The sequence below is a fragment of the Armatimonadota bacterium genome (assembly GCA_022563855.1).
In the GTDB taxonomy this organism is placed as follows: domain Bacteria; phylum Armatimonadota; class Fimbriimonadia; order Fimbriimonadales; family Fimbriimonadaceae; genus JADFMN01.
Genome location: JADFMN010000011.1, coordinates 57672 through 103891, shown reverse-complemented (window position 1 = coordinate 103891; position 46220 = coordinate 57672). Strand labels below are relative to the sequence as shown.

The 46220-nt window shown below is 58.5% G+C and carries 40 protein-coding genes (1 of these 40 only partly in view); 19 read left to right on the top strand and 21 right to left on the bottom strand.

Annotated elements, in window-relative coordinates; translation table 11 throughout:
• A partial coding sequence (locus IH944_12865) for a DUF1549 domain-containing protein (protein ID MCH7905439.1) occupies window positions 1-1115 on the bottom strand: 1115 nt, incomplete at its 3' end.
• 686 nt (window positions 1116-1801) lie between these two features.
• On the opposite strand from IH944_12865, the gene IH944_12860 reads away from it, so the two are divergent.
• Window positions 1802-3091, top strand: coding sequence for a sugar ABC transporter substrate-binding protein (locus IH944_12860; protein MCH7905438.1), 1290 nt, complete (start codon window positions 1802-1804; stop codon window positions 3089-3091).
• A gap of 42 nt (window positions 3092-3133) precedes the next feature.
• Here IH944_12860 and IH944_12855 read toward each other — a convergent pair whose 3' ends face one another.
• Together IH944_12855 and IH944_12850 are read right to left on the bottom strand one after the other, a co-directional pair.
• On the bottom strand, window positions 3134-4906 hold the full coding sequence (locus IH944_12855) for a hypothetical protein (protein ID MCH7905437.1): 1773 nt from the start codon (window positions 4904-4906) through the stop codon (window positions 3134-3136).
• 46 nt (window positions 4907-4952) lie between these two features.
• A complete protein-coding gene (locus IH944_12850) occupies window positions 4953-5726 on the bottom strand; it encodes a WecB/TagA/CpsF family glycosyltransferase (protein MCH7905436.1) in 774 nt (257 codons plus the stop codon).
• Between the two features lie 89 nt (window positions 5727-5815).
• Here IH944_12850 and IH944_12845 point away from each other — a divergent pair, with 89 nt between their 5' ends.
• Window positions 5816-6697 carry a sugar ABC transporter permease gene (locus IH944_12845; GenBank protein MCH7905435.1) on the top strand — a complete coding sequence of 294 codons (882 nt, stop codon included), beginning with the start codon at window positions 5816-5818 and terminating at the stop codon, window positions 6695-6697.
• A 396-nt stretch (window positions 6698-7093) separates the two neighbouring features.
• On the opposite strand, the gene IH944_12840 is transcribed toward IH944_12845, so the two are convergent.
• From IH944_12840 to IH944_12815, 6 genes are all read right to left on the bottom strand, one after another.
• Complete coding sequence (locus IH944_12840) at window positions 7094-7729, bottom strand: Fic family protein (GenBank protein ID MCH7905434.1); 636 nt, start codon at window positions 7727-7729, stop codon at window positions 7094-7096.
• A gap of 104 nt (window positions 7730-7833) precedes the next feature.
• Entirely contained in the window at window positions 7834-9249 is a 1416-nt protein-coding gene (locus tag IH944_12835) for a hypothetical protein (protein ID MCH7905433.1), read from the bottom strand.
• A gap of 15 nt (window positions 9250-9264) precedes the next feature.
• Entirely contained in the window at window positions 9265-10716 is a 1452-nt protein-coding gene (locus IH944_12830; protein ID MCH7905432.1) for a hypothetical protein, read from the bottom strand.
• A gap of 10 nt (window positions 10717-10726) precedes the next feature.
• Window positions 10727-12124 carry a hypothetical protein gene (locus tag IH944_12825; protein ID MCH7905431.1) on the bottom strand — a complete coding sequence of 466 codons (1398 nt, stop codon included), beginning with the start codon at window positions 12122-12124 and terminating at the stop codon, window positions 10727-10729.
• A 16-nt stretch (window positions 12125-12140) separates the two neighbouring features.
• Window positions 12141-13547, bottom strand: a complete 1407-nt coding sequence (locus IH944_12820; protein ID MCH7905430.1) for a hypothetical protein — start codon at window positions 13545-13547, stop codon at window positions 12141-12143.
• Window positions 13548-13563: 16 nt separating this feature from the next.
• The gene (locus tag IH944_12815) at window positions 13564-14964 is read right to left on the bottom strand and encodes a hypothetical protein (GenBank protein ID MCH7905429.1); all 1401 of its coding nucleotides are present in this window, start codon (window positions 14962-14964) and stop codon (window positions 13564-13566) included.
• A gap of 60 nt (window positions 14965-15024) precedes the next feature.
• Here IH944_12815 and IH944_12810 point away from each other — a divergent pair, with 60 nt between their 5' ends.
• Entirely contained in the window at window positions 15025-15849 is an 825-nt protein-coding gene (locus tag IH944_12810) for a carbohydrate ABC transporter permease (GenBank protein MCH7905428.1), read from the top strand.
• Window positions 15850-15873: 24 nt separating this feature from the next.
• Window positions 15874-16542: a hypothetical protein gene (locus IH944_12805; protein MCH7905427.1), complete on the top strand. Its 669-nt coding sequence runs from the start codon at window positions 15874-15876 to the stop codon at window positions 16540-16542.
• Here IH944_12805 and IH944_12800 read toward each other — a convergent pair.
• The 4 genes from IH944_12800 to IH944_12785 all read right to left on the bottom strand — a co-directional run bounded on the left by IH944_12800 (window position 16539) and on the right by IH944_12785 (window position 20439).
• Window positions 16539-17711, bottom strand: coding sequence for a ZIP family metal transporter (locus IH944_12800; GenBank protein ID MCH7905426.1), 1173 nt, complete (start codon window positions 17709-17711; stop codon window positions 16539-16541). The genes IH944_12805 and IH944_12800 overlap by 4 nt on opposite strands.
• Window positions 17712-18734, bottom strand: a complete 1023-nt coding sequence (locus tag IH944_12795) for a multicopper oxidase domain-containing protein (GenBank protein ID MCH7905425.1) — start codon at window positions 18732-18734, stop codon at window positions 17712-17714.
• Window positions 18735-19166 carry a metal-dependent transcriptional regulator gene (locus IH944_12790; protein ID MCH7905424.1) on the bottom strand — a complete coding sequence of 144 codons (432 nt, stop codon included), beginning with the start codon at window positions 19164-19166 and terminating at the stop codon, window positions 18735-18737.
• A gap of 136 nt (window positions 19167-19302) precedes the next feature.
• Entirely contained in the window at window positions 19303-20439 is a 1137-nt protein-coding gene (locus IH944_12785) for a hypothetical protein (GenBank protein MCH7905423.1), read from the bottom strand.
• A 251-nt stretch (window positions 20440-20690) separates the two neighbouring features.
• Between IH944_12785 and IH944_12780 the strand changes: the two genes are divergently transcribed.
• Window positions 20691-21509: a hypothetical protein gene (locus IH944_12780; protein MCH7905422.1), complete on the top strand. Its 819-nt coding sequence runs from the start codon at window positions 20691-20693 to the stop codon at window positions 21507-21509.
• Window positions 21510-21580: 71 nt separating this feature from the next.
• On the opposite strand, the gene IH944_12775 is transcribed toward IH944_12780, so the two are convergent.
• The 5 genes from IH944_12775 to IH944_12755 are packed head-to-tail and all read right to left on the bottom strand — an operon-like array spanning window position 21581 to window position 28862.
• Complete coding sequence (locus IH944_12775; protein ID MCH7905421.1) at window positions 21581-23014, bottom strand: hypothetical protein; 1434 nt, start codon at window positions 23012-23014, stop codon at window positions 21581-21583.
• 42 nt (window positions 23015-23056) lie between these two features.
• A complete protein-coding gene (gene dapA / locus IH944_12770; GenBank protein ID MCH7905420.1) occupies window positions 23057-23968 on the bottom strand; it encodes a 4-hydroxy-tetrahydrodipicolinate synthase in 912 nt (303 codons plus the stop codon).
• Between the two features lie 35 nt (window positions 23969-24003).
• The gene (locus IH944_12765) at window positions 24004-24675 is read right to left on the bottom strand and encodes a (d)CMP kinase (protein MCH7905419.1); all 672 of its coding nucleotides are present in this window, start codon (window positions 24673-24675) and stop codon (window positions 24004-24006) included.
• Window positions 24676-24716: 41 nt separating this feature from the next.
• On the bottom strand, window positions 24717-26009 hold the full coding sequence (gene aroA / locus IH944_12760; protein MCH7905418.1) for a 3-phosphoshikimate 1-carboxyvinyltransferase: 1293 nt from the start codon (window positions 26007-26009) through the stop codon (window positions 24717-24719).
• Window positions 26010-26039: 30 nt separating this feature from the next.
• Window positions 26040-28862, bottom strand: a complete 2823-nt coding sequence (locus IH944_12755; GenBank protein MCH7905417.1) for a UPF0182 family protein — start codon at window positions 28860-28862, stop codon at window positions 26040-26042.
• 119 nt (window positions 28863-28981) lie between these two features.
• On the opposite strand from IH944_12755, the gene IH944_12750 reads away from it, so the two are divergent.
• Both IH944_12750 and IH944_12745 read left to right on the top strand, forming a co-directional pair.
• Window positions 28982-31762 (top strand): glycoside hydrolase family 95 protein, encoded by a 2781-nt coding sequence (locus IH944_12750; GenBank protein MCH7905416.1) that lies wholly within the window; start codon window positions 28982-28984, stop codon window positions 31760-31762.
• A gap of 337 nt (window positions 31763-32099) precedes the next feature.
• Window positions 32100-33005: an HD domain-containing protein gene (locus tag IH944_12745; GenBank protein MCH7905415.1), complete on the top strand. Its 906-nt coding sequence runs from the start codon at window positions 32100-32102 to the stop codon at window positions 33003-33005.
• Between the two features lie 18 nt (window positions 33006-33023).
• Here IH944_12745 and upp read toward each other — a convergent pair whose 3' ends face one another.
• Window positions 33024-33644, bottom strand: a complete 621-nt coding sequence (gene upp, locus IH944_12740; protein ID MCH7905414.1) for a uracil phosphoribosyltransferase — start codon at window positions 33642-33644, stop codon at window positions 33024-33026.
• Between the two features lie 52 nt (window positions 33645-33696).
• Here upp and glmU point away from each other — a divergent pair, with 52 nt between their 5' ends.
• From glmU to IH944_12685, 11 genes are read left to right on the top strand one after another with little or no spacing between them, the layout of a single operon-like run.
• Window positions 33697-35088: a bifunctional UDP-N-acetylglucosamine diphosphorylase/glucosamine-1-phosphate N-acetyltransferase GlmU gene (gene glmU / locus IH944_12735; GenBank protein ID MCH7905413.1), complete on the top strand. Its 1392-nt coding sequence runs from the start codon at window positions 33697-33699 to the stop codon at window positions 35086-35088.
• Complete coding sequence (locus tag IH944_12730; GenBank protein MCH7905412.1) at window positions 35058-36050, top strand: ribose-phosphate pyrophosphokinase; 993 nt, start codon at window positions 35058-35060, stop codon at window positions 36048-36050. The genes glmU and IH944_12730 overlap by 31 nt, the downstream gene beginning before the upstream one ends.
• Before the next feature lie 11 nt (window positions 36051-36061).
• Entirely contained in the window at window positions 36062-36595 is a 534-nt protein-coding gene (locus tag IH944_12725; protein ID MCH7905411.1) for a hypothetical protein, read from the top strand.
• A complete protein-coding gene (locus IH944_12720; GenBank protein ID MCH7905410.1) occupies window positions 36552-36836 on the top strand; it encodes a hypothetical protein in 285 nt (94 codons plus the stop codon). Before IH944_12725 ends, IH944_12720 begins: the two co-directional genes overlap by 44 nt.
• The gene (locus tag IH944_12715; protein MCH7905409.1) at window positions 36836-37765 is read left to right on the top strand and encodes a hypothetical protein; all 930 of its coding nucleotides are present in this window, start codon (window positions 36836-36838) and stop codon (window positions 37763-37765) included. Before IH944_12720 ends, IH944_12715 begins: the two co-directional genes overlap by 1 nt.
• Complete coding sequence (locus IH944_12710) at window positions 37765-38694, top strand: hypothetical protein (GenBank protein MCH7905408.1); 930 nt, start codon at window positions 37765-37767, stop codon at window positions 38692-38694. Before IH944_12715 ends, IH944_12710 begins: the two co-directional genes overlap by 1 nt.
• Window positions 38691-39656, top strand: a complete 966-nt coding sequence (locus IH944_12705; GenBank protein MCH7905407.1) for a hypothetical protein — start codon at window positions 38691-38693, stop codon at window positions 39654-39656. The genes IH944_12710 and IH944_12705 overlap by 4 nt, the downstream gene beginning before the upstream one ends.
• Window positions 39657-40430: a hypothetical protein gene (locus IH944_12700; protein MCH7905406.1), complete on the top strand. Its 774-nt coding sequence runs from the start codon at window positions 39657-39659 to the stop codon at window positions 40428-40430. It begins immediately after the preceding gene.
• The gene (gene recO, locus IH944_12695) at window positions 40431-41174 is read left to right on the top strand and encodes a DNA repair protein RecO (GenBank protein ID MCH7905405.1); all 744 of its coding nucleotides are present in this window, start codon (window positions 40431-40433) and stop codon (window positions 41172-41174) included.
• Between the two features lie 12 nt (window positions 41175-41186).
• Window positions 41187-42788: an ABC transporter substrate-binding protein gene (locus IH944_12690; protein MCH7905404.1), complete on the top strand. Its 1602-nt coding sequence runs from the start codon at window positions 41187-41189 to the stop codon at window positions 42786-42788.
• 6 nt (window positions 42789-42794) lie between these two features.
• The gene (locus IH944_12685) at window positions 42795-44021 is read left to right on the top strand and encodes a helix-turn-helix transcriptional regulator (protein MCH7905403.1); all 1227 of its coding nucleotides are present in this window, start codon (window positions 42795-42797) and stop codon (window positions 44019-44021) included.
• A gap of 333 nt (window positions 44022-44354) precedes the next feature.
• Here IH944_12685 and IH944_12680 read toward each other — a convergent pair whose 3' ends face one another.
• Together IH944_12680 and IH944_12675 are read right to left on the bottom strand one after the other, a co-directional pair.
• Window positions 44355-44912 carry a LemA family protein gene (locus tag IH944_12680; protein ID MCH7905402.1) on the bottom strand — a complete coding sequence of 186 codons (558 nt, stop codon included), beginning with the start codon at window positions 44910-44912 and terminating at the stop codon, window positions 44355-44357.
• Between the two features lie 18 nt (window positions 44913-44930).
• Window positions 44931-45383, bottom strand: coding sequence for a hypothetical protein (locus IH944_12675; protein ID MCH7905401.1), 453 nt, complete (start codon window positions 45381-45383; stop codon window positions 44931-44933).
• Here IH944_12675 and purL point away from each other — a divergent pair.
• Window positions 45382-46220, top strand: the beginning of a protein-coding gene (gene purL / locus IH944_12670; GenBank protein MCH7905400.1) for a phosphoribosylformylglycinamidine synthase subunit PurL. Its footprint extends 1429 nt past the window's final position; 839 of the gene's 2268 nt are visible here — the first part of the coding sequence; it begins with the start codon at window positions 45382-45384; its stop codon lies off the right edge, out of view. The two genes, IH944_12675 and purL, sit on opposite strands and share 2 nt — an antisense overlap.

Genomic DNA, 46220 nt, shown 5'->3' with positions numbered 1-46220 from the left:
AATGCAGCGGATAATTCCGCATCCAATTGTTTCGCATGCTGTTTGACGAAATCCTTCTGCTCGGCCGTTCGATTTTTCGGTTCGGAGCGAAACGCTGCAATCACTTTGGGAGACAGTTCGCTACGACCGGATTTGAGAAATTCGTTACGAAAACTGTTACGTAACGAAGCGATTTGATTGCTGTTCTCCGAGATCAGACGATCCCGTTCGGCAACGGCGGAGAATTCTCTTCGCGAACCGGCCGGCAGATCCAATTCCTTGCGTCCCAACTGAGGGCGAACCAACGGATTGAAGATCGCCACCATGCGGTAATAATCGTGCATGGTCAGCGCGTCGAATTTGTGGTTGTGACAACGGCAGCAACCCAAAGTGAGCCCCAGAAACACTCGTGAGGTGGTCCGCACCAGATCATCCATCTGGTCGAAGCGATCTTGTTGCGGGTCGGCCGGCTCATCGTCCCACGGTCCGAGACGGGAATATCCGGTCGCTATCATGGTTTCGGCACTGGAATCGGGAAGTTCATCACCGGCGAGTTGTTCCAGAACAAAGCGGTTGTACGGTTTGTCGCTATTGAATGCCGCGATGACGTAATCCCGGTATCGCCAGGCATGCGGTTTGATGGCGTCCCGTTCGTAACCGTTGGTCTCTGCGTAACGGACTAAATCAAGCCAATGTCGTCCCCAGCGTTCCCCGTAACCGGGCCGGGAAAGCAAATCGTCGATCACCAACTCCAGAGAGTGGGGAGAAGAATCGTTAAGAAAACGTTCCTGCTCTGCCAAAGTCGGCGGCAGGCCGATCAGGTCGAGAAAAATTCGTCGTAACAGAACATGTTTCTGAACCAGCGGCGCAGGTCGCCAACTTTGGGATTCCAGTTTCTCCAGAATAAAGGCGTCGATCGGATTTCGCGGCCAAGCGGTATCTCGAACTTTTGGAATCGGTGGTTTACGAATGGGCTGATACGACCAGTGCTCACGGTCGGCCGGTTGAATGATCCGGTCGTATTCCAGGAGATCCTCGGAGGCGTCTTCGGCAGATGCTGGAAGACTCTGACACACTCCAACGAGCGACAAAAACAGAAGAGGGACCAATCGCCCGCCAGAACAAGGTCGCCGCATGAGTCCTATTCCATTTCCAGAAAGGTTCGATAATGTCCGCCGAGTGAACGGTACCTGAACCGATGTGATTTTCAAGTATACCAGAAGCTGATGAAAATCGTCTACGAATCGCTAGATTCGGTACGATCGATTCCATCTCAGGAACAATACTCCGAAGCAGTATTCGCAACGTTTTATTATCACTGTTTTGTGATAGGAAGCGTTATCATGGAACTCGCGAAAGAGATCCCTGGGATTTCAAAAATCTCAGGAATCTCTCTGCGGTGTGAGATCGAGTGAATCAGTCAAACAGAGTTGGTTTCATCCTGCCGGACGAAGCGGCAGAACGCGATTTCAGTCAGCCTTCGCGCATACCGAGAGCTTTTCCGAATCGAACCAAACAAACGACTGAAGAATAAGCAAATAAAAGCAAAATGAAATGCAGGGACGACCCATCAATAAAATAAAAAAGAGACAAGCCGCTTCACTGCCGGATGGCAGTCCTTGTCCCTTAGTATACCAAAACCGGATCCTCAGATGTAGAATGGATTTGTCGTGAATCAGGAATTTGTGAATAATTTCAATTAATAACTTGACAAGAAATAACGTTCCGAAAAGTGTGATCATTGAACGGAAACTCCCCTCGTGGGGGAGGGCTGGGGTGGGGGTATGCGCGAATCCGTAGCAGAGGCTAAACTACAGCCCTGATGCGTTGGTGCGTCGCTGTCTTGCTTGCGCTGGTCGTCGCCGGGTGTGGAAGCCTGGGCGATGGGCGGACGATCGTGCGGATGGCGGACTGGTCGGGCGCGGGGGACGACAGCGACTTCAACAAGCTCGTCAAACAGATTTACGCCGAGTTCGAGCAAAAGCACCCGGACCTCGATCTGCGGATCGAGGGGACGCCGGGGGACATGCAGGCGTACGTAACCAAGATGCTGCTGAGCCACGTCGCGCACACTGCGCCCGACGTGATGCGGATCGACGCGAGCAGCGCAGCGATCTTCATCGACAACGGCGTGCTGATGGACCTTCGTCCGTACATCGAGGACGACCCGGAGGTTGATCTCGACGACTTCTTTCCGAACGCGGTGGACATCACCCGGCGGGGGAACGCGATCTACGGTCTGCCGATGGGGTTCACGCCGATGGTGCTTTATTACAACAAGCGGCTTTTCGACGAAGCGGGTGTGGCGTATCCCGACGGCACGTGGACTTTTTCCGACTTCCTCGATGCGGCTCGTCGGTTGACCACTAATGATGTTTACGGTTTCGAGTTCGCCAATTGGATGGCCGGTTGGATCCTGTTCCTCTGGAACAACGGTGGTGATGTTCTGTCTCCCGAAGGAACGACGGCTGTAGGCTATTTTGACTCATCGGAGTGCGTCGAAGCGGTGCAGTTCATCCACGACCTTGTGATCGTCCACAAGGTCTCGCCGACTCTGTCACAGACCGCCGCGCTGGGCGTCGATCTGTTCGCGAACGGAAAGGCGGCGATGAAGATCGTCGGGCACTGGGCGATCATCGGTTACCAGAGTTCGAAGCACATCTCGATTGCGGAGATCGGAGTAGCGCCGCTGCCTAGCAACTTGGACGAACCGGTCACCGTCATGTACGAGAGCGGGCTCGCGATATTCAAGGACGCGAAGCACCCGGACGCCGGCTGGGCGCTGATCAGGCATATGCTGAGCTACGACGTGCAGACGCGGTACAACGCGAGCGGGATCGAGGTCTGCGCGCTTCGCGCCGTGGCTGAAGAGGCGGCCGACCCCGTCGCATCGCGCGTGAAAAACCGCGTCGTGCCCGCGGCGCTGGAGCAGGCGTTCGTCGCGATCATCCCCTCCGCGCGCGCGCCGTGGGGCGCGAAGGTCGAGCGGTACAACCTCGTTGAGCCGATCGGCGAAAAGATGATGGACCGCGTGTTGCGCCAGGGCGTTTCCGTCAAAGTGGCGCTAAGGGACGCGGCGAGGGAGATCGACGAAGAGCTGACCAAGGAGTGAGTGCGAGGGAGGACAAGACGGCAGTCCTACCTGCAGGCATAATCAGTCGATCGTGCCCTTCAACCATGTCTGCCAGAGCAACTGATACTTAGTTACCAACTCGATCGTTACACCTTGGGCCGTTTTCTTGATCCTGATCTTAGAACTCCGTTCGCCTCTATCTATCAAGTTGACCGCGCCAAGAGGATCGACGACTTCCAGCCGAGAATGCGAGTAGATGAACATGCTCCGATCGGCACACGCCCTCATTCCTTCCCAAATGGAATCCTGCAGCACAGAATCCAGATCACTAATCGCAAGGATGGTGACCTCGCCCAGTGCCGCTTCGTCGATGAGCTTTCGGAACTGGCTCGAGTTCTTATACGCCAGCGCAAATGGGTAGAGCGAGCACGGATTGCAGAATCGCAAAAGCTCCATTGGGTAGAGGGAACCTTCTATCTTCTTCCAGTCGATGTCAGATACAGCCTCGAAGACGTCCGCCGACGAGATGTCTCCGCTCAACGAGCTGTTCGCAAGTGCGATTCGAAGACTCGCGGGAAAACCGACTAGCGAGTCCATGAACCGACGGCCGTAGGAAGCGACCACGACGCCACCGACAGTAGTCAGTGCTACTTCTTGGCGGAGCGACAATGCCTGCATACGAGCGACGGGCCGGACGCCGCTCCGCTCTTCCCTGACCGACCGAATCCAGTCCTCGTCCAGCTGCCCACTGTTGACAGCCTTGGTAGCTAGTTGAACCGACCAGTCGCGGTTTCCAGCCAGGACAAAGTCTCCGATGCGCGGGAGGTATGCCAGAAGATCCCCTCCGTTGTTTTTCGTGCCTTGTAGCAAGAGCTCGGACAGGCTCACACTTTCGGTTTGGACTGCCAGCACGCCGTTTGTCCAAGCAGGAAGCTGTTCTGCTCCACTGTTTTCAGATACTTGGTCGCCACTCAGATTGGCACTGTCGAGAAGAGATTGCGGTCGCCGCCTGGGAAATTCGACCCGCACCCATCTGGGCGACACAGCCCACGGTTTGTTGCCTCCCCCAAACGTCCGGCCGCCGACATTCACCTCGAGGATGCTGCGAAGACCCATGTCGTTCGAAATGGGGTCCCACTGAATCATCCTCGCTAAAGTGACTGCTCTCGCCATTGCCTCCAATTCAGTTGGTGACAGATCTCCCAACGGGCCGAGCAGGCGAAAGTCCCGCATGTTTCCAGAAACAACGAACAGATCGGGACGGTCCCAAAGAGAGTAGTGGGAAAAGCTGGTCGTCGAACCAAGGAACGCACCGTTCGACGCCGTTGAGGGTAAGGACATCAGCCAGAACAGCGTGTCTTTGGACACCACGGTTCTATAGAGGATATCGAACGCAAGGAATTCGTTTGAAGCCAGGTTTCCTCCGCTCATTTTGCTCAAGACGAATGCGCTCAGCCCATCGCGTCCGATCTCACCCCATCTCTCGCAAATCTCCATCGCTCTACCGTACGTAGCTGCGATCGATCTGCCGAGCGTTTCGAGATACCAGTCCAGCGCTTCTGCTTCTTTTTGCAAAGACTCTTGGCTGCGTCGGATCGACCAGCCCTCGGCAGTCTCTAGAATCTCCAACCGTCCATCAGCCTCAAGTGCCTTGCGCAAGTCGCCCCACTCAACATCTGAGAGGCTGACTGCATAGACGTCCTTAGCGCAGGACTCGTCGGCACGGACACTCACGCCAGTCTCTGTTATGGTTTTGCAAAGGTCGTTGAGAACATAGAAGCCGGCATCGACGGTTATTGGATTGTCGTCGTACCAACTTGCACTCAGACACGCCGCGAAAATGAGCCCGAACATCGTTTGTCTCGCTTCCTTTTGATGCCTCAGAACAATCGTACCCGCTTCACTTACGCCGAAAGCGCGACCCGAGCGCTCTGCTGAACAGCACGATCGAGAACGGGATGTCGTCGATCAGATACCGCCGCGCCAGGCGCCGCGGCTCTTGAAACAGCCGGTGAAGCCACTCAAGCCCAGATCGCTGCATCCAGCGCGGAGCCCGCCGCACCTTGCCCGCGACAAAGCTGAAGCTGATTCCGACCCCGATCATCCATGTCCCCGGGAGCGACTTGCGAAGAGCCTGGATCAAAATCTCCTGTTTTGGGCTACCGAGTCCGACGAGCAAGATGTCGGGAGGATCGGCGGCGAACAGTTGCTTCACATCCGCAATCTCTTGTTCAGTCGGGGGGTTCGAAAACATGGGAGCCGAGACACCGGAGATTGTCAGTTTCGGCGATCGGCGCGTGAACTCTTGCGCCGCCGCGTCGCCGGTTCCTTCGTCGCCGCCGAGAAGGTACAGCGTCCGCCCCTCGGCGCTGGCACGCGAGGCGAGCGACCAGACCATCGACGATCCGGTCACGCGCTCTGGAAGCCGGTCGCCCTGGATCCGTGCCGCCCAGACGAGCGGCATGCCGTCGGCGACGGTCACGTCCGCCTGCTCGTACAGCGCGCGCATTTCGGGCTCACGGCAGAACCGCCGCAAGAAGTCGAGGTTCGCCGTGATGAGCCAGCCGCCTTTGCCGTGCGACAGCTCTTCAAAAACGTGGTCCAGAACCTCTTGGCCGCGCGCTTTTGCGAGCCGCATGCCGGATAGCTCGATAGTCGGCAGTTGCGTGCTCATCTGTGACTGACCAGGTGCAAGCGATCCACGGTGGCAGAGTCTACAATATCAGCGGAACGGTATAACCGGTTCAGATCGGCATCAGGATAGTGAGCAAGCGCAACCAGAAGGTCGGCTACCTCTTCATCACCCCGGCGGTGCTGCACCTGTTCCTGTTCGCGGTCTTGCCGATCGGGTACGCGCTGTACCTTTCGCTCTTCCGATGGAACCTGTTGAAGGACACGAAGCCGTTCGTCGGGATCGGGAACTACATCGATTCGGTGCAGGACCCGCATTTCTGGAACGCGATGTGGAACAGCGCGCGGTTCACGCTGACCAGCGTGCCGGCTGGGATGTTGGTCGCGTTGCTCGTGGCCATCCTTGTTGCTCAAAAGCTGCGCGGGGTCACGATATTCCGCACTCTGTTCTATATCCCCGCGATCAGCAGCGGTGTCGCGATCTCGATGCTCTGGATCTACGTCTACCTGCCGCAGAGCGGGCTGATCAATGTCGCTTCGTCTATGTTTGGCATACCAGACATAGACTTTTTGAATAAAGAGGAGTGGGCGATGTGGGCGCTGGTGTTCATGTCGATCTGGACCGGGCTCGGGCCGAAGATGATCATATACGTCGCGGGTCTGCTGGGGATCCCGGAGACGCTCTACGAGGCCGCGGAGCTGGACGGCGCAGGCGGTTGGCAGCGGTTCTGGCGCATCACGCTGCCGATGCTTTCGCCCACGACGCTGTTCGTCCTCGTGACTTCGACCATTGGGGCGTTCCAGCTCTTCACGCCGATCTACATGATGACGAAGGGCGGGCCGAACGACACGACCAACGTGATCGGCTACCACATATACCGCGAGGCGTGGCAGAAGTTTCACGTCGGCTCGGCGGCTGCGCAGTCGTTCCTGCTGCTGATCATCATCGCCGGGGTGGCGTACGCGCAGTACCGGATGATGAAGAGCCAGCTTGAGGGCTATAGCGCGGGGTAGTTCAGGTTTTTGGGAGTGCGCGGGCCGTCATCCTGAGCTTGTCGAAGGATCGCGCTTTCGATTTGGCGGGCGTCACTGATGTCTGAGATGTATCTCGTGACTCACGACTCCCGATGGAGGGCGTCATGTCATCCTGCGAGAGCCTGTCCTGAGCCTGTCGAAGGATCGAAGGATCCGTCGACGCTTGAATGCTCACGGGCTATCGCGCCGTTCGCCGTCACCGCTTGAACGCGTTCGGTTTTGAACTTGAAACATGGTATAATAGAGTAGTTGAGATGGCTAAAAAGCTTTCAGAAAGTCCCCACTTGAAGCAAGGGAAAGCCCGGGAGGAACAGATCTCAAAAACCGTGGTCTCCTCCTCTGCGTGTGAAGGGATAAAGGTCAATAAAGCCGAAGTCAAGAAGTCAAAGCGCGCGTAAGCGCTTGGTCGACGAGCGCCTCTAATTCTCCCGGCTGTTTGATGTACGCGCGCCTTAAGGCAGCAAAATACTCTTCTCGCCGGGCCTCCGAGTTTTCTTCGAACGCCCAGTCTAGCGGCGGCAACCCTCCTTGTATCGCCATCAGATCGGCGAGCCACCGAGCGATTCGTCCGTTCCCCTCGCGAAACGGATGGACCAAGAGCAATTCTGAATGCACGAGTGCGATCGCTGCGACCAACTCCGGTCTATGGAGCCCTTCACAAGGCGTGTTTTCACGCACTAGCGAATCAATTTCGCGTATTGAGTTTTCCAGATACGCGACGGGGGCGAACATGAAGCCGTCCTTGGTCACATTAACTGTGCGCAACTCACCGGCAAAGGGATATATGTGTCCTAACCACTGCCGGTGCATATCCTTGATGATCTCAAAACTGAATTCTGTTTCGAAGTCGAACGCTTCGTCGCTCCAGGCGATCGCCACGAACAGTGCGTGAGCCTCGACCTGCCCGATCTCTTTCGGGTCAATGATGGCAAGCCGGTTCTTTAAGACTGAACCGTCCGAGCCTGGTTCGAATGCGCTGTCGTCTTCGCCACTAAATTCGTATCGGCTCATTGGTTAACGTTACCATGAGCGTTCGTTTCAAGCTCCACAAGTTCCTCGCTGCTCCGTGGCTCACGGGCTATCGCGCCGTTCGCGGCATGGGAGCGCCGTCGCGGCTAAGGCGGAGCGGTTGCTTCCGGGATTTCGTAGTTCACGATAATGCCGTAATCGGTGCGAAGAACATCGTAGGTTATGTTGACGTTCTGGCGCAGCGATAAATTGGCGGGAATGTTTGAAAACCCTCCATCTGCGCCGTCGTCGGAGCGGCTGTAAACGACGAAGCCCGTAGATGTCTTCCTGTACAGGATATTCGTGCCGGCAAACGGGTCAGGGAAGAGCCGGTCGTCCGTGAGGTACTCCGGCAGCGACTCAACAGATGAGTTTTCAGAGATGATTGAGAGCGCAAGCAGTGCAAGATCTCTCGTAAGATCGTGTTGGATCGAGCGAAAGGCCGCAAGCGCTGTGACGGAAGCCTGGGCATATTCATACGAGATGTCCGTTTTGGCCGCAAGCTCATCGACAAACTTCTTAGATTTCTGTCTGTTGGAAGACGGATCCTGCTGGACAGCTTCGTAGTACGTCAAGACGTCGACTTCGACCTCCCACAACCTCCCCTCCAGTGCATCGAAGGCGTGCTTGCCAGCGTTCCGAGTGTTCGCGTTGTCGTTGAACAAGTCTGAAACGTATTCGCGTACATCGTCCCAAAGTGTCGGGGTGGACGAAGCCGGCGGAGCGAGAATAGGTGCGACATCACTAATGGAGTTCAAGGTCTGATTGAGGTTCTCTAGCCCCTCATCTCGAAGTGACCTGAAGAATTCGAGGTTTGATCGTGCATCGCCAGCAAGCGTCAGTCGCAGTTCGGGCGGCGTTGGTGCGTTGGCGATAAACTCTTGAGCGACGGCGAGCAGACGCTCGTTTTCGATATTGCGTACGACAGCAGTCAGCAGTGCTTCGGTAATCACACTGACGCCCGAGATCACCATGGTAGCGTGCAACGTGCTGGGCTCCTCACTCCACTTCTCAAGGATGTTCCAGGCTGTCTCTGCGATCTGCCTGACAGCGTCGACGTCGCCGACGTCGGCCGCACCGATGATTCCTGTCGCCAGCATGTTGATCAAGTTTTTTGCTGGAATCAGACTCTCATCGAAAAGACGCTCAGGATACGGCTGGTGAAAGACAAGATTCTCCGTCTCACTGGATAGCCCGAGCATCCACGCACGATTCGCTTCGAAAACCTCACCGTATTTCTCTGGCTCTGGTGGGTCAAGCCACCGGAAATCCCACAGGTCGTCGGGAATCGACCTCTCGATCCGCCTCCACTTACTGGTGTCGTCGCGATGGACGATCCCTTTCTCCGCGCGGTACTCCTCCCAGGTGAGCGGGCCGAACACCTCTCTTGCTCGCTGCTTCGCCTCAGGCAGCAGTTTGGCCGCGCGTACGTAGTCGGGGTTCTCTCTCGCGCCGACGAACAGCAGCACGCCGACGGCGACCAACGGCGCCGCTATCACAAAAAACCAGACCTTCCGCTTCATCTTGCTTTGATTTTATCACGGAGCCCATGGCATCGGCGTGATCGGGTCGTAGCTGACGGTCAGCCCGAAGTCCTCCGTGCCGGAAGAGAACATGAGCCTGACCTCCTCCCGGAGCTGATCTGGATCGTCCAGTGGGAATCCATCATCGATCAAGTTTTCATACCGCGTGTAGATCAGGAATCCAGTCTGAGTCTTGCGGTACAGAACCGGAAGCCCACCGAACGGGTCGGCGAAGACGAGGTCGGGCGGCAATTCGTCTGGCAGGTCGGGATAGTCGGGGAAACGCGACAGCAGCTCGAACGCTGATCGCGCAGCGCGCTCGCCGAAGAGATTTCTGATCCGCAGTTCGAAAAACCACGACCAATGCATCGAGTTCGCGAGTTCATAAGACCAATCCCCGCCAAACAGGATCTCATCGTCAAGCTTGATCATCGCTGCACGGGCACCGGGCTTGTTTCGTGCAATGTCTTCTAGCAGATTCGTGTACTCGACGAGAACCTGCCAATGTCTTGCTTCCAGTGCCGCCGCCGTCCGCCTACCCGTCTTTCTCCTGTACTCAGGTCGCTCTCCTCTGAATTTCTCCACCAAGTCGTACAGTTTCATCAGCGACGGATCCATCATCTCCTCCAGAAACTCGTAGTCGCCCACCACGTCGTTGAACCAGCTGTTGATCTCGCCCGGCTCAAGGTTTCTGAGCTGCTCTAGATAGACGTCGACCATTCGAGCATCTGCGGCAAACGCTTCCCGGACAGTGGGCGCTGGCGGGTACTCCAGAACAACTGTCATCAGGCTTCGCATAACGGCGACGTCGTTTCGGTTCCTCACTGCGGCCCGCAAAACGCCAAGCAGCAAGAGGGTGCGGAAAGCGTCCGCTTTGAGATTGGCCAGGCCTGACGGCTCGACGGCCAGCTCAGCGATGACGCTGTTGAAAGCGCGCCCAAGTTCCAGCACGGCATCCGCGTTGCCATCGTCTGCGGCGCCGATGAGGCCGATGCGCAACGCTTTGGCGATGTCCGTGCTGCGACCGATGAACCTGAAGTCCCAGTCCGATCCGTCGTCTCGCATGATGTGCCGAAAGCGGAGCCGGTCGACTCTGTCGCCTATTTGGCTGAACCACACCCGCTCGGCGAGGAACCGCTCCCGGCTCGTCAACGAGTAAGGGCTTGTTTTCCACTGGTCGCTATCCTCTGGTGGAAGACTCCACTGGGCACTGATCGTTGTTGGAACAGACTTGGCGATAGTCGTCCACTCCTCAAGGTCGGCTTCGCCACTGATCCCCTTCTCTTTGCGGTACTCCTCCCACGTCAGCGGTCCGAACATCGCCTCCGCTTCCTGCCTCGCTGTCGGCAGGAGCTTGGCAGCGCGCACGTAATCCGCGTGCTCGCGGTTGGCGTAGAACACCGCGCCGACCGCGATAAGCGCGACTACACCCCCGATGACCGCCACGACCCTCCACTTCTTCTTCATGTAGATTCTATCACGGCGCCGGCGTGATCGGGTCGTAGCTGACGATCAGTCCAGCGTCCTCTCGGTTGAGATAAAAAACCATCGACGCTTCCTGGCCGAGTTCATCGGGGTCTGATAAAGGGTATCCGTCGTCCGTGCCGTTCATTGATCGCGAGTAGATGAGAAAGCCGCGCGGAGTCTTGCGGTAGATGACCGAACCGCCGCCAAACGGGTCAGCAAAGGAGAGGTCTGCAGGCAGCGTTTCGGGCAGGTCTTCATAGTCAGGATATCGACCGAGCAGGGCGATCGCAGAACGCAAGGCGGCTTCGTTAAACGCGTAGCTGATATGTACGTAAACGACTGTTGAGAACATTAAATAAGTCGCGAGCTCATAGGAGCGGTCGACGGTTTGCTCGATTCTGTCAGCAAGCACGTTAATCCTCCGGCGCGCATCTGGCTCCTTGTTGACCAGATTTTCGAACAGTATCGTGTACCTGACCATGACCTCCAAGCGCCGCGCCTCCAATGCCGCCGCTGTTTTGTTTCCGGTCCTGCGTTTGAGCGTTGGTCTCTCTCCGGTCACACGTTCCGAGGCGTTGTACACGATCTTTAGCAGGGGTGGCTCAGGCCTGGCTGCTGCCGCGTATTCGTCCAGCCAGTCGTCGATCTTCAGCGGACTCATCGTTCTGAGTTGCTCGAAGTAGATGCTTTCGCTTCTTGCATCGGCGCTCATTACCTCACGGATCGTCAGGATTGGCGGGCGTTCGTTGAGCACCGTTTGGAGGCTCTTGAGCATCGCTGGGTTGCTCCTGTTCCGCACTGCCGCGCTCAGGATCACGTGGTCAATGATAACAAGAAGCGCAAACGTCACAAGATGGTGGATGAACGACGGCTCCTCGTTAAAAGCTGCGATGATCGAATTGGCAGCTCGTCCGATCTCCAACACGGCCTCGGCATCGCCTACTTCCGCCGCACCGTCGATACCAACTCCTAGCGCCTTGATGATCTCTGTGTACGAGTTGAACGAGTACGCCCAGAACTCCCCATCTTCGGCCAAGACGTGCATGATTCGAAGGTCTTGAACCTGGCTTCTGACTTGGAAGAACCACTCTCGTTCGGCTAGGAAAACTGCGCGCTCATTTCGAAGCGGGCCGCGCGTTTCGTACTGTGTCTTCACGGCCTGCGGGATGTTCGATACAACCTCTTCCCACGCCGCAGTGTCGTCCTGAAAGTCGATCCCGTTTTCGGCGCGAAACTCGTCCCACGTCAGCGGCCCGAACATCGCCTCCGCTTCTTGCCGCGCGGCTGGCAGGAGCTTCGCAGCGCGCACGTAATCCGGGTGCTCGCGGTTGGCGTAGAACACCGCGCCGACCGTGACGAGCACAACTGCACCCGCGATGATCGCCAAGACCCTCCACTTCTTCTTCATCTTCGTGTAGATTCTATCACGGCACCGGCACAATCGGGTCGTAGCTGACGATAAGCCCGTACTCCTGGCGGTCGAGGGAGTACCAGATCGAGGCTTCCGTTCCGAGCTGATCCGGCTGCTCCGGTGGAAAGCCGTCGTCAGACTCGTTCACATACCTCGAGTAGATCAAGAATCCACGCGGAGTCTTGCGAAAGATGACGGGATCGCCTCCGAACGGGTCGGCAAAGGAAAGGTCAGCGGGCAACGCCTCTGGCACGTCTGCGTGGTCGGGGTACCGCTCGATCAGCGCAACCGCTGTACGCAAAACGTTATGGTCGAACTCCCACTCGATGTGCGAATCGATGATCACAGAGAACATTGGAAAAGGCGCGATTTCATAGGAGCGGTCGCGGGTGTTTTCGAGGAAGTCGGCGAGCGCAACGATCTCCTTGCGCGTTCCGGGCTCATTTGCCGTGAGCTGCTCAAACAGTACCGTGTACTTGACCAGCACCTCCCAGTATCGCGCCTCTAACGCCGCAGCTGTCCGCCTTCCGGTCTTGCGTTTGCGCGTTGGCCTTTCGCCCGTGATGCGTTCCCAAGCGTCGTACACGATCTTTTGCAGGCGCGGCTCAGGCTTGGCTGCGAAAGAGAATTCTTCGTACTCGTTCAGCGTGTCGTTGATCGCTCGAGGGCTCATCGTCCTGAACCGATTCAGTTCTAGGCTCATGCTTCTCGCCTGGGCGCTCATCACTTCGCGAATGGTCGGTACGTGCATGCGTTCTTTCAGCACCGTGCGAATGCTTTGGAGCACGGCCGGGTTGTCTCTGTTCCGAACGGCAGACTGCAGAATGCCTTGGTTCAAAATGGCGACGAACGCGTAGTTCAGCATTTCGCTGATCAGTGCCGGCTCTTCGTTCAGCGCAGCGATAAAATTGTTTGATGCCCGGCCGATGACCAACACGGCGTCAGCGTCACCCTCGTCCGCCGCGCCGACAATGCCGATCGTCAGCGCTCTGACAATGGTTGAGTATTGAGTAAACGGGAGCTCCCACTCCTCACCTCCCTCCATCAGGATGTGCCTGAAGCGCAATTCTCCAACTTCATTAGCAAATCGATCAAACCACTCCCGTTCTTCCCGGAAAACCGCCTTGTCAGTCCGCCGCGTACTGCGTGAATCAATCTGAGCCTTGACTCTCGTTGGGATCGACGCTGCCACTTCCTCCCACTTCGCTAAGTCGACTTCGCCACTGATCCCGTTCTCGGCGCGGTACTCCTCCCACGTCAGCGGCCCGAACATTGCCTCGGCCTCCAGCCGAGCGGCTGGCAGGAGCTTCGCAGCGCGCACGTAGTCCGGGTGCTCGCGGTTGGCGTAGAACACCGCGCCGACCACGACGAGCGCGACGGCACCCCCGATGATCGCCAAGACCCTCCACTTCTTCTTCATCTTCATGCAGATTCTATCACGGCACCGGCGTGTTCGGGTCGTAGCTGACGATCAGCCCGTAGTCCTTCCGGTCGAATGCAAACGCGAACCTCGCTTCCTCCCCGAGCTGATCCGGATAGTCCACGGGGAAGCCGTCGTCGATCTCATTGGTGAAGCGCGAGTAGATCAAGAAGCCGCGCGCGGTCTTTCGAAAGATGATGGGATCGCCGCCGAACGGGTCAGCGAACGAGAGGTCTGAAGGCAGCGCGTTCGGCACGTCTGCGTGGACAGGGTATCTCTCAATCAACTCTACGGCCGCGCGCAAGGCCGATTCGCCAAAGCCGAATTTGATATGACCGTCGATGAGCAATGAGAAGTATGGAGCAGGCGCGATTTCATACGAGCGGTCGAGGGTGTTTTCCATGAAGGCGGCGAGCGCAACAATCTCCTTGCGCGCGCCGGGCTCATTGGCGACGAGCCTCTCAAACAGTATCGCGTACTCGGCCAGGACTTTCCAGTACCGCGCCTCTAACGCTGCGGCTGTCTGCTTTCCAGTCTGGCGTCTCTCTCCGGAAACGCGCTCCCAAGCGTCGTATAAGAATCTTAGTAGGGGCGGCTCAGTCTTGGCTGTAAGTACGGATCCTGCGTAGTCGTTCAGCCACTCGTTGATCTCGTACGGACTCAGCTTTCTAAGATGCTGCAGATGGATGCTTTTGCTTCTTGCCTCGGCGCTCAGTACTTCGCCTATCGCCGGGATTCTTGGGCGTTCGTCGAGCACGGTGCGGATGCTCTTAAGGACTGCAGGATTGCTCCTGTACTTCACGGCGGATCGCAGAAGGGCGCCGTCGAACATCGCGACCATCGCGTGCGTAATGAGATGGTGTATGACCGCCGGCTCAGCGTCCATCTTAGCTATCATCGAGTTGCTGGCGCGCGCGATCGCCAGCACGGCCTCAGCGTCCCCCTCTTCCGCCGCGCCGAGGATGCCGGTCCACAAGGCCTTGGCGATCTCCCTGCACGGTGAACCGAAGGAGTACTCCGAGAACTCACCATCCGCCATCGGTACGTGCATGACCCGTAGCTCTTCAAGCTGGGAGCCTATCTGATCGAACCAGTCGCGCTCGGCAATGAAAACCGCTCTTTCGGTTCCGGGAGAGGGGTATGTTTCATATAGAGCTTTGACCTTCCTTGGGATGGTCGCTGCGACGTCCTCCCACTTCGACAGATCGTCTTCGACAGTGATCCCGTTCTCAGCGCGGTACTCCTCCCAGGTCAGCGGCCCGAACATCGCCTCGGCTTCCCGCCGCGCGGTAGGAAGGAGCTTAGCAGCGCGCACGTAATCCGCGTGCTCGCGGTTCGAGTAGAACACTACGCCGACCGCGAAAAGCGCGACGACACCCGCGATGATCGCCAAGACCCTCCACTTCTTCTTCTTCACACCTCAATTATACGACGCCAGCCAAGTCCAACCACCGATTGAGACACAATAGAGACAGCAGTGAAGCACGCGAAGACTGCACTGAGCTACACCCTGATGATCGCGCTCGCCGTGTTCCTCATGGCGCCGTTCGTCTGGATGGTGCTGGTCAGCCTGCACGAGAGCCGCACGGCGATCCCGACGCTCGACAACCTCATCCCCGCAAAGTTCCACTGGGAGAACTACACGACGGTGCTGATCCGTTCGGAGATCCCGGTCGGGCGGTTTTTTTTCAACTCGATGTTCGTATCGACGTGCGTGGTGCTGGGCCAGTTGCTCGTGTGCAGTCTCGCGGCGTACGCGTTCGCAAGACTGCGGTTCAAGGGTCGCGATGCGATCTTCATCGCGTTCCTGCTCAGCATGATGTTCGCCGGGCCGGTGACGCAGATTCCGGTCTATCTGATGCTGCGAAACTTCGGCTGGCTCGACACTTATCTCGCGCTGATCGTTCCGGGGGTGAGCAGCGCGTTCGCCATCTTTCTGCTACGGCAGTTCTTCATTCAGATACCGATAGAGCTGGACGAAGCCGCGCGGCTCGACGGGGCAGGCGAGTTCAAGATTTACTGGCGTCTGATCATGCCGATGAGCAAGGCGGCGCTGGCGACCGCGGGCGTGTTCACCTTCATCGGCGTTTGGACCGACTTCTTCTGGCCGCTGCTCGCGACCGACAGCCTCCACATGCGCACGCTCGAGGTCGGGCTGAGTATCTTCAAGAACAGTTACGGCGCGACGAACTGGCCGCTGCAGATGACTGCGGCCGTCATCGTCATGCTTCCGATTCTCGTCGTGTTCGTCGTGCTGCAGCGGTACTTCGTCAAGGGGATCACGATGGGCAGCATCAAGTGACGCGCAGGGTGTCAGACTGAACCCATGCTGCACCCAGGCGACAGGCCTGAGCTGAAGAACTGGCGCGTCGTGTGGCCGGTAACGATCATCTGCGGCACGGCGATGTTCGTGCGCCTGATGTATCACGCGGTGCAGTTCGACAACTGGTCCAACCCTCAGTACAGCGGATTTGCAGATGCGACGTTCGGACTCGTGATTTCGATGGGCATTGCGTTGATCGCCGGGTTCTTCGTACTGGCGAGAGTGCCTCCGGGACGGATTCGCACGCGTGCGCAGATCGCTTCGGCGATCGTTCTTGCGCTGCTGTTGGGCTTCTCGTTCGTCGACGGACTTGAAGTGATCGTTCCGATACTCACCGTGCTCGCGGTTCCGGTCGTTCGCGCATTGCGTTTGATCGTGCTGCTTCCTCCGGGCCGTCAGCTTGCGGGATGGATTGTGATGCCATTGAGCTTTGTAGGTGTCCCGGCGTTGTTGGGCATGTTGCTGCGCGGCATCGCGCTGCCGAACCCGACAGGAGCGTTGATTCTATTCTTTGGGCTAGTAGCCGCAGTGACCGGCGCAATCGGCGTCGCCGTGATCGGACCTGTCTGGCGTCAACGGCCTTGGCCGTCTATCCTGCTCGAGTTTCTAACCGCGCAAGCGCTGACGATCATGTCGTACTGGCTCGTTTCGTCGGCGATCAGCGCTTCCTAAACGGCGATCAGCAGCCCGGTGCCGTACATGATCGCGAGGCCGCACACGAAGCCGTAGTAGTTCTCTGGCAGCGCCAGTTCACGGTTTTCGTCTCGCATCATTGGGCTGACCATGATCGCGTAAACGACCTGGAAGATCGCGCCTGCGGCGACACCGAAGAACACCAGCGCCCAAAAATTGGAGTAGGTGAACCCTCCGATGAGAGTGCCGGCGATCGTCGGCACTCCCGCCAGAGCGCCGAGGCCGACGAGGTGCCTGATCTTGAGCTTTTGTCGGGCGGCAGGAGCGATGATCGCCAGCCCCTCAGTGATGTTGTGCAGCGTGAATCCCAGCACGAGCATCGACGCACTCGCGACTTCGCCCAGAACGTACGCTGAACCGACGGCCAGGCCCTCGCCGATGTTGTGCAAGCCGATGCCGAGCGCGACCATGATGGCGAGGAGCATCTCGGGAGAGCGCTTCCCGTTCGTACCCTTCTTGGCGCTGACCTGGCCGATGATCAACAGCGCGAGGAACACGAGCAGCGCAGAACAGATGAACAGGGTCTTGCCCTGAAATGCGCCGGGTAGCGCTTCGGAGATCTCAAACCCCTCTTCGATCGTGTCGATACCGAGGAACACGAGTAGCCCGACCGTCAGCGCCAAAACGAATCGCATAACTTTGGCCGAGAGAGTCTTGATCACGGGGTACCACAGAAGGCCGAGGCCGACCGGCACTACTCCGATCAGGACACCCAACAGCACGAAGGTCCAGAACGACTTGGCGTTCGGCGTGGGGCTCTCGATCGCAACCGGGATCTCCGAGTCGAACGTGACGCCGTTGCGCGAGATCAGCCGGATGGCGTGCGTCTCCCCCTCGACCCAGTGATACGGAATTGTGATCGTGCCTCGCTGTAGCCGCTTGAGCACGCCATCGGACGGCTCCATTGAGAACTGCCAATAGGCGTCGTCGATCATGACCTGCGCGATGGTCACGGGGTCTGGCCCGCTGTTGATGACGTCAAGCTTGATCTCACCTTTGCTCAGCGTCGTCCACTGGATCGTGATCTCCTCGACATCCGGAACTTCTCCGAGGGTCAGGGCCTCGGGGCCGATTCTCAGAATCCCATAGACCAAGATCGCCAGCGCGGCGATCGGAATGATAGCGAAGAAGAGCCTGTTGATCTTCAACTACAAACTCTCCCGCGCGTCGAACAGCCCCATCCATCCGAGTTCCGCAAATTCGCTTTGGTGCGCGTGGAACATATACATGCCGGGCATTGGGAAGACCATCTCCAGAATTGTTCGCTCGCCCTGGCACAGCATCGTCGTGTCTGTAAAGTAGTCGGGCTCGAGCTTCGTGCCTGTGCGAAACTCGTTGAACAGCGTCGCGTGAATGTGGAACGAGTTGACCGGATCAAACTCTGTGAAGTTGACGACGTATAGCCGCACCAACTCTCCGACTAGAACAGGAATCGGGTGGCGCATATGGTGGTGGGCGACGCTGTTCACCGCGTACACCTCGTTGTCGCCGTCGAAGTTCGTGTCGAAACCGTTCATGCCCATGATGAACTCGCGCGCTGGCGGTCTGCCGCCCGGTGGATCGACGATGAACGTGCCGTACAGCCCCTTGTGGATGTGTCGCTTCAGCGGAAGAGAGTGGCAGTGGTAAAGGTGCAAGCCGAACGGCGCGGCCTCAAACTCGTACACGAACGTCTCGCCAACTTCGACGACTTGATCTGGCATAGAGCCATCCATCGCTGGCGGATGGAAGCCGTGGAAGTGGATCGTGTGAGGGTGCGAGCCGCTGTTGTGGAAGTTCACCCTGATCGTGTCGCCCTCGTTCGCTCGGATCGTCGGTCCCGGCACGCGACCGTTGTAAGTCCAGGCGGGGAAGAAGAGACCGGGTGCGATCTCGATCTCTTTGTCGATCGCGACGAACTCGTATTCGCGCAAGGTCTTTCCGCCGCCCAAAGGCGTCGCCTTTCCCCAGTCGAACTCCGTCAAGTAGGCGTCCGGATCGAGCGTCCCCGACGTGCACTCGCCGACAACGCCCATCTGGTGACCGCCGGAGTGGTCAGTCGCGTCGTCGTTTGCGTGCGAGGCGCGGCTCTTGGTCGGCAACAACCCCGCGAGCGCGACTCCCGCGACGGTGCCGACGCCGGAGAGAACGGTGCGTCTCGTGATCTGTTTCTTGCTCACCTTGTCCGACATCTACGAGTCCTCCTTCAGCGGTGATTGAGCCGTTTGCTTCGGGGGGATCGGTTGGCCGTGGGGGCAGGTTTCCGGATGCCCCATCAGCTCCGCGATCCTGTCCTCGAACTCTTCGCTGATGTGGTGCTCTAAAATTTCCGCCTGTTCGTGCACCTCCTCCTCGGTGAAGCCGAGGTGATCCATCAGGTACCGCTCTAGCAGCCGGTGGTGGCGAATCACCTCCAGCGCCATCGCTTCCCCCTGCGGCGTTAGTCGCGCGCCGTAGTACGGTTTGTGAATCACACACCCGCGCTTGGCCAGAAGCCGCAGCATCTTGCTGACAGCTGGCTGGCTGGAGCCGACAGCTTGAGCAATGCGCTTGGTCGTTGCATCATGTCCGTCGCTCGAAAGCAGATAAATCGCCTTCACGTAATCCTGCACTGCTGGCGTCATGCCAATAGATTAACCTAGGTTCATAAAAGTTGTCAAGGGTTAAGTTTCTTCGCTAGGGAACTTGGGCCTGGTGCGCTACCTCATCCGAGACGCAGGCAGCGAGTTGAAAAATGAACCTGTGATGGCTCCGAGTTGGTTAGGAGAATCGATACAGCCGGATTCTTCTCTTGATCTCGGATGTCGCTTCGATCCCCTGAGTTTTGAGCAGCTCCATGGTGCTCGCGGTCCCATAAAGGGCGCCCCTCGGCAGATCTACGAGCGCAGACTGCGTGATGGACGGCATAGGCTCTTGCTCGACCAGGATCGTCGTGTGAATCAGGGCTGACACGTTGCGGTTTGATTTCAAAATGTCGCGCGCCGATTGCAACGCTTGCAATGGGTTAGGGAAGAGACCGCTTTCATTGCCGCTGTCCAAGTGACCGCCTCGACGCTCGATGAGGTGTCGAACCTGGTCCATCGGCATGCCGTCGAGGCTGAGAACGGTGACGGTCGTTTCTCCGTGGATGGGAGCGGCGACATCGCTGGATGCAGCTATCGAGTTCAGTTCTTCTACTAGCTGTTGCATACGTCTTGACAGAGTTCCGCCGGTGGCAGCCAGCGCCTTCTTCAGGCGGCGCACGTAGAGGATGGCTTTGTCGTACTCGCCGATTCGCGTCAGCCAAGTCACCATGAGCTCAGTAGTGCGCTCGGAATGCGGCTCGACGTCGAGTGCGTCAGCCAGGACTTGCCTTGCCGCGATGTCCTGGCCGTATTGATGTCTCCGCTCGGCTACGTAGATAACCGCCCTTTGATACGACTCGGACGCCTCGATCTGGCGGGGCAAACTCCATGTCGTTCTGACGTTCGACAGTAGCGGGCCGTCGTACAGATCGATCAGCTCCTGCAGGTGCCCTTCCTTGATCGACGGCTCATCTGCGCTGCGCGCACTCTGCTCGGCGGCCTGAAAGTCTAAGAAGTCGATCTGGACGATCCCGGAGTTCAGTCGGATCGTCGATCTCGTGGTCGTGAACAGGTGATCCATGGTGTCACCGAGCAGCGCCAGGCACTTCTTGAGCAGATAGAACGTAACGCTCAAACGGTTCCTTCCCGTGCGATCCTCTCCGTCTGGCCACAACTCTTCAACGAGCCGTTCACGCAGGTGCTGGATGTCAGAGTGGAGCGCAAGGTATGCGAGCAGCTGCCTACAGTGGACAGTCGGAAACTCGGTGATTACCTCCTTGCCGTTGGTGACGGATACTCCGCCGAAAAGATTAATTCGACTGCCTTCAGTCATTGCTTCCCCTTGAGTGCACGGATTTGCTCTCGACTGTATTAAACCTGACACCCGCCTATGATTTGTTCAAAACAGTGTGCGAACCCACACTTTATGGTCTCGCTTCACGCTTCTTTCATATTTGAAGTCCGTAGGATTTGAGATCAACCGCGTGTCACGACAATTTCACCCTCGCGCTCGACGGTTTTTCTTGGAAACGCCTCGCGGCGTCTAGCGTATAATTAGACAGCCCTTTTGGAGATACGACAAATATGAGACTCACAATCGTCCCCGTAGCCACACTTGCTCTGTCCCTGCTCGCCGTTGCAGCCCCGTCCGGCCTGGCCGAAGACGTCAAGGTCAGGCTCAAAGTTGGCGAGACGTACCGTTACGAGACCGAGTCAACCATGATCATGGAAGTGATGGGCGAGCAGGAGGAGATCGACAGCTCCCAGATCGTCGCCTTCAGCGCCCTCTCTGCGAAAGGTGGCTGGACCAAGCTGGAAGCGAAGATCGAAGAGTTTGATATGGATGAGAGTCCGTTTATGGAGGGCGCCGACTTAGACTTCCTCAAGGACGCTGTATTCTCCTTCGAAGTGAACGATCGCGGTCAGACGAGGGAGTTCAAGATGGACTCGGGCGGCGGTGACGACCCGATGATGTCCCAAATCCTTGACAGCATCATGCGGGGTGCCAATTCATTCGGGTTTATGGGGATCAGCCTTCCGAAGGGACCGTTGAAGGTCGGGATGACGTGGACCAAAGAGATCGACGCAGATGTCTTGTTCGGGGAAGCCGGAATGTTCGAGGACGTGGACGGGAAACTTGAAATCGAGAGCGAGATCACTAAGTTTGGAACTGTCGACGGCAGACGCATGATGACGATTGCGTCGATCATGTCCGGCGCGATGTCGATGACGATCATGGGTGGCGACGCGTCGATGGAGATGGAGTCGCAGATCGTGACGCTGATAACGGTCAGCGACGGCCTCGTCTACAGCAGTGAAGCCGAAGGCACAAACTTGATGGAAAGCAGCTTCTTTGAGATGGAGCAGCGGATGTCGTCGAAGACCAAGCGGCTGATGAAGTAGCTGGTTTGAGCGATCAGACTCGGCGCGCTCAACCGTTTCTGCTCAGCGCGGCGAGCCAGCGCACAGACGCGCTACCCCCAGCGCGTCTCGACGGTGTAGACGATCTTCATAACCTCGCCTGCCTTGAGGTCGATGACAAAGTCGACGGTGTGAGAATCGAGCTTGTCGAACTTGTGGCTCGTGCTGCGGAACGACCACTCGGAGAAAAACCTTTCGTAAACGTGAACGGTGGCCGGCTCGTCCTTCCGGTTGCGCAGCTCTATTTCGTACGTCTCCACGGTGCCCGTCCTGCGGTTCCCGAGCCACTGGAACTCTGTCCGGTGCCGCTCTGCAATCACGTCGAATGCGCGGCCAACCGGCAGCGAGATCTCTTCGTTCTTGGGCGTGTGGTCGATCGGTGCCTCGCCCACCAGCTGTAGCGAGTCCGTGCTGTCGCGCTGGAACACCTTGACGATTCCTCGCGGTAGCGGCATTCCGAGATTGCTCGCCTCATCGTTCTTGAATTCGTAGAAGACAAGCGGCTTGATCAGGCCGCGGCCGATGCCGCCCTCCCTGGGCTGCCAGTTGCGGTAGTTTCTCATCGCATCGACGATCAGCTTTCTGCGCACCGGGACATCGAACGCCTCCAGTAGCGAGACCTGTTTCATCTCCCTGTTGCGTACGTCGGTCGGGCGCCCGAGCGTATACAGGTGGTACTCGGAGAACTGCTCCTCTGCAAACCCTCCGCCAGCCCCAGCTCTCATCGTTGCGACGCCTTCGTCAGACATTGGGAGAGCTTTGGGGCCGACCCTGAACACTTCGCCGGCCAACAGCTTCAGCTTCGCGTTCGGGAAAGTCGCGCCGGAGTTGTTCGTCAAAGTCACCCACCCTTTGAGATCGCCGATCGTCCCCTCCTTGTTCAGGCTGAGCACGTAGTCGGCCGTCCACGACATCCCCTGCGTGATGTAGCTCAGCTCGACCGTCTGCGGGCCAGCTCGAATCGAATCGACAAGCCAGATCAGCGTGGGTCTGCTGATCAACCCTTCCGGTATCGTCGACACTTCGATCTCTCCCGACGGGTTGAGGATGATGCGCCCGTCGTCCGTGCGGATCACCATGCCGTTCCAAGTCATGGAAGACCGTCCGCCGCCTTGACTGATCACAGCCGTAGGCGCGCTCAGGAGGATGCCGCTGATTCGCTCCTTCGAGCCGTCCGGCAACACTCGGTTGAAAATGATCTGCTTGCCAACGGCCTTGTTCAAGATCGCCTGCGGGCTGATAAGGTCGTACCGATAGTTCTGCTCGAGGACTGAAAACGAGCCGGAAGAAGAAAGGCTCCTGATCCCAACGCTGTTCGCCTCGATCAGCGCTGCGACGTCTTCGATCGCTACCTCTTGAATGCCAGCTATGAGGTTTAAGGTCCGCTGCTCTTTCACTAACGCAAACCCCTGGTTGTAGATTGTTATCTCGGCGCCCGATGGCGCGACGAAAGCCGACGCGGCGAGCAAGGATGCAACTATGGTCATTTTTCTGTTCCTAAAGTCTGTGTCGAGGGGCTCGGGTTTTGTTCAACCGACCTTTACGCTGCTCTCGTACCGCTCGAACACCTGTCTGATCGACTCCTTTTGACCGTCGTCTAGTTCAACGAGCGGCAGTCGAACTGCCGTGCAGTCGAACCCTTGCAGGCTCAAGAGGTACTTGATCGGCGTGGGACTCGGCGCAGAGAACACCGCCTTGACCAGGTCGATCAGTTGTAGGTTCGTCCGCTTTGCGCCTTCTAGATCGGTCAGCGCAAGTTCAATGACGCGCTTGAGCGTCCGCCCTGCGACGTGCGCCGAGACGCTGACCAGCCCGTGTCCGCCGACCGCCATGATCGGCATGGTCAAGGCGTCGTCACCGCTGTAGACCCGGAATCCATCCGGCTTTCGAGCGCAGACTTCTGTGATCTGAGCGATGCTGCCGCTGGCCTCTTTCACCGCCACGATGTTTGGAATCTCGGCAAGCCGCATCAGCGTCTCCGTCTCCAAATTGATCGCGCTGCGCGGCTGGATGTTATAAAGCATCACCGGTAGGGAGGTCTCAGCAGCGACAGTGGAGAAGTGCGCGAAAAGCCCGCTCTGCCCAGGCTTGCTGTAGTACGGATTGACCAGCATGATGCCGTGCGCGCCGCGCGAGGAGGCCGCCTTCGTCATATGGATAGAGTGGCGCGTGTCGTAGGTGCCGGCGCCGAATACGACCGCTGCCCGATCCCCGACAGCGTCGAGCACGCATGTCAGCAAAGCGAGCTTCTCATCGTCGGAGAGCGTCGGTGATTCGCCTGTAGTCCCGCTGACTACGAGCCCGTCGTTCTGCTGCTCGTCGACCAGGTGCGCGGCGATCCTTGCGGCTTCGTCGAAGTTCACGTTTCCGTTCCGGTCGAACGGAGTGACCATGGCTGTCAAGAGCCTGCCCCAATCTTTCGGACCGTTGAACGCACCCATGTCGAATAGAGTACCGCTAGATCGGATGTGTCGGGCTACGTTCTGACTGTTTCTGCAAACGTCGCGATCCGATCGCACACTTGTTCCGGTGTTGCGCCGAACGATTCGACGATTTCGACTCCGGCATCCAAGTACAGCGGACTGTCGTTGCGCGTGTAGTCGCGGTGGTCGCGCGCTAGGACGTCGAGGACAACTTCTTGCAGAGAGGTGTTGGAACCCTTTTCCTTTAGCTCAAGCCATCGGCGCCTCGCCCTCTCTTCGATGCTCGCAGTCAGAAACACTCTGATGTCTGCTTTCGGCGCGACGACGGTCGTCACATCGCGCCCTTCCAGCACGTAGCCGCCCTCGGAAATGATGCGCTTCTGTTGCTCGACAAGCACCTTGCGAATCGGCGGGAAAACGGAGATTTCGCTGGCGCGCTCGTCGATCTCTGGAGTTCGAATCGCTTCCGAGACGTCTTCGTCGTCGAGGAAGACTCGCTGAGGCGTGCCGGGCGAAAACGATATCTTGATTCTCTCGCCGATCAGCGCGATCTCCTTGGGGTCCGTGACTCTAGCCCTGACCGCGGCCAGCGCCAAGCAGCGGTACATTGCGCCGGTATCGAGCATTGCTAGACCAAGCTTGTCGGCCAAGAGGCGCGCTACTGTCGACTTGCCAGCGCCTGCTGGTCCGTCGATTGCGATGACGATTTTCGGAGATTGCGACATGAGCCTTCGCTGGTTTACCCGGAGAGCGATGTGCGCCGGGGTCAATAGACGGCGATGCTCATCAGATCGCTCTCGAAGTCGGGGTAGCTGGAGCGGACGCTTTCCGCGTTCGTGATCGTCGTGGGCGAGTCGGCGACGAGCCCCGCGACTGCAAACGCCATCGCGATTCGGTGATCGTTCTTCGCGTCGATCCTGGCACCGCGAAGCTGGACTGGACCGTGTACGGCCAAGCCGTCGTCAAACGTCTCGAACTGTGCGCCCATGTCTCGCAAACCGGCTGCTACAGTCGCAATTCGGTCGGACTCCTTGACCCGCAGTTCAGACGCGTCGCGGAAAGTCGTCACACCGTCGCACTGGGTAGCCAGCACGGCCAACACCGGTATCTCGTCGATCAACCGAGGGACTAGAGCGCCAGAAACGTCGAACGCGCGAAGCGGGTTTCCACCCTCGATCAGCAAATCCGCAACCGGCTCGCCGCCTTCGTTTCTTCTTGCGATCTCGCGGACTGTGGCACCTGCGGCCGTCAGCGCGTCGAGGACGCCGGAGCGCGTAGGGTTGACACCGACGTCGCGCAGTGTGACCCGCGCGCCGCTGACCATCGCCGCGGCGCACAGGAAGAACGCCGCGCTCGAAATATCAACGGGCACGTTGATCTCAAACCCGCCCCAACTCTGCCCTCCGGCCATGACCACCGTCGCGTCCTTGCACTTCATCTGAACGCCGAGAGAGGTCATCATGCGCTCGGTGTGGTCTCGGCTAAGGTGCGGCTCCGTTAATCTTGTGGTGCCCGTTGCGTTCGCGCCAGCGAGCAGCAGGCACGTCTTGACCTGTGCGCTGGCGACAGGGCTTTCGTAGTCGATGGCGCGCAATTTTTGTCCTGAGATTCTCAGCGGCGCTGTGTCGCCCTCGATCTGCGCGCCCATCAAGCGGAGTGGTTCGACGATGCGTTTCATCGGACGTTTGCTGAGCGACTCGTCGCCAACGAGCGTCGCCTCGAGGCCGGGCGTACTGGCCAAGACGCCTGCGAGCAGCCTCATCGTAGTACCGGAGTTCTCGCAATCGAGATTCTGCTCCGGGTTTTTTAAGCCAGGTGGCGCTGTGATCAAGATTCGGTCCGGCTCCATCTCCACTATTGCGCCAAGCTGCTCCAGTATTTTCGCCGTCGCGTGAGTGTCGTCCGCGCGGAGTGGATTGCGAACGACCGACTTGCTGCCGGGGCGCGCCATCGCCGCGAGGATGAGCGCACGGTGCGTGATCGACTTGTTGCTCGCGGATCGCAGGTCGCCGACCAGCGAGGCGACGCGAGAGACCTTAATCTCCAATGCCGAACTCATCGCCTGGTCTGAAGCTGTACGGCGGCACAATCATTTCTCTATTTCAGCCAACTTGGCGTACGCTTCTTTGTAGTACTTCTGAAATCCTGCGAGATCGCCGCTTTGTAGCGCAGCCTCTGCTCGATCCATCAGAGCCAACGCCTCGCCAACTTGCGGCGGGATCACCACGTCCCGACCTGGAACGCCTGGATCCGGCCGCTCAAGAACTTGGCCTTCGCCAGTTCCCTCGTCTGCCTGCATAACTTCTACGGGGCCGCCTACATCGCCGAAGAGCAGCTTCAAGGCTTCTTCGTAAGTGTCCGCGACGACGACTTTCTCCTGCAAAGCTAAGATGACCTTCTTCAGCTCTGGGATCGGGTGCGAGCGGGATTCCAAGAACAGCGGCTCCACGTACATGACGCTGGAGCCGATCGGCACGACGAGCAGGTTGCCCGGCACGAGCCGTGACTGATCGTTGTTGAACTGCCGGTTGATGTCCGCGATGACCGGGTCTTGGTCAAACCGCGCCTCCATCTGCATCGGCCCCATGGTCTGCGAATTGGGGGGGAACTTGTAAAGAACGAGCTTGCCGTAATCAGCCGGATCGCACCGCGCCGCGATCCATCCGATCAAGTTGTCCTTGCCCACCGGCGAGAACGGCATGATCAGCATGAACTCGTCCTTGTCTTCGCCTGGCAGCCTGTTCTGAACGTAGTACGGTTTGATCTGCGTGTTGTCGCGACCGAGCCCAACTTCCATCGGAATCTTCCAGGCGTCGTTGCCCCTCAAGAACCGGTCCGGATCGGTTACGTGGTACTGGGTCAGGACCTGGCACTGCGCGAGGAACAGATCTTCTGCGTATCTGAAGTGCTCGACCAATTCGCGAGGCGCATCGGAGAACGGCTTGATCAGTTTCGGAAATATCTTCCGGTAGGTGTTCAAGATCGGCTCGTCTTCCAAGATCGCATACGCGATCATCTCCCCGTCGTACGCGTCGATCACGACCTTGACCGAATTTCGCATATAGTTCAGTACGCCCTGTGGCGTCGCGTGAAGGCTGCTGTACGGAATCCTGTTCGATACCGAGTACGCATCGAGAATCCACTTGATCCTGCCGTCCAAGACGACAATGTACGGGTCTTGGTCGAACGCAAACATCGGATAGACGAGCGACGCCCGATCAACGATATCGCGCCGATACAGGATTCGTGTTTCGTCGGACATATCGACGTTGAACAGGTTGATGAGATCGCCAAACTTTCCACTATAAGCGAGCTTTGCAAGCGTTCCGGTGACCGGCACACCCCGTCCGCCTGCGTATTCATGCGTGCTCTCCTTGTCCCCTTCTAGGGGGAAGTCGAACTCCTCTTGGGACGAAGGCACGAGCACATACCGTTCCCGCTCGTGCGAGCCGGCGGGGTAGTGGCTGAAGTACATCCTGTGCTGGTCGAGATCTATGCCGACGGTTGTCTCCGGTGGGATATCCTTGATCCAGAAGTTGGGCAATCCGTCCGACGACTCGTTGACCGGGGCCATTGTGACTCCGTAGCCGTGCGTGTACACCTGCACAAAGTTCATCCAACTCTTAGAATCTGTGGGTAAGCCCGCAACTAGGAAGTCCCGCGGCGCGAGCATCACCATGCGCTGCACGCCGTCGATCATGTACCGATCGATATCGACGTCATTGAAAGCGTAATACCCTTTCAGAGTTTGCCGCTCGTTCAGAATTTTCTGCATGATCGTTGGATCCCAGAGGCGCATCCCGGCCAGCGTGCTCTGTGCATCCCTGATTTCGACCGCAGTCGGCGCTGACTGCACATCGAAGTTGCGCACATCGATCTGTCCCAACCCCCACGCAAATCTGGTCTCCGCGATCGCGTACTCCGCATACGGCTTCTCGACTGTCAGCCGCTTTGCTACGTTGAACTTCGTGACGACGGCAGGGTAGACGCCCAAACCGAGCATGCCGAGAACCAGCAGGGCAGGGAAGCCGACGGACAGCGCCTTCCACGGTTTCCCGAATTTTCCGTTGAGGATCGTCATCAAGCCAACGACGACGGTGGCGATGCCGAGCGCCGCCCGGATCACGATCGTCTTAGTTTCTGCAAATCCGGGGCCGGTGAACTGCTCGCTGGCAGAGACCCCGATTTCGTACCGCGAGAAGAACATCCTGATTCCAAACGCGATCAAGAACAGACCGGCGAGCAGGCTGGCGTGAGGAATCAGCGTGCTCTGGGTCAGGCGCACCTTGGCAACCCTCGCCAGAAACTGATTCAGCAGATATGTGCCAACGGTCACGAGGAGCGTTGCGACGATGATCGAGACGGCGACGCTGAGCATAGTCAGCACCCACGGAAGACGGAAGACGAAGAAGCTGAGGTCTTTGCCGAAGATCGGATCGAGTCTGTCAAAAAGGACGCCCTCTGTGAAAAACCAGTACTCAGTGTAAGCTGCGGAGAGAGTCGTGCCGACGCCCATCGCAACTATCGCCGCTACGGCGACGCCGAGAAGCTTTCCGAACTTCTGTAGGACCGACAGCACGTTCGCGGCCATCTTCTCGTCCTGACCTTGCGGCACGTCATCGAACACGACGTCTGTTTTCAGCGCCAGCCGCATGTTGAAGTAGATGAAAAGGAACGCTGCGACGAATCCGATCAGCCACAGCGAGACCTGCGTCTGCATCGTCTTGGTGAAGATCTCCGGTCTGAGCGCGTCGTGCTTGAACCACAGGTAGTCGGTGTAAAAATCGATCAGCGTGCTGCTGAACGCAAACAGCAGCAGGAGGATGGGAAGGACGATGAGCCACCCCACGACCCTCTTCCTATTGTGCTTGGCTCCAAGGCCTTCGATGCTGAGGAATCCGCTGTCTGACATGTTTCGCTACCAGTGTGCCTTATCTTGGCTTACGATGCTGGGGCGAGCTACGATTCAATGCCAGCGGCCGTAACCCAGGCGGGTAGCCTGCATCCATGGTGCGAGGGCTGAGTCTGTTGATGGCAGTTGCAGCGAGCGCAGGCGCGTTTGCCGCCGGAACGCACGAGCAGAGCGAAGCGCGAACGACCGAGCGACTCTGGTACCGGCAGCCCGCGCGGTCGTGGGTTGAGGCGCTGCCGGTCGGAAACGGACACCTGGGCGCAATGGTGTTCGGCGGCGTGTTCGCTGAGCGCATTCAGCTGAACGTCGATTCGCTCTGGGCAGGCCCTCCGTACCCCGAAGTGAAGGCTGGCGCCGCTGGGATCGTGTCCCGAGCGAGGCGGCTCTACTTCGACGGCAAGCTCGACGAGGCGCAAGCGTTGATCGGCGACGAGCTGTTGCCGGCAAGGATTTCTCCGAGAAGCCACCAGACGCTCGGCGACGTCAACTTGAAGTTTCTGTACCGCAATGGGATCGGACCGATGCCAGACTTCGTCATCGACCGGTGGCTGCGAGGGCCTGACCACTCGTCCGTCGTCGACGAGGAGTTGCTGCCAGGTTTCGACGACTCGGACTTTACGCCGGTGAGCGAAGCTGGGCTCGACGTGAAAGAGAGCACAACGGTCACGTTCCGAGGCAAGTTCTTCCTCACTCGAGAACAGGCGGAGCGGTTGTCGATGCTCAACATGAGCCCGATCGACGATCGTTCGATCATCCGCATCAACGGCAGGCTCGTCGGGCGCACGACGGTTTGGAATCAGCCGAGCGAACTTCGCACTCGGTCCATGCTGCGAACGGGTGAGAACGTCATCGCTGTCGCCGTGACGAACGTCGGAGGAGCGGGTGCGATGGCGGACTCGGTGGTTCTCGCAGAGCTGTTCGTGCCCAACGACTACATTCGAGATCTGAACCTCAGCACAGGGGTGGCAACGACGAGCTTTACGGTAGCCGGGATTCGGTACCGGCGGCAGGTGATCTCTTCGTACCCCAATCGAACGCTGGCAATTCATATTAATTCGAGCCGCCGAGCCGCAGTCTCTATCGACATCGATATTGGGCGCAGCGGCGCATACGTTCGTGGGAGCGGGTCGAGGTGGCTCGTCATGACGGGCTCAGCCGAGCACTCGGGCCGGCACCAGGGCGTGAAGTTCGCGACGATTCTCGACGTACAGGCCCACGGCGGTTCGATCCGCCGTGTAGCCGCGACCATCTCGGTCAGAGATGCTGACTCCGTCACTATTTACGTTGCAGCGGCGACGGACTATAACATGGCCACGCCGTCTCAGCCCCTGGAACAAAACCTAGAGATCGTTTGCGAGGAGCGAATTGGCGCGGCGCGGAGTGCAGGTTGGGCAAAGGTTCTATCTGAATCCATAGCCGATCACTTCAACTACTTCGGGCGCACGAAGATATCGATCGGCGAGGGGCTGTTGGACGAGCTGCCGACCGACGTAAGGCTGCGTCAGGTGCGCGGCGGCACCTCCGACCCGGGGCTGGCCGCGCTCTACTTTCAGTACGGACGCTACCTCCTCATCGCCTCGTCGAGACCCGGCAGCATGCCCGCGAATCTTCAGGGACTTTGGAACGAACATTACGAGGCGCCGTGGAACGCGGACTATCACATCAACATCAATCTGCAGATGAACTACTGGCCAGCCGAGGTAGCGAACCTGGCGGATTTGCACGAGCCGTTCTTTTGGCTTGTCGAAGGTTTGGTGCCGTCCGGTCGACAGTTGGCAACGAGACTGGGCGCTCGGGGGGTCGTGACCGGCCACACGACCGACGCGTGGCTGTGGAGCTCGATGCAGGGGCAGCCTCTTTGGGGGATGTGGACCGTCGGGTTCGCTTGGTGCACCGCTCACTTTATGGAGCACTACCGGTTTTCAGGCGACGAGGGTTTCTTGCAAGATCGTGCCTGGCCTGTGCTAGAGGAGGCGTCTCTGTTCTTCTTGGACTGGCTCGTGGAAGACCCGAACACCGGGCTGCTCGTGTCAGGTCCGACCACGTCGCCGGAGAACAGCTTCATTTGGAACGGCAAGCGGCTATCGCTGACCATGGGGCCGACGATGGATCAGCAGATCATCGCCGAAACGTTCGACAACACGCTGGAGGCTGCAGCGATTCTCCACATCGAGACGCCGTTCGTCGAGCAGGTCGCCAACGCGCGGAAGCTCCTCTTGGGATCGCGCATCGGAGAGGACGGCCGTCTGCTCGAGTGGCCCGAGCCATTCGAAGAAGCCGAGCCTGGGCACCGACATATGTCGCATCTGTACGGCCTGCATCCCGGCCATCTGTTCGGCCCTTTCCTGCGCCCCGATCTGGCAGCGGCAGCCCGGAAGTCGCTTGAGTTCCGACTGGAAAACGGCGGCGGGCACACCGGTTGGAGCCGTGCTTGGATCGTCAACTTCTGGGCGCGGTTCTTGGACGGTGATCAGGCGGGGGAGAATCTGACTCAGCTGTTTGCCAAGTCCACGCACCCAAACCTGTTCGACAATCACCCTCCGTTCCAGATCGACGGCAACTTCGGCGGGGCGGCCGGAATCGCAGAAATGTTGTTGCAGAGCCACACCGGGGCGATCCACATCCTGCCGGCTCTTCCGTCAAAGTGGCTACAGGGCGAGGTGATCGGACTGCGCGCGCGAGGCGGCTTCGAGGTCGATATCAATTGGGATCAGGGCCGTCTCGAGTGGGTCCGCATCAGGGCGGTCACGGGAAACGGTACATGCGTCGTGCGCCTGCCTTCGGGCCAGATACCGACCATCGTTAGCATTTCACAGCATGGAGTGGAGTTCGAGCGAGACCAGGACACGATCTGGTTCGACATCGAGCCGGGCGAATCGGCCCTGATACTGTTCCCGTAGTTGCGGCTGATGAAACGTCGTTTGCTTCGTTGGCGCCTCATGGTTGCCAGGTCGATCAGACGACGACTAGGGGACGCCCCTCGAACACCAGGCGACCGGTGTCCCGGGCCGTCTTCTGGCGGTTTCGGGCCATGAATTGGTGGCTTTTTCACGTGAATTGGAGGCTCCAGGCCGTACTCCAGCACCTCCAGCACATACCGCAGGGAGCTGTCGCAGTCCCGGCCAGCATTCTGAAATGGCACTGAAGTGGGCTACCGAATGGTCGGTATAGCTCAAGTCGCGGCGATAGCTGACCGAGAATCTACTAGAGCCCATAGCGGGGAGCCCAAGGAAGTTGGTGAACGACCACCCGGCAGCAAGAGATCGACGGAGCAAGAAGCGCGGCGCAAGTCCGGTCCCCGGAATTGCACTTACCGTCGCGGTCTGTTACGCCTTGTTTGCAGGGCTGTGGGAGACCTACGCTGACGATCTGATCGCATCGTTTATCGGTAGCAGTGCCGAAATTGAAAGCCTGCGATTGATCAAGAGCTTGCTATTCATCGGGTTCACCGGTATTGCGGTCTACGTTGCCGCTCGCCTAACGATCTCGCGTGTGTACAAGGCGGACGTCAGAGCGATTTCGTCAGAGGAAGAGGTGCTGAGGCGCCTCGGCCAGGCCGCCGAGTGGCGCGACGACGAAACAGGCGACCACACGCTCAGGGTCGGAGAGTACTGTGCAGCGATCGCATCCGGTCTTGGCTGGACCCAGTGCCGTTGTGAGATGGTGCGAAAGGCCGGGATTCTCCACGATGTCGGAAAGATAGGCATTCCAGATTCAGTGATGATGAAGCCGGGATTGTTCGAAGACAGCGATCGCAAGATGATGATGGCGCACACGCTGTTGGGGGCCGACCTCCTGATCGGCTCGGACTCGCCGATGCTGCAAATGGCCTGTAGAATCGCGGCAAGCCACCATGAAAGGTGGGACGGAAAGGGGTATCCGTACGGCCACAAGGGCGAAAACATTCCGATTGAGGGAAGAATCGCCGCCGTCGCCGACGTGTTCGACGCGCTTACGTCGCGCCGCCGCTATAAGCAGGCATGGTCCTTCGAGAAATCAGTACTGGAGATCGAGTCTCTAGCCTGCACCCACTTCGATCCAGCCGTCGTCGCGGCCTTCGGGCGATCGTTGGGGGAGATAAGGATCGTCTACGATCGGTACAAAGGCACGGGCAGAAAGCTAGGCGTCAGTCGCGCGGCCTGAGTTTCGTCAGGTACGGCCCTACTCGGTCCCGTACAACCGGTCGCCGTAATCTCCCAGGCCGGGCAGGATGTACTTCTGGTCGTTGAGTTCTCGGTCCACTGCAGCAGTATAGATGGGGACGTCCGGGTGATCTTCGACCAGCCGATCTACACCCTCCGGGGCTGCGACGACGCACACCATCACGATCTGTTCCGCACCGTGAGCCTTGAGCAGCGAGATCGCTTGCGACGCCGACCCGCCGGTGGCCAACATCGGATCGCAGCAAAGCGTGAATCGACCGCTCAGCGGCGGCAGTTTACAGTAGTAGCTGTGCGCGATCGCGGTGTCGTGGGCGCGCTCCAAGCCGACGTACCCGACCGCCACTTTTGGGAACAGTCGGAGTGCGGGATCGAGCATGGACATTCCCGCGCGCAGGATCGGCACGACCGCGAGGCTTTGCCCGATCCGAGGCCCGTCTGTACTCTCCAGCGGCGTGCTGACCGAGCCTTCTCTCAGGCTGACCTCGCGGGTCGCCTCCAAGATGAGAATCGTCGAGAGCGTGTGCGCAAGTCGACGGAACTGGTCGGGCGGCGTCTCCCTGTCTCGGAGGCCCGTCAAGAGATGCCGCGCCAGAGGGTGATCGACCACGTGCAGTGACATGTCTAAATGCTACATGAAATTGAACGCTGCCGGGTATCGTTAAGACCCTAATATGACCGACCGACCGCCGATTGCCGCAGTTGTCCTCGCGGCAGGCAAGGGCACCCGGATGAAGTCTGAATTGCCAAAGGGCTTGCACCAAGTGTGCGGTCTGCCCTTGGTCGAACACGTTGGGAGGGCGTTGAAGGGGGCGGGTGTCGAACGCCCGGTCGTGGTCGTCGGCTACGGCGCCGATGAGATGCAGAGGGCGCTCGGAACTTCATACGAGTTCGTGATCCAGAGCGAGCAGCTAGGCACCGGGCACGCCGTTATGGCTTCGAGAGACGCCTTGGAGCGGGTCACAGGCCAAGTACTGGTCGTCCCAGGCGACACCCCGCTGATCACGTCGGAATCCCTTATCGAGTTGGTCGAGCGCCACAGGACGAGCGAGGCCTCGTTGACGATGGTCACCTGTTCCGTTGCCGACGCCACCGGTTACGGGAGAATTGTACGGGACTCAACAGGGGATATCGTTGCAATAGTCGAACACAAGGATTGCACTGCCGAGCAGCTCAATATCACTGAAATCAACGCTGCGGTCTACTGCTTCGATTGCGCAAAGCTGCTCGATGTGCTGCCTGGCCTGCAAAGCGACAACGTGCAGGGCGAGTACTACTTGACCGATGTGGTTCGCGCGTTTTCGAGCAAGGGCCATCGAATCGCTAGCATAAGCGGCGACAGTTCCGAGTTTGCCGGTGTGAACGATAGATGGCATCTGGCTCTAGCGAACGAATCAATGCAGCTGCGGATTCTGGCCTCACTTGCCGCTTCAGGCGTGACGATCGCCGATCCGCGCTCGACGTCGATCGAGGCTGACGTGGAGGTCGAGCTGGATGTGACGATCGGGCCCTGCACGGTGATCGCTGGCGGCACGAGAATCGCCAAAGGCACTGTGATCGGTCCGAACTGCTGGATCAAGGACTCGGTGATAGGCGCTGACTGCCGGGTCGTCATGAGCCATTTGGATCAAGTGACGCTCGCCGACGAGGTTCGGTGTGGCCCGTTTGCGAACATCCGACCTGGCACCAAGCTTGGCAAGCGGGCCAAGGTCGGCAACTTCGTCGAAGTCAAGAACTCTACTTTTGGAACCGCTGCGTTCGCCTCTCATCTGGCGTACGTCGGCGATGCCGAAATCGGCGACGGCGTCAACATAGGCGCTGGTACTATAACGTGCAACTACGATGGGTTCGTCAAGCACCGCACGTTCATCGGCGCTGGTGCCTTTGTGGGCTCGAATTCAACGTTGATCGCCCCTATCAACATTGGCGCGGGAGCTATCGTGGCAGCGGGCAGTGTCATATCGGAAGACGTACCGGCCGACGCGCTCGCGATAGGTCGGTCGAGGCAGGAGCTGAAAGAGCAATGGGCCAAGTCATGGCGGAAACGGAAAACGGCACAATCATAAACCCGGACCTCTCGGGCATGCTGCTGTTCGCGGGCAACGCGAACAAGGAGCTGGGCCAGAGGGTTGCGGACTACCTAGCGATCGAGAACGGTCGGATCACCTCAACGAAGTTCAGCGACGGAGAAATACGCGTGATGGTAAATCAGAGCGCGCGCGGCAAGGAGGTGTTCATCCTCCAACCGACCTGCGCGCCGGCCAACGACACGCTGATGGAGCTGTTGATCATGCTCGACGCGTTCCGCAGAGCGTCTGCGCTCAAGATCAACGTCGTGATGCCGTACTACGGGTACGCGCGCCAAGACAAGAAAATCAAGCCCAGAGAGCCGGTCGCGGCGAGGCTCGTCGCCGATCTGATCGAGGGAGCCGGGGCGGATCGCGTGGTAGCGGTCGATCTCCACGCCGAGCAGATCCAGGGGTTCTTCAACATCCCAGTGGACCATTTGTACGGAGGTCCGATCATCGGTCGCTACCTGATCGAGCAGGGGTACCGCGAAGATGAAGACGTGGTCGTGGTCTCGCCAGACGTCGGCGGCGTCGGTCGCGCGAGGAGCCTTGCTGAGATGCTGGCTTCTCCATTGGTCATTCTCGCAAAGAGGCGCCCTGAGCCGAATCAGATCAAAGTAGTCGAGGTCATCGGCGATGTCAAGGGCAAGCGCTGCATCATGATCGACGACATGATCGACACGGGCCGTTCCGTCGTAATCGGTGCCGAGGCGATCTTTGAGGCCGGCGCCATCGAAGTGATGGCGTGCTGTACTCACGCAGTATTCAGCGGCAACGCGCCGCAGCTGTTGCAGGACAGCATCGTGAGCAAAGTCGTAACGATGGACACTGTTCCGCTGCCGGCCGAAAAGCAGTTCTCGAAGCTCACGGTTTTGCCGATCGCGCCGCTTCTCGGCGAAGCGATCAAGCGCATACACCTGAATCGCTCCGTGAGCACGCTGTTCGACGACTGGCGATAAGGTTCGGATCGTTGGCGGATCAATCGGACCCGACAGAGAGCGCTGAGGCAGCTGATGGCGATCAGCTGGAGTGGAAGATCTGCCTCGGCGACGCCGATCCCAAGCGCAGGATCGTCGTACTGTTGTTCGCGCTCGCCGCTGGCATCGTCGGTACGCTCCTCATTAGCTTCTGGCTCGGGCTGATCGGGTTTGCGGCGATCCTGCTCTCAACCTCAGAGATGTTCCTGCCCCTCTCCTACAGGCTCAACGCACGTACAGCGCGAGTCAAGAACGGCTTGAGCGTGACTGAAATCGCTTGGGAAGACGTTAAGAGAGTTCTGCCCGTCAGCGACGGAATCAAGCTGTCGCCGCTGAAGAATCCGTCACGACTTGACGCTTTTCGCGGCGTTTATTTGCGATTTGCCGACAACGAGGACGAAGTATCAGGCAAAATACGCCAGTTCTGGAATGGAGATACAAACGTTCTGGGCGGACGATCTGAGCGATCAGGACGAAGCGAGGATGCTGACGGCTCTTGCGACGAAGATCCGGAAGCGGAAGCTTGAGTCGGTCGCGATCTTGTTCTTGGAGATGCATAAACCGGTGTCCCGGCTGGCAGGCAACGCCCTCGTCGTGTTTTCTCCGTTTGTTGCGCCGTTTGTCGGGTTTCAAAACGTCAATGACTATAGTCGGCTTCTTATGAAGTCGGGCGCGATCGAAAAACTGATCCTTCGACTGGAGGAAGTGGAAGAGCCGGAGCAAGAGGCGGATTCTGAGCAGTCGGATCAGGAGGACAATACGCCGTAATGCAGTACTTGGGAACAGGCTGGACTCACATCGCGTTCACCATGCTGCTCGTATTCTTTGTCCTCTTCAACATTTGGAGGGCAAAAGGCAAGGAGAACATGTTCGTGCGCCGCATCCCGGGCTTGAGCGCAATCGACGACGCCATTGGACGCGCGACGGAGATGGGCAGGCCGATCTTGATGGTGCCCGGCATCGGTTTCCTGAACGCAGTTTCGGTGCAGGCGATCAACATCTTCGCCCAGGTGGCCAAGAGCGCTGCGCAGTTCGGCACGCCGATCAGGCTTTGTTGCGCAGACGCCGCCGTTTTCACGCTAGCCCAAGAGATAATTCGCGACGTTTATCAGACCCTCGGCTTGCAGGATCGGTACGAGACAGATTACGTGCGGTTCATTAGCGACCGCCAGTTCGCGTTCGCCGCAGGCGTCTCAGGCATCATCCACCGAGAGAAGTGCGCCGCCACATTTTTCCTCGGCGAGTTCTATGCGGAGTCGCTGATCTTCGCCGAGACGGCAAACAGCGTTGGGGCGATCCAGATCGCTGGTTCGACGCAGACCGTTCAAACTCCGTTCTTCATCGCAGCTTGCGACTACGTGCTGATCGGCGACGAGTTTTATGCGGCCAGCGCGTATCTCACGCGCGAGCCGGTCTTGGTCGGTTCGCTCGTGGGTCAGGATTGGTCGAAGATGGTGGTCGTGTTCATGATATTTTCTGGCCTTTTTTGGCACTCGGTCGAGCTCAACCAGTACACCGAACGGACGAGGGAGAACTCTGGCGAGTCCGCTGTGTGGAAAGACTTACCCGAGCGCAGAAAGAAACAGTCCGTAGATACGACGCTGTACGGGCTGTTCAATCCGTTCATCGATCCTGAAACGCTCGTGATCGAGAGGGAACAGAGGCCGGATGGCGAAGAGGACGGTGACGGCGAGTGATGCAGTTGCTAGCCCAAACGCCGCCGGATGAGAACTTCTGGGGCAGAGAGCCGGGAACCCACGTATGGATTGCGCTCGCCAGCGTGCTGATAATCGGGTTCGCACTGGTGTTACTGCTTATGCGCACGCCTACGCGCCTGCGAAAGTGGGTGATCGGGTTTTTCACGTTCATCGCCGGGTTCTTCTTCGTTTTCAAATACCTCTGGCCAGAGCCGATCGCTCGAGGGGAAAACGATCTTCCGGCAAACGCGGTTGAGAGAGTCGGATTTCTGATCATTGACGCGACTCCGCAAGTCGCGAGCATCGCACAAATCGTCACGGTGTTCCTTCTGGGGCTTGGAATTTTCTCGCTAGTGCGAATCCACGTCGTGAAGCTCGCCAAGAAGCAGAAAGATTCGGTGTTCAGCCTGTTGTTGCTGGTCAGTCTCGTCACGATGGTCATCGTCGGGTATTGGGATTGGACGATCAGACAGTTCCACGATCCACGGGGACAACTGGAAGACCCTGCAAATTGGGGTTTTATAAACTACGCTTCGGACATGCTTTTCGACGGTTTGATCCAGCAGATGGACGCAGCCATGTTCTCGATGATCGCGTTCTTCATCTTGAGCGCCGCGTACCGCGCGTTCAGAATCCGATCCATTGAATCCACAGTCATGATGGCGAGCGCTCTAATCATGATCATCAGCCTCATGGGCTACGTTGATTTCCTGTGGAACAGCGGGATCGACAGCATGATCAGCGACGGCGGTGACGTCGACCTGAATCACTGGGCTAACAATCTGCGGCTCAGCGAGATATCCAATTGGGTGAAGAGCTATATGCAGATACCCAGCCTGCGCGCTCTCGACTTCGGAGTAGGTCTCGGCGCGCTGGCGATGGGTTTGAGAATCTGGCTTGGACTTGAGAAAGGAGGCCTGTCGGCGTGACGGACGATAAGCGGACTTTCTGGGACAAGATGGAGAAGGTAGATCGTCGGTGGCTTTACCTCATTCTGCTTGTGGTGACCTCGGCCGGTCTCTTCATTCCGGCGGAGATTCCTGTGAAGCCAGACAAGACTTCGTTGGACTTGTACATTGCGTTAACCGAGGTGCCGACGGACAAGGTGATCCTTGTCCAGTCCGATTGGACGAACTCGACGCGCGGAGAGAACGCAGGGCACTTCGAGGCGTTGCTTCGGTACATGATGGCGACTGATCGCAAGTTCGTCGTCTACTCCTACGCCGATCCTCAGGCACCTCAGGTATCGCGAGACGCGCTCAGGCGAATCATCCAAGAGCGCGTAGATGCAAACTTGAAGGAGTACAAGCACGGCGTAGACTACTTGGTCATCGGGTACTTCCCGAACGCTGAAGCTCAAACGTTCGCTATGGCGACGAACCTCAGAACCGCTTGGGGGGCGCGCAAATACAGGGACGCTACCGGCCAGGATAGATCGATATTCGACTCGCCGATCCTCGCGGACGTGTATGACGTCACCGACGCTGGGTTTCTCATGATCGTGACGGCGTCGAACACGATCGACGTCGCAGTTGAACGACTTTCGGACAAGAACATTCTGATCGGGTGCATGTGTACCGGAGTCGTGGGGCCGCAGGTGCTTCCGTACCACCAAGCGGGTCAGGTGATAGGCATAGCTATCGGACTAAAGGGAGTTTACGACTTCGAATACATGATGAAGTACGGGGTCAACGCCAAGGACAGCGATGGCATAACGAAAGTCACTCACGATGACCCCGCCATAGAAATCCCAGCAATCACGGTGGGCGAGACGTTTGGTAGGGGCAACGCCTACTATGCGACGATGCACATAGCGCTGGCTCTCTTGGTTCTAGCCGTACTAGTCGGAAACATCGGCATGGCGGTCAATCGAAGAAGGAGGAAATCGTAAATGAACGAGTCGTTCCTTTGGTGGAAACTCACTGCTGGCGTGCTCGCAACGATCGGACTGTACAGCATTTTGTATCGTGAGACCAAGCTGTACCGGCTGACTGAGCACATCTTCCTCGGGCTGGCCGCCGGCTTCTCCATTGTTGCGCTTTGGAAAGACGTGCTGTACGAGGAGTGGTGGAGCAAGATGACGGGCAGCTGGGCAGCCGTGGAAGAAGGTTCCACGGCGGCACCAGCGATCGAGACATTGGGCTACTGGCCGTTCATGTTCCTGCTGCCGATTGGGTTGATGGGGTACTTCGTCTTCACCAAGAAGTACAACTGGCTGAGCCGGATACCGATTGGGATCATTCTCGGATTCTGGTCGGGCCAACAGGTTTCAGTCTGGTGGACCAGGTGGGGACCGCAGATTCACAGCTCAATGTTGCCGATCTTTCCGACGACATGGGATTCGTTTACGGTGCCATCCACGGCTGGCATGACCCCCGACGAAGCGCTGGTAGTGTCTCAACAGCTGTACTTGAGCCAGGCGATCTCGAACGCCGTGTTCGTTATTACACTGCTAGCTGCGCTGAGCTACTTCTTCTTCAGCTTCGAGATGAAGAGCAAGTTCCTCCTGTCGACGAACACCTTGGGCCGCTGGCTGCTGATGATCGGCTTCGGGGCGATTTTCGGCTCCACCGTCATGGCGAGGTTCTCGCTCGAGATCGACCGGATGGCGTACATCTGGCTCGAGTGGCTCGATCAGACAAAGGTCATATTCTTCGGCGGGTAGTTGTCCCAGACCACGCTTACCGGCATCGTCTTGCGCCGCACCGACAGCGGCGAGTCTGATCGGCGGCTGACGGTTCTTACTTTCGAGATTGGCAAAGTCGATCTCATCGCCAAAGGCGCGCGAAAGGCCGGTTCTCGCTTGGCTGGCGTCAGCGAACCGCTCGTTCTTGCGCAGTTCCACGTTGCTGCAGGAAAACACAGGAGATTCGTTACGCAGGCGCAGGCGGCGACCGGGCACCCGGCACTGAGGCGCGATTACGACCGCCTCACCGCAGCGCTAGCGACGGTCGAACTCGTAGCTGAGCTTTTGCCGTACGAGGCCGAATCGCAGGAGGTCTTCGAAACCCTCAAGACAGCGCTGGCGTGCCTTGAAGCTGCTGATCGGTGGCAGCCTGCGCTTGCCTGGTTCTTGTCCCGAGTCTTGGCTATGGAAGGCCAGATGCCCGACTGGCAAGTGTGCGCCACGTCGGATCGACAGCTCAGCGGCGACGAGATATCTGTTTCGCCGGTTGCTGGCGGGGCGATCGCGCCGAACCTGGCGGCCCAGACGCCGGACTGCTTTACGGTGGACAGGAAGAGCCTCATCGGGATTGAGAGAATCGCAGAATTAGAGGTGCCGCCGGGGAATTTGCGCCGATCCAGCGAGTGCATCACGGTTTTGTTCGAGTTCTGGCGCGCGGCACTCGACCGCCGGTTGCCGACCCTACGGACCGTTGTGGAGGGACTGGCTGTCGATGACGAGTAGAATGCAGTTGCTATGCGGGCTTTGCATCATGTGTTCCTCGTCATCGTCGTAACCGCGCTAGCGGCGTCCAACGGTGGCTGCGGATTTTCAAAACGACAGGCGGAGCGACAGGCTGACACGTTCCGTTATCCGATCATCACGACCCCGACGTCGTTCGATCCGGGCAACGTGCAGGACGGCGACACGCTTGACCTCCTTCAGCAGATTTACGAAGGGCTTGTCACGTGGGACACGAATAGCAGGGTCACCGGCGCGATCGCCGAGAGCTGGGAGAGTGCAGACGGAATAGTTTGGACCTTTCATCTCAAGGAGGGCGTGACGTTCCACAACGGTCGAGAAGTCGAGGCCTCGGACGTCAAGTGGTCGATTGAGCGGGCTTGCCGCTCTGGAGTGCAGTCCGTAACGATCGACGCCTATTTGAGCGACATCGTCGGGCTGTCTGAGTGTGCAGATCCAGAGAATCCGATAAACGAGGTCTCCGGCATCAAGGTTATCGACAAGTACACGATCGAGATCACCCTGAAACAGAAAACTCCGTACTTCTTGGGCAAGCTGACGTACTTGGTGTCAGCCGTCCTGCCAAAGGAAGCCGTTCCGCTAAACGGCAAGATTTCCAGAATAGAACAGATGGTCGGCACAGGCCCGTTCCGAATCGTCAAATACGAACCGGATTTGCTCGTCGTGCTTGAGCGGTACGAAGGTTATCACGGCGGCCCGGCGAAGACGAAGACCATCGAAAGGCTGATCATCAAAGATGCCGTGACGCGGCTGAACGTCTACAAGCAAGGCGAGGTCGATCTCGTCATGCTGGCCCGCCAAGACCTCGATGGGCTCATGGGAACCGAATGGGAGAAAGACCTCAAGTACTTCGATCGACCTGCGATTTGGTACGTCGGACTGAGCCCGGCAAATTACAAACCGTTCGAAGACGTGCGCGTTCGTCAGGCGTTCGCCTTGGCGATCGACAAGAAGAAGATCGTCAACGAATACTTAGGCGGTGTGAACACGGTCGCAAACGGAATTGTTCCGCCCGGAGTGCCCGGACATCGACCTGACGCCCCGGCGTTCGAATACGACCCTGCTCGCGCGCGGGCGCTCTTGGCCGAAGCCGGATACCCCGGGGGGCGCGGGATGCCGCCGCTCGAGTTGAACTACCGAGAGATGCGGCCAGACGTCAGGATCGTCGGTGAGGCCGTACAAAGCATGGTTTCCGAGGTGTTGGGTGTGGAGATTACGATTCGGACGCTCGAATGGGGCGCTTACTTGGAGAAGTACAACCGCAGCGAACTCTCGTTCTTCCATATGCGGTGGGCTGCCGATTTCCTCGACCCGCAGAACTTCCTGAGCCACATGCTGGCGACGTGGGGGCCGGAGAACAAGTTCGGGTACTCGAATCCAGAATTCGACGCCCTCTGCCGCAGGGCCGATACGTTGATGGACATGGATGAACGCATCCCGCTGTATCAACAGGCGGAAGACGTAGTTCTGAACGACGCGGTCTGGATTCCGATCTACTTCCAGCGCGACGTTGAGCTTCACCGATCGAACGTGTCGGGTTTGCGCGAATCGCTGTTCGGCCACCTGCCGCACACCACGGTCGTCGTCGAACGGTAGATACCGATGGATGTCCGACTGGTAGAGGCCGTAATTCGCAGACCCGCAGAAGGGGTTGAGTGGCGGCCGCTCGATCCTCCCGCGGAGTTTCCGTTCGCCGGAGGAACCGGATGGCAGAGCAACGGCGGCGCCGGACGTCTGCATCCTGCCCGGGCCCTTCCGTACACGCTTGAGATACAGCCTCCGGACTGCGATGGGCGACTCTCGCGCCTCGTGATTCTCGGCGTGTTCGCGTTATACGCCCGCGGTGACGTTGAGGCTTCCGGCGCTGTCGGAGGATCGGTCCAGTTTCTTGACGGCGAAACCGTCTTGCACAGGCGCGACCTCATCCAGGGCCGTCATTACGGCGATGCAACGGACGGCAGCGCGATTCGGCGCGTCAACGGCGATGGAACGAGCATCGAGACTGTCGGAGCGGCGACCATAGACGGCGAAAGCGTGCGCGTAGATGCGCTTTCCATCGCTATCCCGAGCGGGCTCAAGCCAGATCGGGTCGTGGTCAAAGACCTTGGGACGCCTGCGAGCTTCGTCGTCTTTGCAGCGTACTTCGAATACCAGCAAGTGGACGCCTGTCCGTTCCGGGGCGACGGGAACAAGGTCGCGCTCTCGGAGCTGGGCTCGATCCTCCGTCTTCGCGATCGCGCTCGGTTCGACCGCGCGATGCACCAACTGTTCGATGGGGTAGCCAGTTGCGAGGATGATCTGGACGAAGCGAGAGGACTGGCCCTGACGTTCCTCGCCGTCATCTCAGCTGCTCTGATCGAGATGGACGCCCCGCGCTCGATGCACAAGCTGCAGTTGGAAGCCGCTAGGGAGTTAGAGAACCAAGAGTCTGCGAGGGCTATAGCAAACTACACCGTGCAAACGGTGTGGCGCATTACCGAGTCGGTCATGCCCGTGCAAGGCTCGTCGGGGAACGCGTTGATCGATCGCGCGCTGGTCATCGTAGAGCGCAACTTCTCTGAAGAGATCGACGATGAGAGCGTTGCCGAGGAATTGTGTCTCAGCACATCGCATTTTCGACATCTGTTCAAGCAGGCCACGTCGCAGCCGTTCAACAAATACCTGGTTTCTTTAAGGCTGGAGAAGGCTCGCGAGCTGTTGCTCAGGTCGAACTCTCCAGTGACCGGCGTTGCCAAAACGGTGGGCTTCCAGAGCTCCGCTCACTTCAGCCGGGCCTTCGCGAAAAGGTTCGGAATGGCGCCATCCGTCTTGCGGCAGGCGAGAAAATAGCAACGAGACCGTAAATTTAGCGTATAAAGTAGTTAGACAAACGTGCCGATATATTCGGCGAGGCGTAGGTCGAATCCAACGCCGTGTGCGTCTCCATCGTTGCGCAAGTTGTCCTAGCGCGGATGGGACCGGCACAGAGCCTGGCAGAAATACCTGGGCTCAAAGTGCTGAAGGCATCAACTGCTCCCGAGGGGATCAGACGTTTGATGTCGGCACGGCGGCTGCGACCTGTCGATGGTCTCGGTTCGCAGGAATCGGATCAGCCTAAAGCAAGCGAGCCCCGGCGCACGATGCGCTCGGGGTCAGTTTGTTTTTAGATGCGCCCAACGGTCGCTAGAACTTCACCTTGACCGCCTCGCGCACAACCGGGTCTGCGATCTCGAACAGCTCTCGCGCCTTGAACGAGCCCATGTTCGCGATCAAGTTTGTAGGGAACGCTTCGAGCTTTGTGTTGTAGCGGGTGACGATGTCGTTGTAGTACTGGCGAGCAAACGATATCTTGTTCTCCGTGCTGCTCAGTTCCTCTTGCAACTGCTGCATGTTCTCGTTGGCTTTGAGGTCCGGATACGCCTCCGAGAGGGCGAAGAACCCGGAGAGCGCCGCGACCATCGCCGTCTCCGCCTGCGCCTTTTCACCCACGGTTTTTGCGCTGATGGCCCTGTTTCGAGCCTGGATGACTTTCTCAAGCGTCTCCTGCTCGTGCTTCATATACCCCTTGACCGTCTCAACCAAGTTCGGGATGAGGTCGTATCGGCGCTTGAGCTGCACGTCGATCTGGCTCCAGGCGTTCATCGTTTGTCGGCGGTCGGAAACGAGACCGTTGTACGCGACGATGATCCCCACGACGATCACGCCCACCAAAATCACGAATATCCAAATACCAACGAGCATAGTTACGCCTAGAATACGCTATTGAGCGGCGTTGCGTTGCGGGGCCGGCGATAGAACCACGGGACTCGGATCGTCAGAGCCGGGGTCTATGAACGTGATCGTCCCATCTCCGTTCCACGTTAGCACGATCTCCTTGTTCGCCTTGACGGCGTTCGGGCCGCCGTCTGCGATCGACTTGCCCATAACGTGCGTTGTCTTGAGGCGCAGTTCATCGCCAGCAAACCGCCACTTTCCGTTTGAGCCCATTCCGGAAGCGGTGATATCGAACGTTCCGTCCAGTTTGATTTTGACGATCAGCGTGTTCAATGTTCGGGCGAAGCCATCCGGCGGCGCCTCCGGACTGACAATATCCAGCTCGCCTGTCCACTCGCCCAACCAGCGGTCGCGCGTTCCACCCGTGCCGTAGATCGCCAGCGCCACCAAAAGCACCAGCCCTAGGGCGACCAAGCCACCGGTTATACTTCGACTCATGCCCGCCATCGTTCCTGAGACCTACCTCTCAATGGGTTTGACGACGGACGAGTACGACCGCGTTCTGCGGCTTTTGGGACGAGAGCCGAATCTGACTGAATTGGGCATGTTTGCGGTCATGTGGAGCGAGCACTGCGGTTATAAGTACTCTCGGCCCATTTTGGCGTACTTCGACAAGTACAAGGCGGCGATCGAGGGCGATGGGCTCGAAAACGCGGGAGTCGTGGACATCGGCGACGGCCTGGGGGTCGTCATGAAGGTCGAGTCGCACAACCACCCTTCGGCAGTTGAACCGTTTCAAGGCGCCGCGACTGGCGTTGGAGGGATCATTCGCGACATCTTCACCATGGGCGCACAGCCGATCGCTGTGCTGAACTCGCTGCGGTTCGGTCCGATCGTCGATGGCGACGAGGACTCCGAGACTGTGGCGAGAAACCGGTATCTCTTCTCTGGCGTCGTAGCCGGGATCGCAAGGTACGGCAACTGCGTCGGCGTGCCGACGGTCGGCGGTGAGGTGTCGTTCCACCCCCGCTACAGCGGCAACCCGCTGGTCAACGCGATGTGTTTGGGGATCGTCGATTTGGACTCAGTCCCCACATCCGCCGCTGCCGGGCCGGGGAATCCGGTCATCTACTTAGGCTCGGCTACCGGAAAGGACGGCATTCACGGTGCCACGTTCGCCAGCGATGCTCTTGGCGACGGCGGCGCAGACAAGCGGCCGAACGTGCAGATCGGAGACCCGTTCGAGGAGAAGCTGTTGATCGAGGCGACGCTCGAAGCGCTGGCAACGGGCGCGGTCGTCGCCATCCAAGATATGGGCGCGGCAGGACTCACGTG

Bases quoted from the DNA above. Each gene is read 5' to 3' on its own strand.
- IH944_12755 (MCH7905417.1), bottom strand. From the start codon at position 28,862: ATGTCAGACAGCGGATTCCTCAGCATCGAAGGCCTTGGAGCCAAGCAC.
- aroA (MCH7905418.1), bottom strand. From the start codon at position 26,009: ATGAGTTCGGCATTGGAGATTAAGGTCTCTCGCGTCGCCTCGCTGGTC.
- IH944_12710 (MCH7905408.1), top strand. From the start codon at position 37,765: ATGCAGTTGCTAGCCCAAACGCCGCCGGATGAGAACTTCTGGGGCAGA.
- IH944_12765 (MCH7905419.1), bottom strand. From the start codon at position 24,675: ATGTCGCAATCTCCGAAAATCGTCATCGCAATCGACGGACCAGCAGGC.
- IH944_12835 (MCH7905433.1), bottom strand. From the start codon at position 9,249: ATGAAGCGGAAGGTCTGGTTTTTTGTGATAGCGGCGCCGTTGGTCGCC.
- IH944_12820 (MCH7905430.1), bottom strand. From the start codon at position 13,547: ATGAAGAAGAAGTGGAGGGTCTTGGCGATCATCGGGGGTGCCGTCGCG.
- IH944_12825 (MCH7905431.1), bottom strand. From the start codon at position 12,124: ATGAAGAAGAAGTGGAGGGTCTTGGCGATCATCGCGGGTGCAGTTGTG.
- IH944_12750 (MCH7905416.1), top strand. From the start codon at position 28,982: ATGGCAGTTGCAGCGAGCGCAGGCGCGTTTGCCGCCGGAACGCACGAG.
- IH944_12730 (MCH7905412.1), top strand. From the start codon at position 35,058: ATGGCGGAAACGGAAAACGGCACAATCATAAACCCGGACCTCTCGGGC.
- IH944_12715 (MCH7905409.1), top strand. From the start codon at position 36,836: ATGCAGTACTTGGGAACAGGCTGGACTCACATCGCGTTCACCATGCTG.
- IH944_12690 (MCH7905404.1), top strand. From the start codon at position 41,187: ATGCGGGCTTTGCATCATGTGTTCCTCGTCATCGTCGTAACCGCGCTA.
- IH944_12855 (MCH7905437.1), bottom strand. From the start codon at position 4,906: ATGTTCGGGCTCATTTTCGCGGCGTGTCTGAGTGCAAGTTGGTACGAC.
- glmU (MCH7905413.1), top strand. From the start codon at position 33,697: ATGACCGACCGACCGCCGATTGCCGCAGTTGTCCTCGCGGCAGGCAAG.
- IH944_12680 (MCH7905402.1), bottom strand. From the start codon at position 44,912: ATGCTCGTTGGTATTTGGATATTCGTGATTTTGGTGGGCGTGATCGTC.
- IH944_12830 (MCH7905432.1), bottom strand. From the start codon at position 10,716: ATGAAGAAGAAGTGGAGGGTCGTGGCGGTCATCGGGGGTGTAGTCGCG.
- dapA (MCH7905420.1), bottom strand. From the start codon at position 23,968: ATGGGTGCGTTCAACGGTCCGAAAGATTGGGGCAGGCTCTTGACAGCC.
- IH944_12780 (MCH7905422.1), top strand. From the start codon at position 20,691: ATGAGACTCACAATCGTCCCCGTAGCCACACTTGCTCTGTCCCTGCTC.
- IH944_12850 (MCH7905436.1), bottom strand. From the start codon at position 5,726: ATGAGCACGCAACTGCCGACTATCGAGCTATCCGGCATGCGGCTCGCA.
- IH944_12785 (MCH7905423.1), bottom strand. From the start codon at position 20,439: ATGACTGAAGGCAGTCGAATTAATCTTTTCGGCGGAGTATCCGTCACC.
- IH944_12675 (MCH7905401.1), bottom strand. From the start codon at position 45,383: ATGAGTCGAAGTATAACCGGTGGCTTGGTCGCCCTAGGGCTGGTGCTT.
- IH944_12795 (MCH7905425.1), bottom strand. From the start codon at position 18,734: ATGTCGGACAAGGTGAGCAAGAAACAGATCACGAGACGCACCGTTCTC.
- IH944_12775 (MCH7905421.1), bottom strand. From the start codon at position 23,014: ATGACCATAGTTGCATCCTTGCTCGCCGCGTCGGCTTTCGTCGCGCCA.
- IH944_12840 (MCH7905434.1), bottom strand. From the start codon at position 7,729: ATGAGCCGATACGAATTTAGTGGCGAAGACGACAGCGCATTCGAACCA.
- IH944_12700 (MCH7905406.1), top strand. From the start codon at position 39,657: ATGAACGAGTCGTTCCTTTGGTGGAAACTCACTGCTGGCGTGCTCGCA.
- IH944_12860 (MCH7905438.1), top strand. From the start codon at position 1,802: ATGCGTTGGTGCGTCGCTGTCTTGCTTGCGCTGGTCGTCGCCGGGTGT.
- IH944_12790 (MCH7905424.1), bottom strand. From the start codon at position 19,166: ATGACGCCAGCAGTGCAGGATTACGTGAAGGCGATTTATCTGCTTTCG.
- IH944_12720 (MCH7905410.1), top strand. From the start codon at position 36,552: ATGCTGACGGCTCTTGCGACGAAGATCCGGAAGCGGAAGCTTGAGTCG.
- upp (MCH7905414.1), bottom strand. From the start codon at position 33,644: ATGTCACTGCACGTGGTCGATCACCCTCTGGCGCGGCATCTCTTGACG.
- IH944_12805 (MCH7905427.1), top strand. From the start codon at position 15,874: ATGCTGCACCCAGGCGACAGGCCTGAGCTGAAGAACTGGCGCGTCGTG.
- IH944_12685 (MCH7905403.1), top strand. From the start codon at position 42,795: ATGGATGTCCGACTGGTAGAGGCCGTAATTCGCAGACCCGCAGAAGGG.